Origin of the sequence: Azospirillum brasilense (genome assembly GCF_005222205.1) — a bacterium.
In the GTDB taxonomy this organism is placed as follows: Bacteria; Pseudomonadota; Alphaproteobacteria; order Azospirillales; family Azospirillaceae; genus Azospirillum; species Azospirillum brasilense_G.
Window position 1 is genome coordinate 2,151,171 of record NZ_CP032345.1, and the last position, 56,124, is coordinate 2,207,294.

General features: G+C 69.1%; 53 protein-coding genes and 1 tRNA gene (2 of these 54 running past the window's edge). 22 read left to right on the plus strand and 32 right to left on the minus strand.

The genetic code is table 11. From position 1 onward, the window contains the following. From D3869_RS33700 to D3869_RS10420, 3 genes are all read right to left on the minus strand, one after another. Positions 1-1,642: the 5' portion of a NahK/ErcS family hybrid sensor histidine kinase/response regulator gene (locus tag D3869_RS33700; protein ID WP_137139987.1), read on the minus strand. Its footprint begins 1,073 nt before the window's first position; 1,642 of the gene's 2,715 nt are visible here — the first part of the coding sequence; the start codon lies at positions 1,640-1,642; the stop codon falls past the left edge of the window. After that, on the minus strand, positions 1,639-2,901 hold the full coding sequence (nosP, locus tag D3869_RS10415) for a nitric oxide-sensing protein NosP (protein WP_137139988.1): 1,263 nt from the start codon (positions 2,899-2,901) through the stop codon (positions 1,639-1,641). The genes D3869_RS33700 and nosP overlap by 4 nt, the downstream gene beginning before the upstream one ends. Before the next feature lie 175 nt (positions 2,902-3,076). Further along, positions 3,077-4,273, minus strand: coding sequence for an acyltransferase family protein (locus D3869_RS10420; protein WP_175426432.1), 1,197 nt, complete (start codon positions 4,271-4,273; stop codon positions 3,077-3,079). Between the two features lie 312 nt (positions 4,274-4,585). On the opposite strand from D3869_RS10420, the gene D3869_RS10425 reads away from it, so the two are divergent. After that, entirely contained in the window at positions 4,586-5,050 is a 465-nt protein-coding gene (locus tag D3869_RS10425) for a preQ0 transporter (protein ID WP_137139990.1), read from the plus strand. Positions 5,051-5,163: 113 nt separating this feature from the next. Here the strand turns inward: D3869_RS10425 and D3869_RS10430 are convergent, their stop codons facing one another. Then, complete coding sequence (locus D3869_RS10430) at positions 5,164-7,035, minus strand: CHASE domain-containing protein (protein ID WP_137139991.1); 1,872 nt, start codon at positions 7,033-7,035, stop codon at positions 5,164-5,166. Between the two features lie 14 nt (positions 7,036-7,049). Further along, complete coding sequence (locus D3869_RS10435; protein ID WP_137139992.1) at positions 7,050-7,460, minus strand: response regulator; 411 nt, start codon at positions 7,458-7,460, stop codon at positions 7,050-7,052. 326 nt (positions 7,461-7,786) lie between these two features. Here D3869_RS10435 and cimA point away from each other — a divergent pair, with 326 nt between their 5' ends. From cimA to rpsD, 6 genes are all read left to right on the plus strand, one after another. After that, entirely contained in the window at positions 7,787-9,391 is a 1,605-nt protein-coding gene (cimA, locus tag D3869_RS10440) for a citramalate synthase (RefSeq protein WP_137139993.1), read from the plus strand. Between the two features lie 16 nt (positions 9,392-9,407). Next, positions 9,408-10,178: an RNA methyltransferase gene (locus tag D3869_RS10445; RefSeq protein WP_137139994.1), complete on the plus strand. Its 771-nt coding sequence runs from the start codon at positions 9,408-9,410 to the stop codon at positions 10,176-10,178. A gap of 74 nt (positions 10,179-10,252) precedes the next feature. Further along, positions 10,253-10,945 carry a PAS domain-containing transcriptional regulator gene (locus D3869_RS10450; protein WP_247895770.1) on the plus strand — a complete coding sequence of 231 codons (693 nt, stop codon included), beginning with the start codon at positions 10,253-10,255 and terminating at the stop codon, positions 10,943-10,945. A gap of 156 nt (positions 10,946-11,101) precedes the next feature. After that, the gene (locus D3869_RS10455; RefSeq protein ID WP_137102424.1) at positions 11,102-11,314 is read left to right on the plus strand and encodes a hypothetical protein; all 213 of its coding nucleotides are present in this window, start codon (positions 11,102-11,104) and stop codon (positions 11,312-11,314) included. Between the two features lie 140 nt (positions 11,315-11,454). Next, on the plus strand, positions 11,455-11,751 hold the full coding sequence (cowN, locus tag D3869_RS10460) for a N(2)-fixation sustaining protein CowN (RefSeq protein ID WP_014239500.1): 297 nt from the start codon (positions 11,455-11,457) through the stop codon (positions 11,749-11,751). A 218-nt stretch (positions 11,752-11,969) separates the two neighbouring features. Further along, the gene (gene rpsD, locus D3869_RS10465) at positions 11,970-12,584 is read left to right on the plus strand and encodes a 30S ribosomal protein S4 (protein WP_094303161.1); all 615 of its coding nucleotides are present in this window, start codon (positions 11,970-11,972) and stop codon (positions 12,582-12,584) included. A 76-nt stretch (positions 12,585-12,660) separates the two neighbouring features. On the opposite strand, the gene D3869_RS10470 is transcribed toward rpsD, so the two are convergent. From D3869_RS10470 to D3869_RS10480, 3 genes are all read right to left on the minus strand, one after another. Beyond that, a complete protein-coding gene (locus D3869_RS10470) occupies positions 12,661-12,978 on the minus strand; it encodes a type II toxin-antitoxin system RelE/ParE family toxin (protein ID WP_175426433.1) in 318 nt (105 codons plus the stop codon). Positions 12,979-12,983: 5 nt separating this feature from the next. Continuing rightward, positions 12,984-13,226: a hypothetical protein gene (locus tag D3869_RS10475; protein ID WP_137139997.1), complete on the minus strand. Its 243-nt coding sequence runs from the start codon at positions 13,224-13,226 to the stop codon at positions 12,984-12,986. Between the two features lie 153 nt (positions 13,227-13,379). After that, complete coding sequence (locus D3869_RS10480; RefSeq protein ID WP_137139998.1) at positions 13,380-14,483, minus strand: alkene reductase; 1,104 nt, start codon at positions 14,481-14,483, stop codon at positions 13,380-13,382. Between the two features lie 206 nt (positions 14,484-14,689). On the opposite strand from D3869_RS10480, the gene D3869_RS10485 reads away from it, so the two are divergent. After that, the gene (locus tag D3869_RS10485) at positions 14,690-15,361 is read left to right on the plus strand and encodes a TetR/AcrR family transcriptional regulator (protein ID WP_137139999.1); all 672 of its coding nucleotides are present in this window, start codon (positions 14,690-14,692) and stop codon (positions 15,359-15,361) included. A gap of 6 nt (positions 15,362-15,367) precedes the next feature. Here the strand turns inward: D3869_RS10485 and rarD are convergent, their stop codons facing one another. From rarD to D3869_RS10520, 7 genes are all read right to left on the minus strand, one after another. Further along, a complete protein-coding gene (gene rarD / locus D3869_RS10490; RefSeq protein WP_137140000.1) occupies positions 15,368-16,372 on the minus strand; it encodes an EamA family transporter RarD in 1,005 nt (334 codons plus the stop codon). A 100-nt stretch (positions 16,373-16,472) separates the two neighbouring features. After that, positions 16,473-16,907, minus strand: a complete 435-nt coding sequence (locus D3869_RS10495) for a hypothetical protein (protein WP_137140001.1) — start codon at positions 16,905-16,907, stop codon at positions 16,473-16,475. A 141-nt stretch (positions 16,908-17,048) separates the two neighbouring features. Further along, positions 17,049-17,390: a Grx4 family monothiol glutaredoxin gene (grxD, locus tag D3869_RS10500; RefSeq protein WP_014239508.1), complete on the minus strand. Its 342-nt coding sequence runs from the start codon at positions 17,388-17,390 to the stop codon at positions 17,049-17,051. A gap of 48 nt (positions 17,391-17,438) precedes the next feature. After that, positions 17,439-17,678 (minus strand): BolA family protein, encoded by a 240-nt coding sequence (locus tag D3869_RS10505; protein WP_014239509.1) that lies wholly within the window; start codon positions 17,676-17,678, stop codon positions 17,439-17,441. Positions 17,679-18,002: 324 nt separating this feature from the next. Further along, a complete protein-coding gene (gene purL / locus D3869_RS10510) occupies positions 18,003-20,183 on the minus strand; it encodes a phosphoribosylformylglycinamidine synthase subunit PurL (RefSeq protein WP_137140625.1) in 2,181 nt (726 codons plus the stop codon). A gap of 32 nt (positions 20,184-20,215) precedes the next feature. Continuing rightward, the gene (purQ, locus tag D3869_RS10515; protein ID WP_014239512.1) at positions 20,216-20,920 is read right to left on the minus strand and encodes a phosphoribosylformylglycinamidine synthase subunit PurQ; all 705 of its coding nucleotides are present in this window, start codon (positions 20,918-20,920) and stop codon (positions 20,216-20,218) included. 198 nt (positions 20,921-21,118) lie between these two features. Continuing rightward, positions 21,119-22,048 carry a LysR substrate-binding domain-containing protein gene (locus tag D3869_RS10520; RefSeq protein WP_137140002.1) on the minus strand — a complete coding sequence of 310 codons (930 nt, stop codon included), beginning with the start codon at positions 22,046-22,048 and terminating at the stop codon, positions 21,119-21,121. A gap of 101 nt (positions 22,049-22,149) precedes the next feature. Between D3869_RS10520 and D3869_RS10525 the strand changes: the two genes are divergently transcribed. Next, positions 22,150-23,325: an MFS transporter gene (locus D3869_RS10525; RefSeq protein ID WP_137140003.1), complete on the plus strand. Its 1,176-nt coding sequence runs from the start codon at positions 22,150-22,152 to the stop codon at positions 23,323-23,325. A 4-nt stretch (positions 23,326-23,329) separates the two neighbouring features. On the opposite strand, the gene D3869_RS10530 is transcribed toward D3869_RS10525, so the two are convergent. The 5 genes from D3869_RS10530 to D3869_RS10550 form a co-directional block, all read right to left on the minus strand. Further along, complete coding sequence (locus D3869_RS10530) at positions 23,330-24,019, minus strand: MOSC domain-containing protein (protein ID WP_137140004.1); 690 nt, start codon at positions 24,017-24,019, stop codon at positions 23,330-23,332. After that, positions 24,016-24,684: a DNA-3-methyladenine glycosylase family protein gene (locus D3869_RS10535; protein WP_094303170.1), complete on the minus strand. Its 669-nt coding sequence runs from the start codon at positions 24,682-24,684 to the stop codon at positions 24,016-24,018. The genes D3869_RS10530 and D3869_RS10535 overlap by 4 nt, the downstream gene beginning before the upstream one ends. 108 nt (positions 24,685-24,792) lie before the next feature. Then, entirely contained in the window at positions 24,793-25,035 is a 243-nt protein-coding gene (purS, locus tag D3869_RS10540) for a phosphoribosylformylglycinamidine synthase subunit PurS (protein ID WP_038529315.1), read from the minus strand. A gap of 46 nt (positions 25,036-25,081) precedes the next feature. Next, positions 25,082-25,846, minus strand: a complete 765-nt coding sequence (purC, locus tag D3869_RS10545) for a phosphoribosylaminoimidazolesuccinocarboxamide synthase (protein WP_014239519.1) — start codon at positions 25,844-25,846, stop codon at positions 25,082-25,084. A gap of 115 nt (positions 25,847-25,961) precedes the next feature. Continuing rightward, positions 25,962-26,735, minus strand: a complete 774-nt coding sequence (locus tag D3869_RS10550; RefSeq protein ID WP_137140005.1) for an NRDE family protein — start codon at positions 26,733-26,735, stop codon at positions 25,962-25,964. A 152-nt stretch (positions 26,736-26,887) separates the two neighbouring features. Here D3869_RS10550 and D3869_RS10555 point away from each other — a divergent pair, with 152 nt between their 5' ends. Continuing rightward, positions 26,888-27,208 (plus strand): DUF1476 domain-containing protein, encoded by a 321-nt coding sequence (locus D3869_RS10555; RefSeq protein ID WP_137140006.1) that lies wholly within the window; start codon positions 26,888-26,890, stop codon positions 27,206-27,208. A 138-nt stretch (positions 27,209-27,346) separates the two neighbouring features. Here D3869_RS10555 and purB read toward each other — a convergent pair whose 3' ends face one another. After that, entirely contained in the window at positions 27,347-28,642 is a 1,296-nt protein-coding gene (gene purB, locus D3869_RS10560; protein WP_035671612.1) for an adenylosuccinate lyase, read from the minus strand. Between the two features lie 336 nt (positions 28,643-28,978). Between purB and D3869_RS10565 the strand changes: the two genes are divergently transcribed. Then, the gene (locus D3869_RS10565) at positions 28,979-32,221 is read left to right on the plus strand and encodes a bifunctional diguanylate cyclase/phosphodiesterase (protein ID WP_137140007.1); all 3,243 of its coding nucleotides are present in this window, start codon (positions 28,979-28,981) and stop codon (positions 32,219-32,221) included. 22 nt (positions 32,222-32,243) lie between these two features. Here D3869_RS10565 and D3869_RS10570 read toward each other — a convergent pair whose 3' ends face one another. The 4 genes from D3869_RS10570 to sfsA all read right to left on the minus strand — a co-directional run bounded on the left by D3869_RS10570 (position 32,244) and on the right by sfsA (position 35,263). Then, the gene (locus D3869_RS10570) at positions 32,244-32,669 is read right to left on the minus strand and encodes a TerB family tellurite resistance protein (protein ID WP_094303175.1); all 426 of its coding nucleotides are present in this window, start codon (positions 32,667-32,669) and stop codon (positions 32,244-32,246) included. Positions 32,670-32,753: 84 nt separating this feature from the next. After that, entirely contained in the window at positions 32,754-33,557 is an 804-nt protein-coding gene (gene radC, locus D3869_RS10575; RefSeq protein ID WP_137140008.1) for a RadC family protein, read from the minus strand. Between the two features lie 72 nt (positions 33,558-33,629). Then, a complete protein-coding gene (map, locus tag D3869_RS10580) occupies positions 33,630-34,400 on the minus strand; it encodes a type I methionyl aminopeptidase (protein WP_432613412.1) in 771 nt (256 codons plus the stop codon). Positions 34,401-34,534: 134 nt separating this feature from the next. Beyond that, positions 34,535-35,263 (minus strand): DNA/RNA nuclease SfsA, encoded by a 729-nt coding sequence (gene sfsA, locus D3869_RS10585; protein WP_137140010.1) that lies wholly within the window; start codon positions 35,261-35,263, stop codon positions 34,535-34,537. Between the two features lie 91 nt (positions 35,264-35,354). Here sfsA and D3869_RS10590 point away from each other — a divergent pair, with 91 nt between their 5' ends. Together D3869_RS10590 and D3869_RS10595 are read left to right on the plus strand one after the other, a co-directional pair. Continuing rightward, complete coding sequence (locus D3869_RS10590) at positions 35,355-36,137, plus strand: competence/damage-inducible protein A (protein ID WP_137140011.1); 783 nt, start codon at positions 35,355-35,357, stop codon at positions 36,135-36,137. 85 nt (positions 36,138-36,222) lie between these two features. Further along, the gene (locus D3869_RS10595) at positions 36,223-36,483 is read left to right on the plus strand and encodes a hypothetical protein (protein ID WP_244439386.1); all 261 of its coding nucleotides are present in this window, start codon (positions 36,223-36,225) and stop codon (positions 36,481-36,483) included. A 37-nt stretch (positions 36,484-36,520) separates the two neighbouring features. Here the strand turns inward: D3869_RS10595 and D3869_RS33045 are convergent, their stop codons facing one another. Continuing rightward, entirely contained in the window at positions 36,521-36,688 is a 168-nt protein-coding gene (locus tag D3869_RS33045) for a hypothetical protein (protein WP_014239529.1), read from the minus strand. Between the two features lie 187 nt (positions 36,689-36,875). Here D3869_RS33045 and D3869_RS10600 point away from each other — a divergent pair. Beyond that, positions 36,876-36,959, plus strand: a tRNA-Leu gene (locus tag D3869_RS10600). A 270-nt stretch (positions 36,960-37,229) separates the two neighbouring features. On the opposite strand, the gene D3869_RS10605 is transcribed toward D3869_RS10600, so the two are convergent. Further along, on the minus strand, positions 37,230-38,603 hold the full coding sequence (locus tag D3869_RS10605) for a benzoate/H(+) symporter BenE family transporter (RefSeq protein WP_247895620.1): 1,374 nt from the start codon (positions 38,601-38,603) through the stop codon (positions 37,230-37,232). A 113-nt stretch (positions 38,604-38,716) separates the two neighbouring features. Here D3869_RS10605 and D3869_RS10610 point away from each other — a divergent pair, with 113 nt between their 5' ends. From D3869_RS10610 to D3869_RS10620, 3 genes are all read left to right on the plus strand, one after another. Next, positions 38,717-40,204: a PLP-dependent aminotransferase family protein gene (locus tag D3869_RS10610; protein ID WP_137140012.1), complete on the plus strand. Its 1,488-nt coding sequence runs from the start codon at positions 38,717-38,719 to the stop codon at positions 40,202-40,204. 303 nt (positions 40,205-40,507) lie between these two features. Continuing rightward, positions 40,508-40,984: a bacterioferritin gene (gene bfr / locus D3869_RS10615; RefSeq protein WP_137140013.1), complete on the plus strand. Its 477-nt coding sequence runs from the start codon at positions 40,508-40,510 to the stop codon at positions 40,982-40,984. A gap of 167 nt (positions 40,985-41,151) precedes the next feature. Continuing rightward, on the plus strand, positions 41,152-41,409 hold the full coding sequence (locus D3869_RS10620; RefSeq protein ID WP_137140014.1) for a hypothetical protein: 258 nt from the start codon (positions 41,152-41,154) through the stop codon (positions 41,407-41,409). A gap of 100 nt (positions 41,410-41,509) precedes the next feature. Here D3869_RS10620 and D3869_RS10625 read toward each other — a convergent pair whose 3' ends face one another. The 3 genes from D3869_RS10625 to hisS form a co-directional block, all read right to left on the minus strand. Continuing rightward, positions 41,510-44,536, minus strand: a complete 3,027-nt coding sequence (locus tag D3869_RS10625; RefSeq protein WP_137140015.1) for a transglycosylase domain-containing protein — start codon at positions 44,534-44,536, stop codon at positions 41,510-41,512. A gap of 217 nt (positions 44,537-44,753) precedes the next feature. Further along, the gene (locus tag D3869_RS10630; RefSeq protein ID WP_137140016.1) at positions 44,754-46,682 is read right to left on the minus strand and encodes a tetratricopeptide repeat protein; all 1,929 of its coding nucleotides are present in this window, start codon (positions 46,680-46,682) and stop codon (positions 44,754-44,756) included. Positions 46,683-46,706: 24 nt separating this feature from the next. Further along, on the minus strand, positions 46,707-48,056 hold the full coding sequence (hisS, locus tag D3869_RS10635; RefSeq protein ID WP_137140017.1) for a histidine--tRNA ligase: 1,350 nt from the start codon (positions 48,054-48,056) through the stop codon (positions 46,707-46,709). Between the two features lie 190 nt (positions 48,057-48,246). Between hisS and pyrC the strand changes: the two genes are divergently transcribed. After that, entirely contained in the window at positions 48,247-49,302 is a 1,056-nt protein-coding gene (gene pyrC, locus D3869_RS10640) for a dihydroorotase (RefSeq protein WP_137140018.1), read from the plus strand. A gap of 16 nt (positions 49,303-49,318) precedes the next feature. On the opposite strand, the gene D3869_RS10645 is transcribed toward pyrC, so the two are convergent. Beyond that, on the minus strand, positions 49,319-50,194 hold the full coding sequence (locus tag D3869_RS10645; RefSeq protein ID WP_137140019.1) for an ion transporter: 876 nt from the start codon (positions 50,192-50,194) through the stop codon (positions 49,319-49,321). 155 nt (positions 50,195-50,349) lie between these two features. Then, complete coding sequence (xseA, locus tag D3869_RS10650; RefSeq protein ID WP_137140020.1) at positions 50,350-51,960, minus strand: exodeoxyribonuclease VII large subunit; 1,611 nt, start codon at positions 51,958-51,960, stop codon at positions 50,350-50,352. A 75-nt stretch (positions 51,961-52,035) separates the two neighbouring features. On the opposite strand from xseA, the gene purD reads away from it, so the two are divergent. From purD to D3869_RS10670, 4 genes are all read left to right on the plus strand, one after another. Beyond that, positions 52,036-53,322 (plus strand): phosphoribosylamine--glycine ligase, encoded by a 1,287-nt coding sequence (gene purD / locus D3869_RS10655; RefSeq protein WP_137140021.1) that lies wholly within the window; start codon positions 52,036-52,038, stop codon positions 53,320-53,322. Between the two features lie 420 nt (positions 53,323-53,742). After that, the gene (locus tag D3869_RS10660) at positions 53,743-55,248 is read left to right on the plus strand and encodes a CHASE2 domain-containing protein (protein ID WP_137140022.1); all 1,506 of its coding nucleotides are present in this window, start codon (positions 53,743-53,745) and stop codon (positions 55,246-55,248) included. A gap of 86 nt (positions 55,249-55,334) precedes the next feature. After that, positions 55,335-55,610 (plus strand): hypothetical protein, encoded by a 276-nt coding sequence (locus tag D3869_RS10665; protein WP_137140023.1) that lies wholly within the window; start codon positions 55,335-55,337, stop codon positions 55,608-55,610. Continuing rightward, on the plus strand, positions 55,601-56,124 hold the 5' end (the start) of the coding sequence (locus D3869_RS10670) for a M48 family metalloprotease (protein ID WP_175426435.1). It continues 1,060 nt past the right edge of the window; the window shows 524 of its 1,584 coding nt (coding positions 1-524); the start codon lies at positions 55,601-55,603; its stop codon lies off the right edge, out of view. Before D3869_RS10665 ends, D3869_RS10670 begins: the two co-directional genes overlap by 10 nt.

Below are 56,124 nucleotides of genomic sequence, written 5' to 3' on the forward strand. Positions count from 1 at the left end.
GGTCGTGGCTGGCCGCCGCCAGGAAGCGGGTCTTGGACAGGTTGGCCTGCTCCGCCTCCGCCTTGGCGAGACGCAGCGCCTCCTCCGCCGCGATGCGCTCGGCGATCTCCTGCTGGAGCTGGCTGTTGAGCCGGGTCAGTTCGGCGGTGCGCTCGACGACGCGGCGCTCCAGGCTGTCCTTGGCGTCGGCCAGCGCCTCCGCCGCCATCCGCCGCTCGGTGATGTCGTGGATCAGGCCGAAATAGCCCAGCACCTCCGGCTTGCCGCCGCCGCGCCGCTCGCCGAAATGCGGGATGTAGGTGGCGACGGCGTAGCGCGGGGCGCCGTTCTCGCCGGGCAGCTCCAGATCGAAGGTCACCTCCTCCCCGGCCAGCGCCCGCAGCACGTAGGAGCGCCGCACCTCGTAATAGAGGTCGCCCAGCGCCGCCCACATGGGCTGGCCCTCGATCTCCTCGCGCTTGCGGTTGAACCAGCCCTCGTAAGCCTTGTTGACGAAGCGGAAGCGCTGCTCGGCGTCGACATAGGCGATCAGCGCCGGCACCGCGTCGGTGACCAGCCGGATGCGCTCCTCGCTGTCGCGCAGCGCCTGCTCGGCGCGCTTGCGCTCGGTGATGTCGGTGAAGGTCAGGACGAAGCCGCCGCCCGGCATGGGGTTGCGGCTGATTTCCAGCACCGTGTCGTCCAGCCAGGGCTGCTCGACGAGGCAGCTCGGCATCATCAGCGCCTTCAGCGACAGGCCGCGATCGCCGAGGGCGGCGTGATGCAGCACGAAGTCGGCGAAGCCCGCCCCGCGTTCCGCCACCTTGGCGGGCAGGCGCAGCAGGCCGGTGAAGCGCTCGTTCCAGGCGACCAGCCGCTGGTCGCGGTCGTACACCCCGACCCCTTGGGCGATGTTGTCCAGCGTCGCCTGGAGGAGCGCCGACTTCTCGGCAAGCTCGCGCTCGCGGCGGCGGGTCTCATGCTCCTTGATGTCGGTGATGTCGGTGTAGACGCCGACCACCCCGCCGTCGCGGGTCCGCCGCTCGTTGACCTGGACCCAGCGCCCGTCGGCCAGCCGGTAGACGTAGGGGCCCTTCAGCGCCCGGTGCTGGGCCAGCCGTTCCGACAGCCAGCGGTCGGGCCGCGGGTAGGCGTCGGCGATGGTGCGCGAGGAGGCCGCCAGCTCGGCGATCTCCTGGAAACGGATGCCCGGCAGGATGCGGTCGCGGATCTCCGGCCACAGGGCCAGATACTTGCTGTTGCACAGCACCAGCCGGTCGTCGGCGTCGAAGATGGCGAAGCCCTCGTTGACCGACTCGATGGCCTCCGACAGGCGGCTGCGCATGGTGTCGGCCAGCTCCTTGGCGCGGGCCAGCGCGCGGTGGCTGTCCTCCAGCTCGCGCAGGGCGCGCTCCAGCTCCAGCGTGCGCTCGCGCACCTTCTGCTCCAGGACGATGGCGGTCTGGAACAGGGAGAAGGCGCCCCCCTGCACGTCCATCGACCGCTCCACCCGGTCCATCAGAACCTGGTTGATGCGGCGGAGCTTGGCGTTCTCGCGCTCCAGCGCCTCCAGCCGCTTGTCCTCGCCGTTGGAGGGAAGGGTGGCGGGTGGTGGGTCGGCGGGTGGGCGGGACGGTTCCCGCCAGTCGAAGATGAGCGTCATCGCGCACCTATCGCGACACCGGTGAAGGTCTGGTTGACGTGCATGGCGTTGTACTGCTCGCCGTAGGCGCAGAAGCCGACGACGTTGTGCCGCGCCAACGCCGCCGACATGACGTGCTTGAGCTGCCGCTGCTCCAGCTCCAGCCGGCGCAGGATGCAGTCGCAGCCGAGCACGAGGTCCGGCGGCCCGCCGACCTCCGCGGCCAGCTTGCGCATCATCTCCTCGAGATTCTCCACCGGGTCGACGCCGCGGGCGACCGTCAGCACGATGCCCTCGTCGATGGCGCAGTAGAAGGTCAGGCTCTCGTCGTCGTTGACCTTCTGGATGGAGCGGACATGGTACTCGCCCCCCACCCGCACGACGACGGGATAGGCGGCGAAGATCAGGGGGGTCAGCGGCTCCCCCTCCAGCCCGACCATGCGGGCGTACTCGCGGCCCGCCGGCTCGGCGTTGATCTCGGTGACGATGCGGCGCTGCGGGTCGGCGCCGGTCACCACCATCTTGGCGTCGGACGCCACGAAATGCTCGGTCCGGAAGACCACGAAGCGGCGCGCCGTGGTGACCAGCATCAGCACGGCGGCGTTGGTGTGGAACCGCCCCTCGTGCAGGACGAAGGTGCGCTCGAAGCGCAGCTCGTCCCCGGCGGAACCGCCGAACAGCGGGATGTCCATCAGCACGCTGTGCAGCGCGCTGACCACCATCTCCTCCGCCCGCGACATGCCGTCGATCATCAGGAAGGCGAAGCTGCCATGGTCGGGAAACGCGTCGGCGCGGGCGGCCAGGGCGATGTCGCGCTGCTCCATGAGGCTGCGCAGGACGCGCGGCGCCTCGGCGATGGAGAAGCGGTCGAGGTCGTCGATGCGCTGGGTGGCGATGGTGAAGTCGGCGCGCGGGAAGCCGATCCCGACCAGCGACCCGGCGGCGTAGCCGAAGGGCGTGATCTCCCCCGCCGTGGTGCAGCCGACCACCGGCACCGGCCCGAACAGCTCGGCCAGGGCCGCCGCCAGCTCCACCCGGTCATAGTGCGCGGAGCAGAAGACCAGCACCATCTCCAGCTCGGCGACGGCGGCGGGGTTCCGCCCGCACAGCCCCTCGAAGAGGTCCCGCGCGGCGGCGCGGGCGTCCTCCGCCATCGAGACGGCCCTGGGAAGGGGCGGGCTGGGCGCGCTGGGCATGGAGGCGCTGGGCGGAGCATCGGAGAGGAGAGCGTCCGAGGCCGGATGGCTGGTCACAATGCGGGTCCCGAAAAGCATCGGCATGGCATCCAACACCCCAAGCCGCCACCCGATGCCGGAAGGCCGGCCGGGGAACGTGGGCGGATGACCTATAGGTTACTTCAGCGACGCCCGCCGGGCAAAGCCGGCGCGGGGGTGCGGGCATGCGACCATGGTCTAAGACGGTCTGGCGTCTAAGACGGCTTGGCGTCGCCCAAGCTCAGCCGGTCCGGCGCGCCATCGTCTCGCCGCCGCGCGCCGGGGTGCTTCGCTTCCTCGCGTCGCCCGGCGGAACGCCGTTCATCAGGAAGCGCAGGGTCGGCGAGTGGCGGACCAGCCCGTGATGGACCGCCAGCGGCACGAACAGGCCGACCACGGTGATCGCGGCGAACTCCAGCAGGGGCGGGGCGGTAACGGCCAGCAGGGCGAAGCCGGCGGCCATGACCACCAGATGATGCAGCAGGTAGATGGTGTAGGAGGCCTGCGACAACGCCCGCACCCGGCGGCTCTCCGCCGAGAAGAAGGATTGCGTCAGGCCGAGGACGAAGCGGAAGGCCGACCAGGCGGCGACGGCGCGCAGCGCCTCGTCGAGGAAGCGGACCGGCATGGGCTTCTCGACGCCGACCATGCCGATGTGGATGGCGAAGCACACCAGATAGGTCAGCGCCACGCCCCAGCTCGCCCTGGCGTAGCGCGCGGCCCCGCCCGGCCAATGGGCGATCAGCACCCCGACCGCGAAGAAGCCCGACGAGACGACGATGCTCACCGCCGTGGAGTTGGTCGGCACCAGCGGCGTCACCAGAAGGTCGGAGATGTTGTCGAAACCCAGCACCCCCATCATGACGAGGCTGAGCAGGAGCGGCGGCAGCCAGTCCGGCGGGTCGGCCAGCCAGCGGGCCGGCCCCGGCGCGCGCGCCGCCAGCCGCCGGTGCAGGGCGACCAGCAGCGGGTAGGTGAGGCAGAGCGCCAGCACGCTGATGAACAGCTCGACTAGGAACCACAGGTGATAGACGAGCCCGCCGCTCCAGAAGGCCGCCGGGATGGTCTGGGTGACGAACTCGCCGGCTGTCAGGCCCGGGTCGATGGCGCGGCTTTCCATCCATAACTGGGCGACGTTCAGCGTCGCCGCCATGGCGACGAGCGGCACCAGCAGCCGCGAGGCGCGCGAGGTCAGGGTCGCCCGCGGCCCGTGGCGGCGCAGGCTGTGGGTGATCAGCAGGCCGGAGATCAGGAAGAAGGCGGGCATGCGGAAGCTGTGGATGAAGTCGGCGAACAGCCCGATCCAGGCGATGCCGTCGGGGGAGTTCATCACCCAGTCGTAGCCCGGCGTGTAGATCAGCGCCGCGTGGTAGGGCACGCCGAGGATCATCAGCAGGCTGCGCGCCGCGTCCAGCGCGTGATCCCGTGTGCCGCCCATTCCAATTGATAAGCCCGCCGCCGCCATCGCCCTCACCTTTCGGGGTCTCTTTCGTCTCGCCTCCCCGAACGAACGCGCCAGGGCATCGTCCGGATGCGCTAGACGCGGCGGCGCATTCGGGGAACCGATATGGGGGTAAGTCGTTCCCGCCGGTTGACCCACCGGTTGCGCCCCGTCCGAGCCGGCGCGCGCCGAGGGTTCACGCCGAGGGTTCGAACCTGTTACAAGACCGCTGCGGAGCGCTCGCATTCACGCGGGTGGCGCCGTCGTTCGCGCCCGTATTTCCGCGGGTGGCTTTTGGAGGATTCCGTCATGCTCTGGCTCGCCGCCTACATCGGCAGCGTACTCGCCATCAACTACGCCTTCAGCCTGGCGCCGCATCTCGACCTCGTGTGGTCCTGCTGGGCCGGGTTGATCTTCATCCTGCGCGACATGGTCCAGGTCCGCTACGGCCACTGGTCGCTGGCCGCCATGCTGGCCGCCACGGTTCTGTCCTTCCTCCTGGCCGACCCCTTCGTCGCAACGGCCAGCGTCACCGCCTTCGCGGTGTCGGAACTGATCGACTGGGGCGTCTTCACCGTCACCCGCCGCCCGCTGCGCGACCGGCTGTGGATCAGCGCCGCCCTGTCGGTGCCGGTGGATACGGCGCTGTTCTTCGGCATGCTCGGCATCTGGGACCCGACGGTCTGGGCGGCCAGCCTCGCGTCCAAGCTGGCCGGCGTGTCGGCGGTGTGGATGCTGATGCGCGTGCGGGCGACCCGCCCGGCGACGGCGTGATCCAGTCCCGGATTTGGCAATCGCCGACTCGGTGACCCGCCGGTTCCGCCGCGGACCGTCCCGGTGTCGCCGAAGGTCCGCGGCGTCGGCGATTGCCAAAAGGGCCGGGGGCGTCAGATCACCGAGGCCACGGTCTCGGTGGTTTGGCGGGGGCTGGACGCCTCGTCGGGGATCTCGACCAGGAAGATGGCGCCGCGGCCCGGGCGCGACAGCACCCGCACCCGGTAGCCGAGCAGCCGGCTGAGCCGCGCCACGGTGGCGAGGCCGAGGCCGAGGCCCTTGCGCCGGTCGCGCTCGGGATTGCCGATCTGGTAGAAGTCCTCGAAGATCAGATGCAGCCGGTCCTGCGGGATGCCGGGGCCGGTGTCCTGCACCTTGATCGCGGTGAAGCCGCGCGCCTGCCGGCAGGTCACCCGGATGGTGCCGCTGTGGGTGTATTTCAGCGCGTTGCTCAGCAGGTTGCGGACGATCCGTTCCAGCATCGCCGGGTCGGTCGTCACGCGGGTGCCGCCGCAGGTGACGCGGAAGCCCAAACCCTTGCCGGCGGCCTCCAGCCGGCCTTCCTCGCAGATGCGCTCCAGGAAGACGGGCAGGTCCAGCTCGGAGAGCTGCGGGCTGATCACCCCGGTTTCCAGCGTGGCGATGTCCATCAGCGAGTTCAGCAGGCGCTGCGTCGCTTCGAACCCGTCGCCCGCGGCGTCCACCAGCTTGCGCAGCCGGGGGCTGTCCGCCTGCTCGCCGATCATGTGCAGATAGATGCCCAGCGTCTGGAGCGGCTGGCGCAGGTCGTGGCTGGCGGCGGCGAGGAAGCGCGACTTGGCGGCGTTGGCCTGCTCCGCCTCGGCCCGCGCCCGCGCCAGCGCGTCGTAGCTGCGGCGCAGCTCCGCCATGCGGTCACGGTCCTGCAGCACGGAGTTGACGGTGGCGACCAGAAGCAGCGTGATGATCAGGCCGGCGAACAGCACCGCCCGCGGCGTGGCGCTGGCCACGCTCTCCTGGAAGGCCTGGGTGCCGGACAGGACCAGCGTCCATGGGCGGCCGAACACCTCGATGTGGAGGACATCCCGAAAGGCGGAATCCAGGCCGATCGCCGAGTCGAACATCAGGGAGTCTGGTGTGGCGTCGGTCCCGTCATGGACGCGGATGTTGAGCAGTTCGGAGGCGCCCCGGCCCATGATGCTGCGCATCAGGTCATGCGCGCGGAAGGGGCTATAGACGAAACCCAGCAGCGCCTCGCGCCGGTCGGCGGTGGTGGTCAGCGGCAGGGTCTGGTCGTAGACGGGCACATAGATGAGGAAGCCGGGCTGCACGTCCTCTTCGGTCTCCTGGACCAGCCGCAACCGGGCGGTCGCCGCGGCGGTGCCGGTGCCGCGGGCGCGCTCCATGGCGGCCTGGCGGGTCGGCTCGGCGTGCATGTCGAAGCCGAAAGCCCGCAGGTTGCGGCTGGCGAAGGGCTCGATGTAGATGATCGGGAAATACTCGGGCCGCTCCCCCTCCGGCGTCACGCGGTAGCTGTAGAAGCCGGCGGCGTGCAGCGACGCCTCGTGCTGCTCGCGGTCGGGCGCCTTCACGCGCTTGGCGTAGCCGATGCCCTGGATGCCGGGATAGCGGTCCTCCACATGCAGGCCGGTGACATAGGCTCGCCATTCCGTGCGGCTGACCTGCCCCCCGCCGGCGTCCACCATCGCCACGGCGCCCTGCAGCATCTGTTCATAGGTGTCGAGCCGCGCCGTGACGTCGCCGGCCAGATCGCGGGCCAGCGCGCGGAAGCGCGCTTCGGCCAGCCGATGGTTCTGTTCGGTCAGCAGCCACCAAGCGAGGCCGGTCAGCAGCAGCCCCAGCCCGAAGACCGCCCAGCTTTCCCAAGACCGGAACAGCCGCCCGTCGGGAACGGCGGCGCGCTTGCGCTTCGGCCCGTTTTGCCTTGGCCCGGGCGGCGCGGGAGGGGGCGGCGCGGGAGGGGGCGGCGATAAGGGCACGTCCATGCCGGTCCGGCCCGTCACGCCGTACCGGCGGGGTGATCCCGCAGAACCTTGGTCAGCACCGCCTGGAGGTGGGGCGGCAGCACCGGCTTCTGCAGGACGGTCAGCCCGCGGGCGCGGGCGTCGCGCAGCCCTTCGGTGGAGGTGTCGCCGGTGATGATGACGCCCGGCACCTCGGCGCCGGCCTCCGCCCGGATGCGGTCGATGGCCTGCACGCCGGTGCGACCTTCGCGCAGGCGGTAGTCGGCCAGGATGGCGTGCGGCGTTTCCCCGGCGACGGACAGGCGGTCGACGGCCTCGCCCTCGCTTTCGGCGGTGACGACCCGGTACCCCCACATCTCCAGCAGGAGGTTGAGGGCCTGCAGAACCGTCCGCTCGTCGTCGATCACCATGACGAGCTTGTCCTGATCGTCACCCGCGGCAGTCACTGTGTCCAATCCATCCGTTCACAAGGGCCGGTGATTATACAGACCAACAGGCCAGACCAACAGGCATCCGGCCAGAAAAGACTACCGCACCCGTGAGACGGGCGCCATGCAGCGGGGCGGCTGTGTAGCACAGACGATGGTTTGTTCGGTCAGTACATTTGTCCTATTACCTCCATTGCGTGCCTATGTCCGGCGCGGCAATGCCCCGCATTCCTGGAGGGTCCGATCAAAAGCATTGAGCTGGCGGAGCGCATCGTCCATTCTTCCGGCCCTCCGGACAGTCCTATGACCTTCCTTCGGGCGACCAATCTCTTCGGGCGGCGGCAATGACGGGCGAACGCATCCATCTGTACGACACCACGCTGCGCGACGGGGCGCAGACCCAGGACGTGGATTTTTCCGTCGCCGACAAGATCGCCATTGCCCGCGACCTCGACCGGCTGGGAATCGACTATGTGGAAGGCGGCTGGCCCGGCGCCAACCCGACCGACGACCAGTTCTTCGCCGAGGCGCCGGACCTCGCCCGGTCGACCTTCACCGCCTTCGGCATGACGCGCCGTCCCGGCCGCAGCGCCGCGAACGACCCGCAGCTCGCCGCCCTGATCCAGTCCAAGGCGCGCGCCGTCTGCATCGTCGGCAAGACCTGGGACTTCCACGTCGACGTGGCGCTGGCCATCCCGCGCGAGGAAAACATCGAGCTGATCGCCGACAGCATCGCCGCGCTGAAGGCCGCCAAGGGCGAGGCGCTGTTCGACGCCGAGCATTTCTTCGACGGCTACAAGCGCAACCCGGCCTACGCCGCGTCCTGCATCAAGGCCGCCTACGAGGCGGGGGCGCGCTGGATCGTGCTGTGCGACACCAACGGCGGCACGCTGCCCCACGAGATCGACGCGATCGTCCGGCAAGTGATCGACGAGCACGGCATCCCCGGCGACCGGCTGGGCATCCACTGCCACAACGACACCGAGAACGCCGTCGCCAACTCGCTGGCCGCGGTGCGCGCCGGGGTGCGGATGGTGCAGGGGACGATCAACGGGCTGGGCGAGCGCTGCGGCAACGCCAACCTCGTGTCGCTGATCCCGTCGCTGATGCTGAAGATGGGCTACGACGTCGGCATCAGGCCCGCCGACCTGCCGCTGCTGACCGAGATCAGCCGCAAGTTCGACGAGCGGCTGAACCGCGCGCCGAACCGCCACGCCCCCTACGTCGGCGCCAGCGCCTTCGCCCACAAGGGTGGGCTGCACGTCTCCGCCGTGGAGAAGGACCCGTCCTCCTACGAGCATGTCGAGCCGGAGGCGGTCGGCAACCGCCGCCAGATCGTCATGTCGGACCAGGCGGGCCGCTCCAACGTCATCGCGCGGCTGCGCGAGATGGGCATGGCCGTCGACCCGAAGGACGAGCGGCTGAACCGCCTGCTGGACGTCGTGAAGCAGCGCGACACCGAGGGCTACGCCTACGACACCGCCGAAGCCAGCTTCGAGCTGCTGGTCCGCCGCGAGCTGGGCGAGGTGCCGGACTATTTCACCCTGAAGCGCTTCCACGTCACCGACGAGCGCCGCTACAACGCCAAGGGCGAACTGGTGGTCGAGTCCGAGGCCGTCGTCCGCGTGAAGATCGGCGGCAAGGAGTATCACGAGGTGGCGTCGGGCAACGGCCCGGTCAACGCGCTGGACACCGCGATGCGCAAGGCGCTGGAGCCGCTCTACCCGTTGCTCGACGGGGTGAAGCTGTCCGACTACCGCGTGCGCATCCTGGCGGCCAAGGACGGCACCGGCGCCATGCCGCGCGTGCTGATCCGCTCGCGCAACGGCGACGGGGCGGAATGGTCCACGCTGGGCGTCTCCACCAACATCATCGAGGCGTCGATGGAGGCGCTGGTGGACAGTTACACATTCAAGCTGTTTAAAGGCGGCGCAACACCGCGAAGCTGAGACCAAAGTTCAGATCATGACCTCCGGCAAAGACCCCAACCGGCCCTCCGTCCTGGGCGGCCCGACCATCATCCTCGTGCAGCCCCAGCTCGGCGAGAACATCGGCGCCTGCGCGCGGGCCATGCTCAACTGCGGCCTGACCGAGCTGCGTCTGGTGAAGCCGCGCGACGGCTGGCCGAACGAGAAGGCGGTGGCCGCGGCGTCGGGCGCCGATCTGGTGCTGGACGGGGCGAAGCTCTATGAGACGACCGCGGAGGCCGTGGCCGACCTCAACGTGGTCTTCGCCACCACCGTCCGCACCCGCGGGATGATCCAAGAGTTCGTCACCCCGCGCGTCGCCGCGACGGAGCTGCGCGCCCATGTCGACGCCGGGCACAAGACCGGCGTGCTGTTCGGGCCGGAGCGCACCGGTCTGGTCAACGACGACCTGACGCTGGCTTCAACGCTGATCACCGTGCCGCTGAACCCGGCCTTCTCCTCGCTCAATCTGGCGCAGGCGGTTCTGCTGATCGGCTACGAGTGGTTCCAGACCGGCGAGATCCCGCCGGACCGCGTTCTGCACACTGGCCAGACCCGTCCGGCGACCAAGGCGGAGCTTGTGAACTTCTTCGAGCATCTGGAAGGCGACCTCGACCGCACCGGCTTCTTCACCTCGCCGGAGAAGCGTCCCTCCATGGTCCGCACGCTGCGCAACGCGCTGGAGCGGATGCAGATGACCGAACAGGAGGTCCGCACTTTCCACGGCGTCGTCGCGGCGCTGACCGGACGGCGCAAGGGCGAACCGTAACCCTCTTCCCTAACCTCTTCCCTTCCGGGGCGAATCGCGGCCTATACTGCCCCATGGAATACACCTTGCAGCATATGGACGTTGGCCTCGTCCTGCTCGACGGCGACCGGCGCGTGGTGTCGGTCAACGCCTCCGTGGCGCGGATGCTGGGGCGCGACCGTCCGCTGCTGGGGGCCAGCCTGCACGACCTGCATCCGCCGGGCAGCCGCGCCAAGGTGGAACTGCTGCTGGCCGCGGCGCACGACCCGGACTCCCCGGCGGCGGCCAGCTCCATGATGGTGGCCCTGCCGGGGCGGACCATCGTGGTGAAGGCCACCGCCCTGCCGCCGGGCGGCGGGGCCGCGCTGGCCCTGATGCTGTTCGAGGTGAACGGGAAGGCGTTTCCCGAGCCAGTTCCGCCCGTGCCTGTGGACGCGGCGCCCGAACCGGTCACGCCGCTGGTCAAGCTGCCGATCACGACGCGGCAGGGCGTGGTGCTGATCGACCCCGCCGACGCGGTCTATGTGCAGGCCGACGGCCATTACACGCGGGTTCACACGGCGGACGGCGCCTTCTTCTGCTCGCTCTCCCTGTCGGAGCTGGAGGCGCGGCTCGACGGGCGGCAATTCGTGCGGGCGCATCGCCGCTACCTGGTCAACCTGCGCCACGCCCAGGCCATCGACCGCAGCGACGGGCGGGCCGCCTTCGTCATGGCCGCCCCCGGTTCCCCCCGCGTGCCGGTCAGCCGCGGACGGATCGAGCGGTTGAAGAAGCTGTTGGCCCTTTAGCCTTTCCCCCTGCGCGCATCAGGGTTGTTCCGGCCGGCCTGTGACTTCCGGGGGCGGTTGATCCGCCTCAATCGTCCGGTGCCGCCGCAGGCGTAGAACAAGGCCATGGCCGGCGCCCGCATCGGGTGGGCGCCACGATGACGAGGAGATAAGGCCATGGCTTTCCTGGACGACGACCACGCCTATGTGGACCAGCTCGTGGTGGAGTATTATGGCGACCGTCTGACCGCGCTCTCGCCGGAACGGCTGGCCGCCCTGCACGCGCTGTTCGGCGAGGTGATGTGGCACGAGGGGATCGAGGCGCTGACCCCGCAGCGGCTGAACACGCTGCTGGACTTCACCGAGGAAGAGCTGTCGCACGCCGCCTGAATGGTAAGAGCGCGAACCGTTCGCGCAGGGCTCCCGCCGTTCACGCCGCCCGCCCGCCGTTCGTGCAGCGGGTCTTGTTCCTGGACCCGCCTTCCGCGATGAGGGATGTCAACACAACCCTCCTTCGTGGGATCACGACCGTGGACGCAACCGACACTCCCGACCGCTACGTCTCCTTCAAGGGCATCGACTGCGAGGGCAACTCCCGCCGCATCATCGAGCGCCTGTACATGCACATCGACGATCCGGCCAAGACCAACGCCTTCTGGGAACGCTTCCGGGCGAAGCTGGCCGTGGCCGACGACCCGTTGAAGCGTCAGGCGGACGGGCTGTGCCTGCTCTGCGCCAACGTCTACTACATCTCCGACCTCTTCGAAGAGTATGAAGACGAGGAAGGTCTGGCCATGCTGCGCCAGCTTGAGGACGAGTGCTGCTGAGGCTTCGAGGTTCGACACGACTCATGGTTTGACCCGACTCATGGTTTGACCCGACTCATGGTTTGACCCGACTCATGGTTTGACAAGGCGCGCCGAATCCGTATAGTGCGCGCCTTCACTCCTGGGAAAGCGGGCGTGCCTCTTGTTTGCGCCCCGTCCGCGGCCTGTTCCGCGGAACTACCGGGACAAAACCAACTCGTGTTCCACCGAGGACCAAAATGGCCAAGCGTCAACAGTCCAAGTACAAGATCGACCGCCGCCTCGGCGTCAACCTCTGGGGCCGCGGCAAGTCGCCGATCAACAAGCGTGAGTATGGCCCGGGCCAGCACGGCCAGCGCCGCAAGAAGCCGTCCGACTACGGCCTGCAGCTCATGGCGAAGCAGAAGCTGAAGGGCTACTACGGCAACATCGGCGAGAAGCAGTTCCGCCGCATCTACGCCGAGGCCGTGCGCCGCAAGGGCGACACCGGCGAGAACCTGGTGGGCCTGCTGGAGCGCCGCCTGGACGCGGTGGTCTACCGCATGAAGTTCGCGCCGACCCCGTTCGCCGCGCGCCAGATCATCAACCACGGCCACATCCTGGTCAACGGCCGCCGCCTGAACATCCCGTCGGCCCAGATCAAGGAAGGCGACACCATCGAGGTGCGCGCCAAGTCCAAGCAGATGGCCCTCATCCTCGAGGCCGCCGCCTCGGGTGAGCGCGACACCCCGGACTACCTGGAAGTCGACTCCGGCGCCCTGAAGGGCCGCTTCGTGCGCGTCCCGCTGCTGGCCGACATTCCGTACCCGGTCCAGATGGAACCGAACCTGGTCGTCGAGTTCTACTCGCGCTGACCGTTCGGCCCAGCCGTCACGCGAAAGGCCGCGCCTCCGGGCGCGGCCTTTTTCGTTTGGGATGGGCGGCCGTGTTTCAGTACGGCGTCCGCAAAACCCCGTCGGACAGGGCCGCTCCGTGGAGAATGCGCAGAACCCTCAGCGCATCCGGCCCCTGGCGGCAGTAGTAGATCAGGTGACGGTCAAACCCGGCGACGGGCCACGCCCGGATGCCGCGAAGCGCTGGATTTCGCCAAAGCCGGGTCGATCCTATGTCGGGATGCTCGGCGATCCGGGCGAAGCTGCGGTCGATGGCGGTCAAGAAACGTTCGGCGGCCGCCTCATCCCGAAGGCCGATGTAGGTGTAATGGTCGAGAATGTCCTTCCGCGCGCGTTGGCTCGGAAGGATGCGCATGGCGTTCAGATGTCTTTGCGGGTTGCGCTCAGCGTGGCCCGGCATTCAGCCCGCATTGCCTCGGCATCCCACTCTTCGCCGTCTCCTTCAAGCCCCTCCAATAAGGCGCCTTCCAGAGCTTCGTCGGATGCATCGCGGGCATCGGCGGCGATGAGATGGGCAAGATAGGAGGCGACATCCTGAAAGCCGGCTTCGCTGGCGCGGCGTTCAGCCATCTGTTCGATGTTGCGCGGCAGAATCACGCTCATGCCTGTCTCCTTCGCTCAGCTCAGGATAACAGCCGATTCCCGGAATGGGCAACGTCCGCGCTGGTGGGACGGCAGAAAGAAAAAAGCCGGAACCCTTGCGGGTCCCGGCCTTGAGGTGCGGGGATCGGGGGCAATCCCCGCGGGGGAGAGGGATCAGGCGTCGGCCGTTTCCAGCGCCGGATAGTCGGTGTAGCCGCGGGCATCGCCGCCGTAGTAGCTGGCCTTGTCCGGCGTGTTCAGCGCCGCGTTGCGGCGGAAGCGCTCCGGCAGGTCCGGGTTGGCGATGAAGGGCTCGCCGAAGCTCACCGCGTCCGCAGCGCCGGCGGCGATGGCCGCCTCGGCCTGCTCCTTGCTGTAGCCGCCATTGATGATGAAGGGACCCTTGAAGATCCGGCGCAGCTCCGCCGCCAGATGCGGGGCGCCCTCCGGCGGGGCCATATGGTGGCCCGGCTGGCCTTCGATGACGTGCAGGAAGGCGAGGCCGAAGGGGTTCAGCGCCTCGGTGACGTGGGTGTAGAGCGCCCGCGGGTCGCTGTCGGCCATGTCGTTGAAGGTGCCGGTCGGCGACAGCCGGACGCCGACCCGGCCGGGGCCGACGGCGGTGCTCACCGCGTCCACGATCTCCAGCAGGAAGCGCGCCCGGTTCTCCACGCCGCCGCCGTAGCGGTCGGTGCGCTTGTTGCTGCGGTCGCGCAGGAACTGGTCGATCAGATAACCGTTGGCGCCGTGGATCTCCACGCCGTCCAGCCCGGCGTCGAACACCGCGCGCTTGGCGGCGTCGGCGAAGGCCTTGACCAGACCGGGAATCTCGTCGGTCTCCAGGGCGCGCGGGGTGGGGAAGGGCACCAGGCCCTTGCTGGTGTAGGACTCGCCGGCGGCGGCGATCGCCGAGGGCGCGACCGGCAGAGCGCCGTTCGGCTGGAATTCCGTGTGGGAAATGCGGCCGACGTGCCAGAGCTGCGCGGCGATCAGCCCGCCCTTGGCGTGGACCTCCTCCGCGATGCGGCGCCAGGCGAGCGTCTGCGCGTCGGTGTGGATGCCCGGCGTGCTTGGATAGCCCTGGGCGGTGGCCGAGACCTGCGTCGCCTCGGTGATGATGAGGCCGGCGGAGGCGCGCTGGCCGTAATACTCGGCCATCAACGGGGTGGGAACGTTGCCCTCGCCCGCGCGGCTGCGGGTCATCGGCGCCATGATGACGCGGTTCGGCAGTTCCATGGAGCCCAGACGCAGCGGCGTGAACAGATCGGCGGTGGTCATGATGCGGTTGCCCTCTCGATTCAAAAATCGGGTCCCACGTTGGGGCATCCCAGAGTGGGGGCCGGGGTTCCGCGGGTTGGGCGGTGCCCGGTATGTATGTGCGTACATACTTGCCTGCGCCATCCAGGCTTGTCAAGTATGCACGTGCATACCTATTATCATTTCAGCCGCCGCACGGATCGGCGGCCAGTGAGAGGGCCTGCATCGTGGACAAGACCAACACCCCGGACACCGCCCCGGCGATCGACGACGGCTGTTGCGCCGCCGGGGCCGATATGCCCGCGCGCAAGCGCGACCGCGAGGCGACCAAGGGCGTGCTGCTGGACGCGGCCAAGATGGTGTTCGCCGAGCGTGGCTTTGACGCCGCGACCACGCGCGACATCGCCGGACGCGCGGGCGTGAACGAGCAGTTGATCCAGCGCTATTTCTCGGGCAAGGCCGGCCTGCTGCTGGCCGTCGTCGAGCGCTACGGGCGCGAGGAGGGGAGCGGCTGCGCCATGCCGCCGCCCGGCGACGATCTGGAGGAGGATCTGGCGGCGTTTCTGCTGCACCAGCTCCGCCACGCCTGGAAGTGCCGCGACTTCACGCGGGTGATGCTGGCGCGCGCGCTGGTCGATCCCGACATTGCGAACGAGATGGCGCGCACCCTGTCGGAAAGCCGAATTCCCTGCCTGCTCAGCCGGCTGGAGATCTTCCGCGAGCGCGGGGCGATCGCGGCGGACGCCGACCTCGCCCACGTCGCGGCGGGCATCGCCACGCTCAGCTTCGGGCTGGGCTTTCTCGATCAGGTGGTGTTCGGGCGCTGCCCGGACCGCGTCAACGAGGTGGTGAAGACGCTCGCCCACACCATGGCCCACGGCCTCGCGCCGCGGGCTTGAGCCGCCTCAATCGGCGCGGCAGGCGGCGGCGCGGGCCTGCTCCGCCCGGTTTTGTTCAGCCCGGTTCTGCTCTGCGCGGGCCTCGGCGCGGGCCGCCCGGTGGGTGAACAGCGCGTCCGCCGAATAGAGCGCCAGCGCCACCCAGATGCACACGAAGGCCAGCAGGTGGGAGGAGGTGAAGGCCTCCCCATAGACCGCGACGCCGAGCAGGAGCTGCCCGGTCGGGCTGATGTATTGCAGGATGCCGATGGTCGACAGCTTCAGCCGGGCGGCGCCGACCATGAACAGCACCAGCGGGATGGCCGTCACCGGGCCGGTCAGGATGATCAGCAGGTCGGTGCCCAGCCCGTGGACACCGAAGTTCCCCAGCCCATGGGCGCCGAGCCACAGCAGATAGGCGATGGCCGGCGGCACCAGCAGCACCGTTTCCACCAGCAGCCCGATCACCGGGTCGATGGCCGCCTTCTTGCGGACCAGCGCGTAGACGCCGAAGGTCAAGGCCAGCGACAGCGCCACCCAGGGAACCTCCCCGTAGGACAGGACGAGGCTCAGCACGCCCGCCGCCGCGATCACCACCGCCACGCCCTGCCGCTTCGACAGCCGCTCCTGAAGGAAGGCCATGCCGAGCAGCACGTTGATGATCGGGTTGATGTAATAGCCGAGGCTGGACTGCACCAAATGGCCGTTGTTCACGGCCCAGATGAAGATGGTCCAGTTGCTGCCGATCAGCGCCGTCGTCACCAGGAAGATGCCCAGCCGCCGCCAGCTTCCCACCCCGCGCACGATGCCGGACAGGCCGCGCGTCGGCACCAGCCACAGCCCGACCAGCACCACGGTCCACAGCACCCGGTGGGCGACGACCTCCACCGCCCCGACGTTGCCGAGCTGCTTGAAGAAGATCGGCGCCAGCCCCCCCCAGATCAGGAAGGCGGTCAGGGCAGCGGCGAAGCCCAGGGTGGCGGGGTTGCGCCCGTCGGCCTGCGGCAAGGAGGGGGAGGGAGTCTGGGCCATGGCTCCCCTTTACCATGCCCAAGAAATGGGCGATAGGAACGCCCCCTCATGCCCGCACTGCGCGCCGGGAATGCCGCATTTCGCGCAGGGGTTTTCCCGCTCAGCCGCCTCCGCCGCCTGCGGTGCCGCTTCCGCTTCCATTGCTGGTGGGGGCGCTGCTCCGCGGCATCGCGCCGGACGACCCCGAGGAGCCCCGGCCGATCGGGACGTTGGTGCCGACGCCTTCGTTGCGGACCAGCGCGCGGGCCTCGCGCAGCCGGTCCACGCAGCCGTCCGGATCGCCCTTGCCGGCGGCGGACCGCGCCTCGCCCAGCAGGCCGCGCAGCCGGTCCTTCTGCTCACCGGTCAGGGCGGTGTGGTTTCGCCCGCCGGCCACCACCTTGTCGCCCAGAAACAGGTCGGAGAAGCGGGACACCTCGTCCCGGCAGGCGGTCAGCCGCTCCTGCTTCGGGACCGTTCCGTCCTGGCCCTGCGCCTGAGCGGGAAGAGCCATCAGAGCCAGCAGCGCCGCCGCTGGAAACGCACGCTTGTCCATGACCGGGCCTCCTTTTCCGTGCCGACACCTCCGCGGGTTCGTCGATGGAAAAACAAGGGCGGCCGGGGCCTGTTCCGCCAAAGGAAAAGGGCCCCGCCGTGGCGGAGCCCTTTGTCACAGGTCTGCGGCGCGGCTGGCCGATCAGGCGTTGGCGCCCGTCGCGACGCCCTTGTCGGCCAGCAGCGACTGCAGCTCGCCCGACTCGTACATCTCGCGCACGATGTCGCAGCCGCCGACCAGCTCGCCCTTGACGTAGAGCTGCGGGAAGGTCGGCCAGTTCGAGTAGTCCTTCAGCCCCTGGCGCAGGCCCGGGTCCTCCAGGATGTTGATGCCCTTGAACTTCACGCCGACGGTGCTGAGCACCTGGACGACGGCGGCGGAGAAGCCGCACTGCGGGAAGACGGGCGTGCCCTTCATGTACAGCACGACATCGTTGCCCTTGATGTCCTGCTCGATGCGATCCTTGACGTTCTGGTCAACCATGTCTCTCGGCCTTCTTACGATGTCATCGTGACTTGCGGGGATGCCGTCCTACACGCCTTCCGGCACGGCGGTGGTCAGGGCCAGGGCGTGCAGCTCCCCGCCCATCTTGCCCTGGAGGGCGGCGTAGACCATCTGGTGCTGCTGCACGCGCGACTTGCCCTTGAAGGCGGCGGAGGTGACCAGCGCGGCGTAATGGTCGCCGTCGCCGCGCAGGTCGGCGATCTCCACCGTCGCGTCCGGGATGCCTTCCCTGATGAGCTTCTCGATCACCGCGGCTTCCATCGCCATGGCCGTCATCCTGTTCCGTCAAACCCTGCCCATGCGGGCACTGCCCGTATAATTAGGCGGACCGACCGGGTTTGTCACCGGAGAAGCGACGACATTCCGCGGTGCGAAGGGTTTGGTGGTGCTTGCCCACCATCGAGCCTTGTCCCCTCCCTAACCCTCCCCCGCTTCGCAGGGGAGGGGACTGATCTCCCTCTCCTGCGAAGCGGGGGAGGGAAGGGGCCTGCGGCGCAGCCGTGGGAAGGGTGGTGGCAAGACTCCGCCCCAAAACGAAAAGGCCGGGCGATGGCCCGGCCTTCCGTTCTTCGAACCCTCAACCGCGTCCGATCACTCGGCGGCGGCCATGTAGCCGGGCAGCCAGGCCTCGTTGGCCTTCTTCAGGCGGGCGATGGTGATCGCCTCGCCGCCACGGCCGGTCAGGGCCGTGCCGTTGGTCTTGCCGAGCACGCTCACCGGCACGCCGGCGCCCCGGGCCTTCTCCTGCACCGCGGCGGCCTTCTCCGGACGGACGGCCAGGACGTAGCGGCCCTGGTCCTCGCCGAACAGGATGCCGGCGTCGGCACCGTCGAGGCCCGACAGGTTGGCGCCGATGCCGCCGGCCATGGCCATCTCGGCCACGGTGACCAGCAGGCCGCCGTCCTGGATGTCGTGGCTCGACACCACCAGACCCTCGGCGATCAGGCTGCGGACGAACTCGCCGTTGCGGCGCTCCACCGCCAGATCGACCGGCGGCGGCGGACCGTCCTCACGGCCCAGGATCTCCCGCAGGTAGAGCGACTGGCCGAGATGGCCGGTGCCCTCGCCGACGAGCAGGATCGTGTCGCCCTCGTTCCGGAAGGCGATGCCGACGGCGATCATGGCGTCCGGCAGCAGGCCGACGGCGCCGATGGCCGGGGTCGGCAGGATCGCCTCGCCGTTGGTTTCGTTGTAGAGCGACACGTTGCCCGACACGACCGGGAAGTCCAGCGCGCGGCAGGCGTCGGCCATGCCCTGGATGGCGCCGACGAACTGGCCCATGATCCGCGGCTTCTCAGGGTTGCCGAAGTTCATGTTGTCGGTGACGGCCAGCGGCAGGGCGCCGACGGCGGACAGGTTGCGGTAGGCCTCGGCCACCGCCTGGGCGCCACCGCGCACCGGATCGGCGAGGCAGTAGCGCGGGGTGCAGTCGGTGGTGACGGCGATGCCCTTGCTCTGGCCGGGCAGCCGCACCACGCCCGCGTCGGCCTGACCGGACATGAAGCGGGTGTCGCCGTTCACGAGGCTGTCATACTGCTCCCAGATCCAGCGCTTGGACGCCTGATCGGGGCAGGACATGATTTTTTCCAGGATGTCGCCCAGCGACTTGTCGGCCGGCAGGGCGCGCACGGCGTCCTCCAGCTCCGCGGCGGCCGGGGTCGGCTCCCACGGACGGTCGTAGAGCGGCGAGGCGTTGGAGACCGGCGCGATCGGCATGTCGCACCAGGTCTGGCCGTGCATCTTGATGACCAGCTTGCCGTTGTCGGTCAGCGTGCCGATCACGGCGAAGTCCAGCTCCCACTTGTCGAAGATCGCCTTGGCGACGTCCTCGCGGCCGGGCTTTAGGATGATCAGCATGCGCTCCTGGCTTTCGGAGAGCATGATCTCGTAGGGGGTCATCCCCTCCTCGCGCATCGGCACGTCGTCGAGCACCAGCTCGATGCCGAGGCCGCCCTTGCCGGCCATCTCGACCGAGGAGGAGGTGAGGCCGGCCGCACCCATGTCCTGGATGGCGACGATGGCGTCCGTCTCCATCAGTTCCAGGCAGGCCTCGATCAGCAGCTTCTCGGTGAAGGGGTCGCCGACCTGCACGGTCGGGCGCTTCTCCTCCGAATCCTCGCTGAACTCGGCCGACGCCATGGTGGCGCCGTGGATGCCGTCGCGGCCCGTCTTGGAGCCGACATAGACCACCGGGTTGCCGACGCCCGCGGCGGCGGAATAGAAGATCCGGTCGGCCTTGGCGACGCCCACGGTCATCGCGTTGACCAGGATGTTGCCGTTGTAGGCCGGGTGGAAGTTGGTCTCGCCGCCGACCGTCGGCACGCCGACGCAGTTGCCGTAATGGGCGATGCCGGCCACCACGCCCGACACCAGATGGCGGGTCTTGGGATGCTCGGGCGCGCCGAAGCGCAGCGCGTTCATGTTCGCGATGGGCCGGGCGCCCATGGTGAACACGTCGCGCAGGATGCCGCCCACGCCCGTCGCCGCACCCTGGAAGGGCTCGATGTAGGACGGGTGGTTGTGGCTCTCCATCTTGAAGATGATGGCGTCGCCGTCGCCGGCATCGACCACGCCGGCGTTCTCGCCGGGGCCGCAGATGACCTGCGGGCCGGTGGTCGGCAGCGTCATCAGCCACTTCTTCGACGACTTGTAGGAGCAATGCTCCGACCACATCACCGAGATGATGCCCAGCTCCGTGTAGGTCGGCTGGCGCCCCAGGATCTCCAGGGCGTTGTTGTATTCCCCTTCGGACAGGCCGAACTCGCGGGCCATCTCCAGGGAGACTGCGGGCTGCTGCGCGGTGGTCACGACAGGGCCTCCACCAGACCGTCGAACATGGGCTTGCCGTCGGTGTTGCCATGGAAGGCGGACACCGCGTCCTCGGGGTGCGGCATCAGGCCGAGCACGGTGCGCTTGGCGTTGAAGATGCCGGCGATGTTGTCCAGCGAACCGTTCGGGTTCCAGTCGTTCCGGTTCCAGCGCGGGGCGGCGTCGCCCTCGTCGCTGACGTAGCGGAAGGCCACCTGGCCCTCGCCGTCCAGCCGCTTCACCGTCTCGGCGTCGGTCCAGTAGTTGCCGTCGCCGTGCGCCACCGGGTAGCGGACGATCTGGCCCTTGCGGTACTTGGCCGTGAAGGGGCTGTCCGTGTTCTCCACCCGCAGATGCACGGTGCGGCAGATGAACTTCAGCTTGGCGTTGCGCATCAGCGCGCCGGGCAGCAGCCCCGCCTCGGTGATGATCTGGAAGCCGTTGCAGATGCCGAGCACCCGCACGCCCTGATCGGCCCGCGCCTTGACCTCGCGCATGATCGGCGAGTGCGCCGCCATGGCGCCGGAGCGCAGATAGTCGCCATAGGAGAAGCCGCCCGGCACGAGGATGAGATCGACCTTGGGCAGTTCGGTGTCGCGGTGCCAGACCAGATGCGGCTTGGTTCCGCTGGCGGCCTCCAGCGCGGCGACGGCGTCGCGTTCGCGGTTGGAGCCGGGGAAAACGATGACGGCGGCCTTCATGGGGCTTGGAAAATCCGGCGTCGTGGGGGGAACGGTTCGAGGCCGGACACTAAAGGCCCCGCCCCGCCAAAGCAAGGGCAAGGACCCATTCCGCAAAGCGAAACCCCTCTCCCGCCCCGGGAGAGGGAGGGGCCCGCCGCTTGCGGCGGGAGGGTGAGGGTGCCGTCAAGGATCGGTGCCTTGATCCTTGCACGACCCTCACCCGCCTGCTTCGCAGGCACCCTCTCCCGGGGCGGGAGAGGGATTGCCGGACGTCATGGCCTGTTCGCGCAGCCAGTCGGGAAAGGCCGGCGCCTCGGTGTGGCCGCGCTGGCGGCTTTCCAGCAGGTAATAATGGCCGGACACCACCCCCTCGGCCCCCAGCGGCGCGGTCAGCCGGCCGGTCTCCAGCGGGCGTTCCACGAACAGCCGGGGCACGATGGCGACGCCCAGCCCGTCCTCAGCCGCCTGGATGGCGAAATAGGTGTGGTCGACCTCCATCCGGCTGCGGAAGGCGTCCAGCTCCAGCCCGTGCGCCGTGCTCCAGGCCGGCAGCAGGTCGGCGCGGGCGCGGATGGTGATGACCGTCCGACGGGTCAGGTCGGCGGGGCTGCGCAGCGTCTCCAGCCCCGGCAGGGACGGGCTGCACACCGGCACGCAATGCTCGCGCATCAGGGGCAGCGGCTTCAGCCCGGCGAAATGGGCGGGGTCGCGGCGGATGGCGTAGTCGAAGGGACGGCTGGTGTCGATCGGGCCGGGGGCGGTGGACAGCGACACCGCCAGCTCGGGGAAGCGCTGCTGGAACAGGGGCAGGCGCGGCAACAGCCAATGCATGGCGAAGGTCGGGATGCAGTCCACCCGCAGCGTCCGCCGCCCGTCGCCGTCAAGCAGCGTGTCGGTCGCCTGCTGGATCTCGGTGAACAGGTCGGCGATGCGGGTGAAGTAGCGCGCCCCGGCCTCGGTCAGCCGGACCTGCCGCTGGCTGCGGTCGAACAGGGGAATGCCGAGGAAGAGTTCCAGGCTGCGGATCTGGCGGCTGACCGCGCCGGGGGTGACGTTCAGCTCCTCCGCGGCGAGGCGGAAGCTGGAATGGCGGGCGGCGGCGACGAAGGCGCGCAGGGCGTTCAGCGGCGGAAGGCGGGAGGGCATCCGTTGAGTTTTTCTCACCGGTTGGCGGAAGACAAGTCGTTTGTCGGTGTCCGACCGGCTGGCTAGGGTGCCTGCCGCTTTCCGTCCTCTCCTGGTCCGCCATGTCGCACATCACCCGCCGGTTGGTCTGGTTCCTCGGCGTCTCGCAGCTGCTGTGCTGGGGGATTTCCTATTACCTGATCGCCATCTTCGGGAGTCCCATGGCCGCCGATCTCGGCCTGAGCCTGCCGGTGGCGTTCGGCGGCTTCACGGCGGCGCTTCTGGTCATGGGGGTGGTGTCGGGCAGCGTCGGGCGGGCCATCGACCGCTGGGGCGGACGCCCGGTGATGGTCATCGGCTCGCTGCTGACGGCGGCGGGGTGCCTGGGGCTGGCCTCCTCGACGGGGCTGGTGAGCTACTACGCCTCCTGGCTGGTGCTGGGTCTGGCGATGCGGGCGAGCCTGTACGAGGCGGCCTTTGCCGCCCTGGCCCGGCTGGGCGGCCCGCTGGCGCGGGTGCCGATCTCGCAGATCACCCTGCTGGGCGGGCTGGCCTCGACGGTGCTGTGGCCGGTGGGGCAGGCGATGGCCGACGCCTGGGGCTGGCGCGGCGCCCTGGTCGCCTACGCCGTCATCGCGCTGCTGACGATCCCGCTGCACGCCGCCATCCCGTCCGACCGCTACGTGCGCCCGGCGCCGCCCGCCGGGACGGAGCCCGCCGGACCCGCGGGTTCGCCGCGGCGGCGCTGGGTGGCACCCGTGTTCTACATGGTGATGACCACGGCGGTCGGCGTGCTGACCTCGGCGATGTCGGCGCACATGATCGGCATCCTGGTCGGGCTGGGGGCGGCGCCCGCGGCGGCGGTGTGGATCTCCACGGTGCGCGGCGTCGGCCAGTCCTCGGCCCGGCTGTGCGAGGTGCTGTCCGGGTCCCGCCTGCATCCCACCGCCCTGGCGCTGCTCGCCTGCGGGCTGCTGCTGCCCGGCTTTCTGATCGGGCTATGGAGCGGCGCGGTGCTGGCCGCCGGCGTCGCCTTCTCCCTGCTGTTCGGGGCGGGGGCCGGGCTGGCGACCATCGTGCGCGGCACGCTGCCGCTGGTGCTGTTCGACCCGCAGAGCTACGGCCGGACGGTCGGGCGGCTGCTGGTGCCGAGCTTCTACGCCGCCGCGCTGGCACCGATGGGCTACGCGGTCATCATCGAGCGGGCGGGGGAGACGGCGGCGCTTCTGCTGTCCGCCGTCCTGGCGCTGGTGGCGGTGGGTGCTGCGGGCGTGCTGTGGGCGACCGCCCGCCGCTGAGGGATCAGTCGCCGCCGTTCAGGCGCTTGCTCCAATCCTCGACGCCCTGGGTCAGCCGGCGCTCGGCCAGCGTCCGCCACGTCTGGGCCAGCACCGGCAGGGCGGCCATCTCGGCCAGGGCGTCACGATTCTGCGTGTCCACATAGAGAACGTGGAGCAGCCGGGCGAGCGTCCATTGCGGGTAGGGCCGCTCGACCAGGGTCAGCCGGTCGCCGGGGGCGATCTGGCCGGGTTCCGGCACGCGATAGTACCAGCCGGTGCGCCCGGTGGTCTGGACGCGCTTGGCCATGTCGGGCACGGCGAAGCGGTGGTTCAGCTTCCAGCAGGGCTGGCGGGCCTGGGCGACCTCAAGCAGGGCGGTGCCGGCGCGGAAGCGGTCGCCGACGCAGACGTCGGCCTCGGTCAGGCCCAGCGTGGCGAGGTTCTCGCCGAAGGCGCCGGGCTGGCCGAGCAGCGGCACCTCTGCGCCCAGCTCGTCCCGCCACGCCGGATGGTGGTCCAGCGGGTAATGGTGGATGGCCTTGTCCGGCCCGCCATGGACGCGGCGGTCGGCCTGCTCGTCGTCCAGGAAGCCTTCGGGGCCGACCGCGCGCGGGCCGTCCACCGGGGACTTGGCGATGGCGCTGGTTCGCCCCGGCGGGCCGAAGGGGGCGGCCTTGCCGACGAGGACGGCGGTGATGGTGGTCTCGGTCACGGTGTCGTCTTTCCTTGGGGCGTCTTCTTGTCTTTGGCCGGCCTCTGTTTGGCCGGCTTCAGGGCTCTGGCCTGCTCCTGCAGGGCCACGTAATGGTGCCAGACGAGTTGGGCGGCGAGGCTGCGGTGCGGGCGCCAGGGCTCGGCGACGGCGAGGAGCTGCGCCTGGGTCGGCTTCTCCGCCCAACCCTTCAGCCGCTGCACGCCGAGCTGGATGGCGAGGTCGCCGACCGGCCAGATGTCCGGCCGGCCGAGCGCCATCATCAGGTAGATCTCGGCGGTCCAGCGCCCGATGCCCTTCAGCGCGATCAGGGCAGCAATGGCCTCCTCGTCGTCCATCTGGTGAATGGCGTCGAAGTCCAGCCGACCGTCCGCGACGGTCTGAGCCAGCCCGCGGGCGTAGCCGATCTTCTGGCGCGACAGGCCGCAGGCCCGCAGATCCTCGTCGGGCAGGGCCAGGATGGCGTCGGGGGTCACCACCCCGACCATGGCCTGGAGCTTGGCCCACAGCGCCGCAGCGACCGTGGTGGACAGCTGCTGCTCGATGATCAGGCAGAGCAGGCCGGAAAAGCCGTCCGGGCGGCGGAAGTCGCGCACCGTCGGGCCGCCGACGCGCAGGGACTCGGCGAAGATGGGATCGAGCGCGGAGAGATGGTCGATGGACATGGTCGAACGAAAATGGGGGATGCGCAGCGGTTGCGCATCCCCCATTTTCCGACAGGCAGGATTGAGCGAGGACGGCCTTAGGCCATCAACTCTCAGGCCATCGAACTCTCAGGCCACCAGCTCGATCGCGTAGTCTTCGATCACGGTGTTGGCCAGCAGCTTGGTGCACATGGCCTCGACCTCCTTGCGGGCGGCGGCCTCGTCGGTGCTCTTGAGCTGAAGCTCGATGACCTTGCCGGCGCGGACGTCCTCGACGCCGTCGAAGCCCAGCGTGTGCAGCGCGTGCGCGATGGCCTTGCCCTGGGGGTCGAGAACGCCGCGCTTGAGGGTGACGTGAACCTTCGCCTTCATCGGATGTCCGCTCGCTTGATGGTGCTGATGGGTAGGGGTAAGGGGATTACTGGACCGTCTTGGGACCCTTGACGTCCACCGGGCCGCCTTCGGGCAGGATGCCGAGGCGCCGGGCGACCTCCTGATAGGCCTCCTCGACCTGACCGAGGTCCTGGCGGAAGCGGTCCTTGTCCAGCTTCTCGTTGGTCTTGATGTCCCACAGGCGGCAGTTGTCGGGGCTGATCTCGTCGGCCAGGACGATGCGCATCTCCTCGTTCTCCCACAGCCGGCCGAACTCCAGCTTGAAATCCACCAGCCGCAGGCCGATGCCGAGGAAGAGGCCCGACAGATAGTCGTTCACGCGGAGCGACAGCGCCACCATGTCGTCGAGGTCCTGCGGAGCCGCCCAGCCGAAGGCCGTGATGTGCTCCTCGGTGACCATGGGATTGTTCAGCTCGTCGGACTTGTAATAATACTCGATGATCGAGCGCGGCAGCGGGGTCCCTTCCGGGATGCCGAAGCGCTTGGACAGCGAGCCGGCGGCGGTGTTGCGCACGACCAGCTCGATGGGGATGATCTCGACCTCGCGAACCAGCTGCTCGCGCATGTTCAGACGGCGCACGAAGTGCGTCGGCACGCCGATTTCCGACAAACGGCTCATCAGGTATTCGGAGATGCGGTTGTTCAGCACCCCCTTGCCGGTGATGATGCCCTTCTTCTGGTTGTTGAAGGCGGTCGCGTCGTCCTTGAAGTACTGCACCAGCGTGCCCGGCTCGGGACCTTCGAACAGGACCTTCGCCTTGCCTTCGTAGATGCGCCGACGTCGTGTCATGAGAGATCGTCCAAAAACGTGTAGCCTGGGCCGATGGGTGACCGGTCCAGGGGATATGCACGAGTGATATAGCAAGCTGGCCCAGGGAACACAATGCGCGGGGGCTGCTGCGGCCTCACCCCAGGGAGACGGGTTGCCACGGCGCCTCGTGAGGGCGGCCGGCGGCGAAGTGCCAGACGGGGTCGAGGTCTGGGCGCTCCACGGCGGGCAGGGCGATCAGCGCGCTCGACACCGTGCCGAATCCGGTGGGCAGCAGGAAGTTCATCGCCCCGCGCTCGCCCCGCTCGCCGTCGTCCCAGATGCGGCTCGCCAGCAGCTCCGGCCAGCCGCCCCACAGGTCCCCGGCCCGCTCCGGGTCGGGCGGTGCCGCGTGCTGGAAGAGGGGCAGATATTGGGCCTGCCGCGGGTCCTCCGCCATGTCGTCCATGTCGCTGGCGGTGACCATATGGACGCCCTCGGGAATCTCGATCACCTCCGGGCGGTTGCGCGGGGAGGGGCCGCGGTGGACCAGCAGCCGGGCGTCGCGGTTGTCGGCGATCAGCAGGTTGAAGGGGCGATAGGCCCGCGTGTCGAGCTGCGCCATGGCCGCCGCCGCCGCCGCCGCGTCGGCGAAATCCAGCGCGTCGAGAACCAGCTCCCCGCGCGACCGCTTGCCGGCCTCCGGCCCCAGCGTGCCCATGCGGTTCAGCACGGCGGCCACGACGCCCTCGTCGTTCATGCCCAGCCAGGAGCCGCCGGCCAGTTCGTCCAGCCCGGCGACCACGTTGGGACGGTCGGGCCAGTGGCGCGCCGGCGCCTTCCAGGGCCGCCCGGCCATCTCGTCGCGGTTGGCGCCCAGGATCAGGGGCCATGTTGCGTCCGGTCGTCGCAGGAGGATCACGCTGCACATGGGGAATCTTGCCTTCCGCTTCCCTCTTGGGTATGTCGCCGCACGCCGGATTCGCCGATTGGCCGGTGGGTGGGGGCGATGACGACGCCCGGCACACCGGCTATATAGTCTTGTATCTGGGAGCGCAAAACCAATCCAAGGAGCCGGGTCCCATGACGACCTTCGACGAGCGCGAGAGGGCCTTCGAGAACAAGTTCCAGCATGACCAGGACCTGCTCTTCAGGATTCGCGCGCGCCGCGACCGGCTGGCGGGGCTGTGGGCCGCGGGTCTGCTGGGCCTGACCGGGGGCGAGGCCGACGCCTATGTCCGCCAGATCATCGACGCCGACATCGCGGCCGTCGGCCCGCACGACGTCCGCGACCGTCTGGCCGCCGACCTGCACGCCAGGGGCGTCGACATTTCCGACCACCGCGTGGAGAAGGAGCTGGCCCGTCTGCTGGACGTCGCCCGGCAGCAGGTGCACGCGGAGTAAGGGTCTTGCCCCCACCCTGACCCTCCCCCGCTTCGCAGGGGAGGGGATAACGCCCTCCCTTGCCGAAGGCGGGGGAGGGAAGGGGCCCGCGAAGCGGGAAGGGTGGGGGCTCCGAGGATCAGCGAAGCCCCCGACCGATCACTCCCCGAACACGCGCTTGAACACCATGTCGACGTTCTTCGTGTGGTAGGTCATGTCGAACATCGGGGCCAGCGTCTCGCGGGAGATGTGCTTCGCCACGTCGGCGTCCGACGACAGCAGGTCGAGGAAGTTGCCACCCTTCTCCCACACCTGCATGGCGTTGCGCTGCACCGCCTTGTAGCTGTCCTCGCGGCTCATCCCGGCCTGGGTCAGGGCCAGCAGGACGCGCTGCGAGAAGACCAGCCCGCCCAGGTCATCCAGGTTCTTCTGCATGCGCTCCGGATAGACCACCAGCTTGTCCATCATGCCGGTCAGGCGGGCCAGCGCGAAGTCCAGCGTCACCGTGGCGTCGGGGCCGAACATGCGCTCGACCGAGCTGTGGGAGATGTCGCGCTCGTGCCACAGGGCGACGTTCTCCAGCGCCGGGACGACGGCGGCGCGGACGATGCGCGCCAGACCGGTCAGGTTCTCCGACAGCACCGGGTTGCGCTTGTGCGGCATCGCCGAGGAGCCCTTCTGGCCCGGATGGAAATACTCCTCCGCCTCGCGCACCTCGGTGCGCTGCAGGTGGCGGATCTCCACGGCCAGATTCTCGATCGACGAGGCGATGACGCCCAGAACCGAGAAGTAGAAGGCGTGGCGGTCGCGCGGGATGACCTGGGTGGACACCGGCTCCGGCGTCAGCCCCATCTTGGCGGCGACGTGCTGCTCCACCCGCGGGTCGATGTTGGCGAAGGTGCCGACCGCGCCGGAGATGGCGCAGGTGGCGATGTCGGCGCGCGCCTGGACCAGACGCTCGCGCCCGCGGGCGAAGGCGGCGTAATGGCCGGCCAGCTTCAGGCCGAAGGTCGTCGGCTCGGCGTGGATGCCGTGGCTGCGCCCGATGGTGACGGTGTCCTTGTGCTCGTAGGCGCGGCGCTTCAGCACGGCCAGCAGCTTGTCCATGTCGTCGAGCAGCAGGTCGGCGGCCTGGGTCATCTGCACGGCGAGGCAGGTGTCCAGCACGTCCGACGAGGTCATGCCCTGGTGGACGAAGCGCGCCTCCGGCCCGACATGTTCGGCGAGGTTGGTCAGGAAGGCGATGACGTCGTGGCGGGTCTCCCGCTCGATCTCGTCGATGCGGTCGATCTCCCACTTCCCGCGCTCCCACACGGCGGCGGCGGCCTCCTTCGGGATGACCCCCAGCTCCGCCTGCGCGTCGCAGGCGTGCGCCTCGATCTCGAACCAGATGCGGAACCGGTTCTCCGGCTCCCAGATGCGGGCCATTTCGGGGCGGGTGTAGCGGGGGATCATCGGACTCTCCGGGGGTGGCGGACCTGAACGCTTCGGCGGCGGGCGGGGGCGCGTCGGGACTTTGCAGCGGCGAAAACCGCCCCCTGTTGCTCGCGCGCGGGACCATAACCGCGCCGGACGGCGCTGCAAAGCCCCTTCGCAGCCCCGCTGGACGAGGGATGCGCGTCACAAGGTTTCCAAGGGCCGGCCCGTCTTCCCGGAAAAGTCGCAAAGACTGGCAATTCGTCGCGCCGTCTTCTTCACCTTGATCTTGCCGAGTCCCGGCTACGCGCACTAATGATGTGGAATATGCGCCGCGGCCGGGCAACGCCGGGCGTGGTTCCAGGAGGGCTCTCGTTGTCCGATCCGATCGCCGAGTTGATGCGCGAGCCGTCCCGGACTTCGGACGAGAGGCGCCTGTACCGTCTCCAGTTCCTGGCCTCCCTGTTCCTGGTCGCGGCGGTGGTGCTGGGCTTGGGCGCCTACTTCATCTGGCAGCACCGGATGGATTTCGAAGCCGACCTGAAGCAGACCGAGGCCCGCTACCGGGAGGAGCAGCGGCGGACCCTGCAGGAGGAGCTGGAGAACGCGCGCTCCTACCTCGCCTACATGCGCTCGCGCACCGAGCCGCTGCTGCGTGCCGAGCTGCGCGCCAAGGTGGACGAGGCCTACGGCATCGCCTGGACCATCTACGAGCGCGAGAAGGAGTATCTGCCGGAGGTGTCGATCCGGCAGTCGATCAAGGAGACCCTGCGGCCCCTGCGCTTCTTCGGCGGGCGCGGCTACTACTTCATCGACGACCTGCAGGGCACCTGCGTGCTGCTGCCCACCGACCCGCAGCGGGAGGGCAGCTCGCTGCTCGACAACCGCGACGACCAGGGGCGCCCGATCATGCGCAACCTGATCCGCGCCGTGGACGATCCGGAGATGCAGGGCTTCACCCGCTACCGCTGGTATGCGCCGGGCAACCCGCACAGCATGTCCGACAAGTTCGCTTATGTCCGCCGCTTCGAACCGTTCAACTGGCTGATCGGCACCGGCGATTACATCGGTGCGGTGGAGGAGAAGCTCCAGCACGAGACTCTGGAGCGGCTGCGCGCCCGGCGCTTCGGGGATTCGGGCTTCATCGCCGTCCTGCGGGAGGATGGCGAGGTGCTGCTCTCCCCGACCTCCCCGGCGGCGGAGGGCAGGAACGCGCGCGATCTGCCCTGGGAAACCGAGCGGGACCTGGTCACCCGCCTGCTGGAGGCCGGGCTGTCGGGCGGCGGGGAGCTGCGCTTCGACTGGGTGCATCCGGTGACCGGGCGCCCGGCGCCGAAACTGTCCTACGCCACGGCGCCGGACGTCTGGGGATGGGTCCTGGTCGCCGGCTTCTACACCGACGACATCGACGCCGTTCTGGCGCAGCGGCGGGTCGAGATCAGCGCCGGCATGAAGAAGCGCATCCTGACCACGGTGGCGGTGCTGGCGCTGGCGCTGGGCGCCTCGGCCTGGGTGTCCTGGCTGGTCACCGGCTGGGTCCGCCGCATCGTCCGCGGCTACCAGTCCAACATGCGGGAGAGCGACAGCATGCTGCGCGAGCGGGCGCGGCAACTCTACCTCGCCAACTTCTTCGTCGACCATGTGTCTGAGATCGTCGTGCTGGCCGATTCGGAGCTGCGCATCGCCTACGTCAACCCCTTCGGCTGCGCCGCACTGGGCGCCCCGCTGGCCGTGCTGGCCGGCGGCCATGCCGACCTGCTGGAGCGCTTCCGCGACGCGGCGGCCGAGGCGTCGGCCCATTACGAGACGCACTACCACACGCGCGACGGGCGCGTGCTGGAACTGGAGGTGACGGCCAGCCGGGTCACCTACGAGGGCGATGCCTATTACTGCGCCATCGCCCGCGACATCGCGGAGCGCAAGCGCGCGGAGTGGGAGCTGCGGCTGTCCGCCAAGGTGTTCGACAACGCCGCCGAGGGCATGGTCGTCACCAACGAGAAGAACCGCATCGTCGCGGTCAACGACGCCTTCTGCCGGATCACCGGCTACAGCCGCGAGGAGGTGATCGGGGGCGATCCGGCCATGCTCGCCTCGGGCCGGCAGGACGGGATTTACTACGCCGACATGTGGGCGAAGCTGAAGGAGGAGGGCCACTGGTCCGGCGAGATCTGGAACAAGCGCAAGTCCGGCGAGGTCTATCCGGAGTGGCTCAGCATCCAGGTCGTGCGCAACGAGGCGGGGGAGGCCGTCAACTACATCGCCGCCTTCTCCGACATCACCGAGAAGCGCGCCCAGGAGGAGCGCATCCGGCATTTGGCGCAGTATGACTTCCTGACCGACCTGCCCAACCGCTTCCTGCTGCGCGACCGGCTGGAGCGGGCGATGCTCGCCGCCGACCGGCACGGCACCAAGGTGGGGCTGCTGTTCGTCGATCTCGACCGCTTCAAGACCATCAACGACAGCCTGGGGCATGGCGTCGGCGACCGGCTGCTGCGCGCGGTGGGGGCGCGGCTGCTGGAGACGGTGCGGGCCAGCGACACCGTCAGCCGCCAGGGCGGCGACGAGTTCGTCATCCTCGTCAACGACCTGGACGGTCCCGACGCGGCCTGCTCGGTGGCCCGCAAGGTGCTGCGCGCGATGACCGAGTCCTTCCCGGTGGACGGGCATGAGCTGCAGATCTCCCCGTCCATCGGCATCGCGCTCTATCCCGACGACGCGACGACCATCGACGCGCTCCTGAAATGCGCGGACATGGCGATGTACGCCGCCAAGGAGGCGGGGCGCGCCAATCACCAGTTCTTCACGCCGCAGCTGAACAAGCGCGCGTCGGAGCGGATGTGGTTGGAGACCAACCTGCGCCACGCCCTGGCCGACAACGAGCTGGAGCTGCATTTCCAGCCGCAGTTCGCGGTGGACGGCCGCCGTCTGGTGGGGGCGGAGGGCCTGCTGCGCTGGCGCCGCCGCGACGGCACGATGATCCCGCCCGGCCAGTTCATCCCGGTGGCCGAGGACACCGGCCTGATCCAGCCGATCGGCGACTGGGTGCTGGGCGAGGCCTGCCGCCGCGCCGCCGACCTGCTCGCCCGCGGCCATCCGCTGCTGATCGCCATCAACCTGTCGGCGGTGCAGCTTCGCCGTCCCGGTCTGGCCGACCGCGTGGCCTTCTGGCTGGACGCCTACAAGGTGCCGGCCCGCTGTCTGGAGCTGGAGGTGACGGAAAGCGTCCTGATGGACGAGTCCGACATGGTCACCGGGACCTTCGCCCGACTGCGCGAGATGGGTGTGGCGCTGGCCATCGACGATTTCGGCACCGGCTATTCCAGCCTCAGCTATCTGAAGCGCTTCCGCGTCGACAAGCTGAAGATCGACCGCTCCTTCGTGACCAGCCTGACCGACGGGTCCGACGGCGGGGCCATCGCCGAGGCGATCATCGGCATGGCGCGCTCGCTGCGCATGCAGACGCTGGCCGAGGGGGTGGAGACGGAGGAGCAGTTCGGCGGGCTGGCCCGGCTGGGCTGCGACCAGATCCAGGGCTATCTGCTGGGCCGCCCCATGCCCTACGACGATTTCGTGGCCTTCATCGCCCGTCACGCCGCCACTCCAGAGGCGGTCGGCTGACGGGCGATGCCTGCGAGGGCTTTTACGCGCCCAGCACGCTGCGGTCGTTCTTGGCGACCAGCGCCTGGAAATACGGGCCGAGCTTGGCGTCGTCGAGGCCGAAGGCCTGCTGGAAGCGGGCGATCAGGTCACGCTCGCCCTGTTCGGCCTGGCCGTCGGCCATCGCGCTGTCGATCATGTTCAGCAGGATGCATAGCCGCTGCTGCTCGTTCAGGTTCGGCGTGGCGGCGGCCAGGAAGGCGTCGGGCGGGGTGCTGCGCGCGTATTTGAAGCAGCGGTCCAGCTCCTCCCGCGTCGCGCTGCGGCCCATCACGGACAGCAGGTGGCCGACCTCCTCCGGGTCCAGCTCGCCGTCCGAGCCCATGCAGTAGATCAGCGAGACGACCAGCGTCCGGCGGGGGGTGAGATCCAGCGGCGCCGATCCCTTGAACATGTCGAAAAGGCCCATGGTGCTACCTCTGTGGTGACGAACGCCGCACATATGGGGGCGCCGGTCCGGGCAACAAGATGGGACTGCAGGACAGGGTTGCGGCTACATCAACCCTTGGGCTTTGAAGCTGACATGCTTGCCCTTGCCGACGATGACGTGGTCGTGGACGGCGATGCCCAGGCTGTGGGCGGCGCGCAGGATTTCCTTGGTCATCTCGACGTCGGCGCGGCTGGGGGTGGGGTCGCCGGAGGGGTGGTTGTGCACCAGGATGATGGCGCTGGCCGACAGCTCCAGCGCCCGCCGCACCACCTCGCGCGGGTAGACCGGGGTGTGGTCCACCGTGCCGGTCTGCTGCACCTCGTCGGCGATCAGCTTGTTCTTGCGGTCGAGGAAGAGCAGGCGGAACTGCTCCATCGGCTGGTGGGCCATGGCGGCGGTGCAGTAGTCGAGCAGCGACTGCCAGTTGGCCAGGACGGGCCGGTCCATCACCCGCTGCCGCATCCCGCGCAGCGCCGCCGCCCCGACCGCCCGCAGCGTCGCGACCGCCTTGTCGGAGGCCAGCGAGACCTCCCCCACGCAATAGCTGCGCAGGCGGGGCGGCGGAGCGTTGACGACGCTCCAGATGTCGCCAAAATCGCGGATCAGCGCCTTGGCCAGCGGCTTCACGTCGCGGCGCGGGTTGACCGCGAACAGGATCATCTCCAGCAGTTCGTAATCCTGGAGCGCGTCCGGTCCCGCGTCGAGGAAGCGGCTGTAGAGACGCTGGCGGTGGCCCTTGTGATGGGCGTCGTGATGGGCCTCGTGATGGGCCTCCTCCATGGAGACGTCCGGGGGCGTCTCCAGCCCAGGAAGCGGCTGGGCCTCCTCCATTTCCCCCGATCGCTTCGCGCTCTTCCGTCCCGCCATCCCGACGCCACCATACGAATGTGTGCGTCGGGACTATACCCCTTTCGCGGGAAAATCACAGCCGCGGGAATATCATACGGCTGCGGTCGCTTCCTCGGCCGGGACGGCGTAGGGGGGCTTGTGGAAGCCGGCGGGGGACAGGGTGAAGATCTCGCAGCCGTCCTTGGTCACGCCGATGGAATGCTCGAACTGGGCGGACAGCGACTTGTCCTTGGTCACCGCGGTCCAGCCGTCGCCGAGGATCTTCACGTCGTAGCGGCCGGCGTTGATCATCGGCTCGATGGTGAAGATCATGCCCTCGCGCAGGACGGCACCGGTGCCGGGGTTGCCGAAATGCAGGACCGACGGCGGCTCGTGGAAGACGCGGCCCAGCCCATGGCCGCAGAAGTCGCGGACGACGGAATAGCGGTGGCTTTCCGCGAAGGTCTGGATGGCGTGGCCGATGTCGCCCAGCGTGGCGCCCGGCTTCACCTGATTGATGCCGATCATCAGCGCATCGTAGGTGACGTCGACCAGCTTCTTCGCCTTCACGCCGACGTCGCCGCACAGATACATGCGGCTGCTGTCGCCGTACCAGCCGTCCAGGATCGGGGTGACGTCGATGTTCAGGATGTCGCCGTTCTGCAGCCGCTTGTCGCCGGGGATGCCGTGGCAGACCACATGATTGACGGAGATGCAGTTGGCCTTCGGGAAGCCGCGGTAGCCGAGCGGGGCCGGGACGCCGCCATGGTCGCGGATATACTGCTCCAGCAGCCGGTCCAGCTCGCCGGTGGTGACGCCCGGCTGGACGTAGGGCGTGATGAAATCGAGCGTGGCCGCGGCCAGCCGTCCGGCCTTGCGCATGCCCTCGAAATCCTCCGGCCCATGAATCCGGATGCGATGGGAATCGAGGTCGTCGTGGTCCAAGAGAGTCGTCCCTTACAGATCAGGTCCCAGGAAAAGGCGCCGGCAGGCCCGGCGGTGAACACGTATCGCGGTCAATCCGTGCGGATCGGCAGCGGCCGTTCCAGTTCGATCGCCTGCGGGGTGATCCTACAGGACCAGCACACGGCTTCCACCCCCGATTCGAGCGCGAGGCGCAATCCGGCGGCGTAGGCGGGGTCGATGTCGGCGGCGACTCGGAAGTGGGTGCAGTCGGCGCGCTGCACAAGATAGACCATGACCGCCCGCGCGCCCTGGCGGACCATCTCGGCCATCTCCACCAGATGCTTGGCGCCGCGGGTGGTCACGCAGTCCGGGAACTCGGCGGCCCGCCCGTCGCCCCGCGCGGGGCGGCGCAGATGGACGTTCTTGACCTCGACATAGGCCGGCGGCCGGGCCTCGTCCTCCAGCAGGATGTCGATGCGGGAGTTGCGCCCGTACGTCACCTCGCGGCGCAGCCAGGCGTAGCCGGCCAGCTCCGGGATGGTGCCGGCGGCGATGGCGGCGGCGACCAGCCCATTGGGATGCGAGGTGTTGACGCCGACGAGGCAGGGGACATCCGGATCGTCGAGCGCCTCGACCAGCTCCAGCGTGTGGGCGAGCTTGCGCTTGGGGTTGTCCGACCGCGACAGCCAGACGGCGGAGCCGGGGGCGTCCACCCCGATCATGCTGCCCGAGTTCGGCACATGGGCGGTGACCAGGGCGCCGTCGAGGTCCACGTCGGCGAGGAACCGCTTGTAGCGGCGGACGAGGCGGCCTTGCAGGAGGGGGGTGGGGAAGCGCATCTTGGGCCCTAGGTTAAAGCGCGCCTCCGCCGTCCGGCAAGCCCGCCGGTCCCGCCATCCCCGCCCCAACCGAGAACCGAGCCGACTCCGCATGTCCTCGCCCGCCTCCCCCGCAATGCCCAACCCGACCGCCGCCGTCCTCGTCATCGGCAACGAGATCCTGTCGGGCCGCACCAAGGACGCCAACCTGCCGCACATCGCGGAGAAGCTGGCCGGAATCGGCGTCCGCCTGCGCGAGGCGCGCGTCGTGCCGGACGTGGAGGAGGAGATCATCGCGGCGCTGGACGCCCTGCGCGGCCGCTACGGCTACGTCTTCACCACGGGCGGCATCGGGCCGACCCACGACGACATCACGTCCGCCTGCGTCGCCAAGGCCTTCGGCGTGCCGCTGGAGCGCAACGCCGAGGCCGTGGCCCGGCTGGAGCGCCATTACGGCGACCCGTCCAAGCTGAACGAGGCGCGGCTGCGCATGGCCAACATCCCGGCCGGCGCCTCGCTGATCGACAACCCGATCAGCGCCGCGCCGGGCTTCCGCATCGGCAACGTCTTCGTCATGGCGGGCGTGCCCAACATCATGCAGGCGATGCTCGACGGCGTCCTGCCGCAGCTGGAGGGTGGGCCGGACCTGCACGCCCGCACGGTGGCCTGCGAGCTGGCCGAGGGCCAGATCGCCGCCGACCTCGGCGCCCTGCAGGACCGCTATGCCGACCTGGAGATCGGCAGCTACCCCTATTTCCGCAACGGCTTCTTCGGCGTCAGCCTCGTGCTGCGCGGCATCGACGAGGCCCGCGTGGAGGCGGCGACGGAGGAGCTGGCGGGCATCGTCCTGCGCTTGGGCGGTACGCCGAACGTCACGGTGGGGACCAAAGGCTAGAGAGGTCTCTAGGACGCCAAGCCATCCTTGGTCATATTGTCGCCGCCATGGGTAATTCTATGTTGAGCACTGGGACGTGACGGTCATGAAAAGTCGTGCCATGAAACCCTTTGAAAAAGCGGCGATCCTGTTCTTGCTGAAGCATCTGGCCTCCGGCGTGGCCGGGGCCGTTGTCTTGGCGACGGGCCTTCTGATTCTCGACGTCGCCAATCTGGCGACTCTGATGGGAAACAGCGATCACGGCATTATTGCCGCGATCATGCTGTATGCCAGCCTCATCCTCACCTTCGGCAGCGTGGCGATGGGCATCGGCATCATGACCCTGAACGAGGACACGCGGCCCTGACCGGCGCCGGGCGACGACCGCCCGGGCTTGGGGCCGTTCAGAACGGCCCGAAGCTGTCGTACGCCCAGACCAGCGCAACGATGGCGGCGACCCAGACCGCCGCGTAGGGCAGCCAGGTGTTGCGGTTGCGCCGCAAGGCCGCCGGGACGACCAGCACGGCGACCATCAGCACGCTCACCACACCCAACCAGTTGATCGATTCCAAACTCACCTCCCTTGAACGCCAGGGTTGCGGGGAATTTCGCGCGTCCGGCACCTTAAGCGCGCTCAATCCTTGACCAAACGCCCGCCGATTGTCTAAGTCAATCCAGCGGAACGGCAGGCTGCATACGATGATATGCAACTCCGGCGGGCGGGGGCAACCCGTTCTCCGAGCCGAGCCGCGACGGTGCGCGGGCGTGGCGGAATCGGTAGACGCAAAGGACTTAAAATCCTTCGCCAACGGCATGCGGGTTCGAGTCCCGCCGCCCGCACCATTCTGGAAACAATGGTTTATCCTTCGCTTCCGTCTTGTGGGCGGGGCGGGGAGCGCTCCATGAGGCCCTGTTAAGGCCCCACGGGACGCTCTCGCTTCGGGACCCACCCCTGCGGCCATCGCAGCCGCCGCGTTTCCGGCCTCATCGGCTCGGAACGCGCCGGCTGTCACCGAAGCCCATAGGCCGCGCCACCCCGAACCAACCGGCCAGCGGGCCGCAGCGTGGCGCCACGGTGGGGCGGGAGTGCGGAACGCGGGTCACCGGGATTTCCTAAAGCGAACTTCCGTTCGCTTTAGACTCACATCGCCTCAATTGCCGGCGGGCTTCGGCCGCATGTGCGGCCGGGGCCGCCGTCGCGGTCCAAAGCGGATTGCAATCCGCTTTAAAGGCCTGCTCCCTTCCGCCCCGCATCGTCGTTGCAAGCCGCCAGCGCCCGCGGCGATCGCCCGGCGCGCGGCGCGGCAGGCGGAGGCGCCCGTTGAGGACGAGGTGGGCGACGAGTCCGATCAGCAGGCCCCAGAACGCCCCGCCGATGCCGAGCAGCTTGATGTTCGCGGCGGACGCCAGGAAGGTGATCAGCGCCGCCTCGCGGGACGCCGGGTCGGACATCGCTCCGGCCAGGCTGCCGCCGATGGTGCCCAGCAGCGCCAGACCGGCGAGCGCGGTGATGAAGGTCGCGGGAAACGCCATGAAGACGGCGGCCAGCGTCACCCCGAACACGCCGACCAGCACGTAGAAGACTCCCGCCGCGATCCCGGCGATCCAGCGCTTGGACGGGTCCTCATGCGCTTCCTTGCCGGTGGCGATGGCGGCCGTGATGGCGGCGATGTTGAAGGCGTGGGAGCCGAAGGGGGCCATCAGCAGCGAGCCGAGGCCGGTCACGGTCACGATGGGGTTGGCGCTGGTCGTGAAGCCGTCGCTCCGCAGGACCAGCATCCCCGGCATGTACTGGCCGGACAGCGTGATCAGGAACAGCGGCAGTGCCACGGACAGCAGCGCGTTCAGCGAGAATTCCGGCGCGGTGAAGACCGGGGCCGCGAATTCCGGCGACAGCCCCGACAGATCGACGCGGCCTTGCGTCAGCAGGAAGGCGAGCCCGAGAATCAGGATGCCGACCACGGCGTAGCGGGCGGAGAACCGCTTCAGCGCGACATAGGCCACGATCAGCAGGCCGACCAGCAGCGGATCGACGCTGGCGCCGCCGAACGCCCCGATGCCGAAGGGGAGCAGGATGCCGGCGAGCAGGCCGGAGGCGATGCCCGGCGGGATCAGCCGGATGACCTTCTCGAAGCCGCCCGACAGGCCGAGCGCGACGAAGGCCGCCGCCGAGATCATGTAGGCGCCGACCGCCTCGGCGTAGGGCGTCGTTGCCAGCGCGGTGACGAGGAACGCCGCGGCCGGGGTGGACCAGGCGGTGATGATCGGTTCGCGATGGCGCCAGCTCAGGAACAGCCCGGTCAATCCGACGCCGATGGAGATCGACCAGACCCAGGAGGCGGTGAGGTCGGGGCCGAGGCCGGCGACCTTCGCCGCCTGGAAGACCAGGATGAAGGTGCCGCCGTAATTGACGATGACGGAGATCAGGCCCGCCACGATGGGGTGGGTGAGATCGTTGAGGCGGATGGGGGATGGACTGGGTGGCATGGTTGTGCGGGACCTCCAGACGGTTCGCGCCGAAAGGGCGATGAGCGGCCTTGACAACTACCCGGACAATGGCCTGATGTGCCCATCCGCTTTTCTTAAGAAGACCAGACCATTTGTTCAGGCATTCGCAACTGGAGTCCGTGAAGGCGTGGATCGCCAACCCCGCCCATGCGGCGATGCCGCTCCACGCGCGGATACAGCGGGCCGTCCGGCAACTCATCGTCGACGGCGCGCTCGGGCCGGGCAAGCCGCTGCCCGCCTCGCGCGCGCTCGCCGCGTCGCTGGGGGTGTCGCGCGACACGATCGAGGCGGCCTACGCCCAGCTTCACGCCGAAGGCTTTATCGACCGGCGCGTCGGCAGCGGCAGCTTCGTCGCGGAGATCAGCGAGTTCACCCCCGGCCGCCGCCGGTCCCGGCGCGACGCGCCTGCGAGCAATCCGGCGCCGGCTCTCAGCGCGCGTGGGGCCGCCGTGTTCAGTGGCGGCGGTGTGCGCGAGACGGCGTCGCCGCGGCCCTTCGCCCATGGCGTTCCGGAAACCCGGACCTTTCCCCTGGCGCTTTGGGAACGGTTGGAGCGGCAGGTGCGCAAGGAGGTCGGCGCGCAGAGCCTGTTTCACGGCGATCCGCAGGGGACCGAGCCGCTGCGCCGCGCCATCGCCGACTACGTGAACCTCGAACGCGGCGCGCGCGCGAGTGCCGACCGCGTGCTGGTGCTGACCAGCTCGCAACAGGCCATGTCGCTCTGCGCGAGCATGCTGCTCGATCCCGGCGACGGGATCTTCCTGGAGGACCCGGCCTATTACGGGGCGCGCAAGGCGTTCGAAGCGGCTGGGCTGGACTGCGTTCCGATCCGCGTCGACCGGCAGGGCATCGTCGTCGATCAGATCCTCGCCGAGCCGCAGCGGGCGAAGGCGGTGTTCCTGACGCCGTCGCACCAGTTCCCGACCGGCGCGACGCTGGCGCTGGACCGTCGCATGGCCCTGATCGAATGGGCGGCCCGGCATCGGGCCTGGATCATCGAGGACGACTATGACAGCGAGTTCCGCTACGCGGGCAAGCCGACGGCTTGCGTTCAGGGGCTCGATCCGCATGGCCGCACCCTCTACATCGGCACCTTCACCAAGTCGCTCTTTCCCGGGCTGCGGATCGGCTATGCCGTGCTGCCGCCCGAACTGGTGAAGCCGATGACCGTCGCGCGCACCCTGCTGGACGGCCACACGGCGCCGATGGCGCAGCTCACGCTGGCCCGCTTCATGGAGGGCGGGCATTTCGGGGCGCATGTCCGCACCATGCGTGGCGTCTACGCCGAACGCCTCGACGCGCTGACGAACCTCGTGCGCATGCACCTGTCGGATTTCGTCGAACCGCAGGTTCCCATCGGCGGCCTGCAGATGCCCTGCCTGTTGACGTCCGGCTTGGCGGAGCACACCGCCGTCGACGCCGCGCGACGGGCCGGAATCGAACTGCTCGGCCTCTCGGCGCTGCACGCGGGCGGCGATGGCGAGGCCGGTTTCCTGATGGGCTTCGCGGCCTACACGCCTTTCGAAATCGAGTCCGCGGTCAGGAGGCTGGAGAAGGCGCTTCGCGCGGTGGCGGGATAGAGCGCCCGGCAGGGTCAAGAGGCGTTGGTTCGCGGCGCTTCGACTTGCGGGCATGACGGCCCCGGCCAGTCTGCAAAGAAGATTATTAAGAATTGGTCGCATCAGTCTCTGTCATACGGTGGCTCGTGCGCGCGCATGACAGTCAGTTCTGAGATTCACTCTCAGTGTCATTCAATGATTTAGGAAAAGCTGATGCAATTGTTTTGACTTCTGCTTTCCAGGCGGTTGCCAAGGCTCCACAAATGGGGCATGGTCATTCCAGAAACGTCGCGATTCGACAAACAAACCGCATGGAGGCAGGACGTGAAGGGCGATCCGCAGGTCATCACCCATTTGAACAAGATCCTGACCAACGAGCTGACGGCGATCAACCAGTACTTCCTGCATGCCCGCATGCTGAAGAACTGGGGTCTGAAGCGCATTGCGCACAAGATCTACGAAGAATCCATCGACGAGATGAAGCACGCCGACAAGATGATCGAGCGCATCCTGTTCCTGGAGGGTCTTCCCAACCTTCAGGACCTGGGCAAGCTGATGATCGGTGAGGACGTGCCGGAAATCCTCGGCAACGATCTGAAGGTGGAGCACAAGGCCCGCACCGACCTGATCGACGCCATCACCCTGTGCGAGCAGGTCCGCGATTACGAGACGCGCGCGCAGCTCACCGAACTGCTCGACGACACCGAGGAGCACATCGACTGGATCGAGACGCAGCTCGACCTGATCCAGCGCGTGGGCGTCGTCGCCTACCAGCAGGAGCAGATCTACGGCGAGAGCTGAGCCGCCCGGAGCCGTTCTGGTCCGATCGGAGGGGCGTGGCCGCGGGCTGCGCCCCCGGCGCGTCTCCCCCTTTTTCGTGGGGCGGCGGGGTGGGGTCGGCAACGCCTTGTTAACCATGTTCTTGTAGTTTGCCGGTTTCCGCTTCTGTTTGTATGGGAACCGCCATCATGCTCCCCATTACGTCCTTGCAGGTTGACGACCTGACGCCGGAGGAGACCGCCGCCGTCGCGCACGCCTATCTGGCGGCGCTGGACGAGAGCGATCTGGATCAGGGCGATCACGAGAGCGCCTTCGATCGGGCGCTGGAGACGCTGCGCGGTTACCGTCCCGGCCTGCCGCTGAACATCGCCGCGGCGGAGCTGGAATTGCTGCTGGCCTCCCTGCCGGCCGCCGTCTCCGCTTCGCAGGAGCCCGCCCTGGCGTAAGGCGCGCCCGGCCGTCTTCGGCTCGGCTCATCAAAAAGGCCCGCTCCGGCTTCCCGGGGCGGGCCTTTTCAATTCCAGGGGTGTGGTCCGGGTGTGGGGGTCACAGCCCCGTTTGCGGCTTGCCGGTGTCCGCCGTCTTGGTCACGCCGGGGTCGATGAGCGGTTGCAGCGCCGGCGCGATGCTCTTCAGGAGCTGGGCGGGCAGGGCGCTGGTGAAGCGGTAGTTGTCGGCCTCCGGCCCATGGACGAAGGCGGTCATGGTGCCGAAGAAGCGGTCGCCGATGTAGAAGGCGAAGGTCGCCGTCCGGTTCACCGCCCGCGATTCGATCAGGTGCCCGCCGGGGCCGTAGCGGTCCAGCCGGTGGTCGCCCGTGCCGGTCTTGCCGCCGATCGGGATGACCGCGCCCGAGGAGTCCTTGAAGGAGCCCCAGACACGCTTGGCCGTGCCGTTCTGCGCCACGTCCATCAGCGCCTTGCGCAAGGTGGCGGCGACCTCCGCCTTCATCACGCGCTGGCCGCGCAGCTCGCCCAGGCCGACGACGGCCTCGTAGGGCGTGCCGGCCGCGAAATGCAGCTTGCGCACGCGCACGGTCGGCTGGCGCACGCCGTCGTTCTGGATGATGCCGACCAGCTCGGCCAGGGCCGCCGGGCGATCGGCGGAGCTGCCGATGGCGGTGGCGAAGGACGGGACGAGCGTTTCGAAGGGATAGCCCAGCTTGCGCCACTGCTCGGTGATGCGCTGGAAGGCTTCCTCCTCCAGCCCGATGCGGATGCGGGTGTTCTGGGCCGACTGGCCCTTCTTGAACAGCCAGCGGTAGCTTTCCTGGCGCTCCTGCACGCTGGCCTCCAGCACCTCCTGCCGCTTGGCGTCGGGGCGCTTCTGCAGGTAGGAGACCAGCCACAGCTCCAGCGGATGGACGCGCGCCAGATAGCCGAGGTCGTTCAGCGGGAACTTGTCCGGCCCGTACTTGCCGTAGAGCGACGCGATGTCGCCATCGTCCAGCTTGGCGTCGGGCAGGCGGGCGCGCAGGAAGGCGCCGAACTCCTTCACCCCGGCCTGCGGGCGCACGGTGCGGAAGATCACCGACAGGCGGTGCGGCATCGGCCGCGACCGGGCGGCCAGCATGTTCAGCATCGCGTCCGGCGTGTGCTTCCGGTAGCTGTTGTAGAAGCGGTTCAGGAAGTCGCTGCCTTCCTTGTCGGCGAAGCGGGCAAGATAGGCCTGGCGGGCGGGGTGGTCGGGGTTGTGCAGGATGTCGGTGCTGTCGTCGCCGCCCTCGGACAGATAGAACTGCACGACGTCGCGCATCATGCGGATGAAGGGCAGGTTGACCGAATTGCGCAGCGACTCGGTCACGGTCAGGATGCTGCCGTTGTCGCGCGGGTTGAAGTTCACGAAGCTGTGCAGCCCGCCGCCGGTGAAGAAGGCCTCGCCGGGGTTGGCCGAATAGCGGCGCTCCATGGCGGCGTCGAGCATGGCGCTCAGTCCGCGGTTGCCGGAGGTCGCCAGCCAGTTGGCGGCCCAGCGCGTCAGGTTGTCGGACGCCTCCTCCTCCACGTCGGCGAGGAAGTCCTTGGGCAGGTGGGCGTAGCGGGTGTGCAGCTCCGCCACGATCTCCAGATAGGTCGCCAGCGTGCGCAGCTTCGCCGTGGAGCCGAGGTCAAGCTTGGCGCCCTCGTTGATGTCCAGCGGCTGGTCGAGGTTGTCGGCCTGGACGCGCAGGTAGTTGGCGTCCGGCCCGCGCTCGTAGAGCGTGACCGAGTAGATGATCTTCGACAGGTCGCTGCCCTTGGTGTCGAGCAGACGTTCGCCGGTCAGCCCCATCTGCGCGGCGAAGGCCGGGTCGCCGAGCTTCCCAAGAACCTCCACCACGCGCTGCTGCGCCGGGGCGTCCAGCGTCGATTCGGCGGTCAGGTCGATGCGGTCGAGCTGGTAGAGGCTGGACACGCCGAGCATGGAGAGAAGCCGGGCGCGGATGGCATTGGGGGCCTTCTGCTCCACGAAATTGGCGGTTTGGGCCTGCGGTGGGTCCTCGCGGAACTTCAACGTCAGGCCGAGTGCGGCGTCGCGCAGCGCGGTGTCGATCACGCCCGCGCCGTGCAGCACGCGCAGATGGCTGTCGGCCAGCCGCTCCAGCGCTTGCCGGTCCTGGATCAGGTAATAGGAGGGGCGGCGCTGGGCCAGCAGCAGGCTCAGCACCTGCTTGTAGGCCAGCGCCTTCAGCTGCAGGGCACGGGCGTCGGCGGGCTCCTCCGACAGCACCTTCTCGGCCATGGCGAGGTCGGTGCCGAACCAGGCCCACAGCCCGTCGCCCAGCCCGTTCACCTCGCCGAAGCCGGGGCGCCCGGTCAGCGGAGTGGAGTTCAGATAGTCGATCAGGATGCGTCGGCGGTGGGCGCCGGTGTCCTCACCGTCCAGATAGGCGCGGGTGCTGGCCGAGATCATCTGGCGCAGCTTCTCCGTGGCGCCGCTGGTCTGGCCGTCGGGGGAGTGGCGGTACTTCTCGATCTGGGTCGCCAGGGTCGAGCCGCCGGGGGAGCGCTGGCCGGGCTTGACCCACTGCACCGGCAGCATCGCCACGGCGCCGGCAAAGCGGTCCCACTCCACGGCGGGGTTGCGGCGCGGCTCGTCGGTGTTCAGCAGCTCGCGGTTCTCGATGAACAGCAGCGTCGCGGCGACCAGCGGCGGCACGTCCTCGAACTTGGCGAAGACCCGCTCCGGGTAGCGGGCGGAGAACAGCGCGGTGCCGTTGCGGTCCAGCAGGGTCAGGCCGGCGCGCGTCTTCTCATGGTAGATCGGGAACCCGCCGGCGGCCATGAACTGGTCGAGCGTCGGCGACAGATGCGCCTGCATCTCCACCGCGTACATGTCCGAGGTCAGCGAGCGCAGGTAGCCGGGCAGGCCGACATAGCCCATCCGCTCGTTGTAAGGGCCCTGGGTGGGGTGACGCGCGGCGGGATTCGGCCCCTCGCTCAGCGTGTAGGTCATGTCCTTGGCGTAGCCGGCGAGCAGGCGGGCCTGCAACCGCGACGTGCGCATTTCCTCCTGCGCCAGAAGGGCACCGCCGCCCAGCGTCGCCGCCAGCGTCACACCCCAGATCGCGCGCCGCACCCACAACCGTGTCATGTCCGGCTCCAGCCATGACCGCGGGCGACGCCCGCGAATTGGTTAAAATGCTCGGCAAACTGGCCGAGCGATATGGCCGGAATGTAAAGGCACCTTGGTTAACAACCGGTGTAATCCCTTGCCCTTCGGGTGTTCGAGTCCGCCCCGAAATCGGCGTAACTCAAAATCGTAGCGGACCGTTGCGCCAGCGCCACGGATACGCCCAGCGGTTGTGTGGTTAAGAAACGTGACCGTGCGCCGCCACGAAATCCGTTAACGCCGCGCGCAGGCGTGCGACCACGCCGGACCAGTCGCCGGAGCGGTCCTGGCCGAACACCCGCATGGTCGGGTACCAGGGATTCTTCTCCTGGTTGCCCAGCCAGCGCCAGCAGGCGTCGGCGCGCGACAGCGTCCAGGTCGGCCGTCCCAGCCCGCCCGCGAGGTGGCAGACGGAGGTGTCCACCGTGATGACGAGGTCCAGCGTCGAGGCCAGCGCCGCCGTGTCGGCGAAATCGCGGACGCCGGCCATGGGGTCGGCGATGTCCATGCCCGCCGGGGCCTCGGCCAGCTGCGCCGCGCCCGGCCCCATCTGCAGGCTGACGAAGCGCACCCCCGGCACCTCCGCCAGGGGAGCCAGCGCGGCCAGCGGCAGGCTGCGCCGCCGGTCGATCGGGCTCGCCACCCCGCGCACCGTGCGCGGCGACCCCGCCCAGACCAGCCCGACCCGTGGACGCCCCTCCGCCGCTGGAAGGCGCGCGCGCCACGCCGCGACGTCGGCGGGATCGGCGCGCAGATAGGGCACCGCGGCCGGGACGCTGTCCAGATCCGTCCCGAAGGCGCGGGGCAGGCTCATCATCGGGATGTGCAGGTCGAAGGCCGGAAGCTCGTCCCCCCAGGCGACGGCGGCCGACACCCCGTCCACCCGCTCCATCAACCGGACCAGCGCGGGGGAGCAGCCGACGATCACCCGCGCCCCGCGTGCGGCCAGCAGCGGCGCGTAGCGGACGAACTGCAGGGTGTCGCCGAGCCCCTGCTCGGCGTAGAGCAGGATGGTCCGGCCCGCCACATCCTCCGCGCCGGTCCATTGCGGCTGGGGGAAGCCGCGGTGCACGGGGTCGAGCTGCCGGGTCTCCCAGCGCCACTCGAACTCCTCCCACCCCTCGCGCAATTGGCCGGAGGCAAGCAGGGCGACGGCGAGCGCCAGATGGGCGTCGGCGTCGGCGGGGGCGAGCCGGATGGCCTCCCGCCCGGCGGCGACGGCCTCGTCGCGGCGGCCCTCGTGCAGCAGGAGGGACAGGCGGTTGCGGTGGAAGGCGGCCCGCTCGGGGGCGATGCGCGATGCGCGCCCGCACTGGCGCAGCGCCTCCGCGACGCGGACGGTCTGCTCCAGCAGCGGCACCATGTTGCCGTAGGCGTCGGGGTTGCCGGGGTCCAGCGCCACGGCCCGGCGTCCGGCCCGTTCCGCCTCGTCGAAGCGGCCCAGCGTGACCAGGAGATGGACGAGGTTGGTTTGCGCGTCGGCCAGCGTGGGATCGAGCCGCAGCGCCTCGCCCAGCGCCGCGACGGCGCCCTCCGGGTCGCCCGTCTGGGCCAGCGCGGCGCCGAGCATGCGGTGCGCCCCGGCCCGCTGCGGGGCGAGGCTACGCGCCTTGCGGAAGGCGTCGGTGGCGCCCGCCCAGTCGGCGGCGGCGTAGAGCCGCAGGCCGGCCCGCTCAAAGGCCTCGGCCAGCGGCTCGCTGTCGGTGGCGGCGCTGGCCGTCAGGGCGCGGGTCAGGGCGCGGTGGGCGGCGGGACCGTCGCCGGCCTCGGTCAGGGCGCCGCCCAGGGCGAACCAGTCGCCGGCGCCCTCCGGTTGCAGGGCCAGGAGGTTGCGGAAGGCGGCGGCGGCCCGCGCCGCCCCGTCCGGCGTGCCCAGCGCCATCAGCGCCTTGCCGAGGTTGCCGTGGATGTCGGCGGTGAGCGGCAGGAGGGCCGCCGCCTTGCCGATCATCGCCACCCCGTCCGCCACCGCGCCGGTCTGGGCCGCCAGCAGCCCGGCGAAATGCAGGGCGTGGGGGTTGTCCGGGTCCACCTCCAGGATGCGGCCGTAGAGCAGCCGCGCCTCCTCCAGCCGCCCGGACAGGTGATGATCGAGCGCGAGGTTGAGGGCTTCGGCGACGCTGGCCATGGGCGGGGCCTTCTGTGGTGGGGACTATGCCCCCAGCAGTTCCTTCGCCTTGGCGGCGAGGTCGGCCAGCGGGACTTCGACCTGCTCGCCCTTCACCAGATGCTTCAGCGTCGCCGTGCCGCGGGCCTTCTCGTCGGAGCCCATCAGGACGACCAGCGGAATCCCCGCCTTGTCGGCGTATTTCATCTGCTTGGCGAGCTTGCCGCCGTCGAGCTGGATTTCCGTGTTGATGCCCGCCGCCCGCAGCGCCGTTGCGAGGCCGTAATAGTCGGCGGACAGGGCCGGGTCCATCTGCGTCACCAGGACCTGGGCGGTGGCACCGCCGTCCTTGATGATGCCGGCCTCCATGAGCTGGTAGAACAGCCGCGTCGCGCCGATGGAGATGCCCACACCCGGCAGCTTCGACTTGGTGTAGTGGCTGGCGAGGTTGTCGTAGCGCCCGCCGGAGCAGACGCTGCCGATCCCCGGATGGTCGTTCAGGAAGGTCTCGTAGACCGTGCCGGTGTAGTAGTCGAGGCCGCGCGCGATGGCGAGGTTGATGCGCACCACGCCGTCCGGCACCTGGAGGGCCTTCAGCCCCTCGACGACGGTGGTCAGCTCCGAAACACCCTGGCGGAAGGTCTCGTTCTCGATGCCAAGCGCGGTGAGGGCGGCGAGCGTCTCCTCGTTCGTGCCCTTGGCGTCGATCAGGGACAGGATCTTTTCCGCCGCGTCGGCGGCCATGCCGAGGCCGGTCAGGCTGTCGCGCACCTTGTCGCGGCCGATCTTGTCCAGCTTGTCGATCTCGCGCAGGACCAGGACGCGCTTCTCCGCGTCGTCCACGCCCAGCCCGTCGAGCAGGCCGAGCAGGACCTTGCGGTTGTTCACGTTGATGGTGAAGCCGCCGAAGTCCAGTTCCTTGAAGACGTGGTAGATGACCGCCGGGATCTCCGCGTCGTAATGGGCGGACAGGCTGTCCTTGCCGATCACGTCGATGTCGCACTGGTAGAATTCGCGGAAGCGCCCGCGCTGCGCCCGCTCGCCGCGGTAGACGCGCTGGATCTGGTAGCGGCGGAAGGGGAAGGCGAGGTCGCGCTCATGCTCCGCCACGTAGCGGGCGAGCGGCACCGTCAGGTCGAAGCGCAGCGCGATGTCCGGCTTGTTCCCCTGCTGGAGGGCGCCGGTGGACTGCACGAAATAGACCTGCTTCTCGGTCTCGCCGCCGGACTTGGTCAGCAGGGTGTCCACCGTCTCGAACACCGGGGTTTCCACCGGCACGAAGCCGAACCGCTCGTAGCCGCGGCGGATGGTGTCGAGCAGACGTTGGAAGGCCACCTGCTGGCGCGGCAGCAGCTCCATCGTTCCGGGCGGGGTGCGGGGGGTAATGAGGCTCATCGGCGCGGGTCCGGCTTCGAATGTCCCTAGGGATTCGGCTAGGGTTCTAGCGGCTTTCGCCGGTCCCGTCACCAGCGCAGTGGCCGGATAGCGCCCCGATACCGCCCCGATACCGCCCTGATACCGTTGAGCGGGGGCCGTAAGGGTCTAGAACTCCGGCCAGTCCCCTTCTCCCGCGCCCGGAGCCGCCATGCCCACCGACCGTCTCGTCCTCCGCCGTCCCGACGACTGGCATGTGCACCTGCGCGACGGCGCCATGCTGAAGGCGGTGCTGCCCTTCACCGCCCACCAGTTCGGCCGCGCCATCATCATGCCGAACCTGAAGCCGCCGGTGACCCGCACGGCCGACGCCGTGGCCTACCGGGAGCGCATCCTGGCGGCCCTGCCGGCGGGCCACGCCTTCACGCCGCTGATGACGGCCTATCTGACCGACGGCACCGACGCCGACGATCTGGCCCAGGGCTTCGAGGACGGGGTGTTCGCCGCCGCCAAGCTCTACCCGGCCAACGCCACCACCAACAGCGCCCACGGCGTGACCGACCTCGGCAGGATCGCCCCGGTGCTGGAGCGCATGGCGGAGATCGGCATGCCGCTGCTGATCCATGGCGAGGTGACCGACTCCCACGTCGACATCTTCGACCGTGAGGCGGTGTTCCTGGAGCGCGTCCTCGGCCCGCTGCTGGAGCGCTACGCGGCGCTGCGCGTGGTGTTGGAGCACGCGACCACCGCGGAGGCCGTGGCCTTCGTGCGCGAGCACGCCGCCTCGGGCCGGGTGGGGGCGACGATCACGGCGCACCACCTGCTGATCAACCGCAGCCACCTGTTCGCCGGCGGCATCCGCCCGCACCTCTACTGCCTGCCCATCGCCAAGCGCGAGACGCACCGGGTGGCGCTGGTCGAGGCCGCGACCTCGGGCGAGGGGCCGTTCTTCCTGGGCACCGACACCGCCCCGCACACGGTGACCGCGAAGGAGAGCGCCTGCGGCTGCGCCGGCTGCTTCACCGCCGCCAACGCCATGGAACTCTACGCCGAAGCCTTCGAGGAGGCGGGCGCTCTGGACAAGCTGGAGGCCTTCGCCAGCCTGAACGGCCCGCGCTTCTACGGCCTGCCGGCCAACGAGGACAAGGTGGTGCTGGAGCGCACGCCGTCCACGGCGCCGGACATCGTGCTGACCGCCGACGGCGAGGCCGTGCTGCCCTTCCGCAGCGGCGAGACGACGCGCTGGACTTTCGCCGGGCCCGCCTGAGGCCGGATGCCCTTTCTCAGTCGCCGGCGGCGGACAGCTCCGGGAGCGCAAGCCGGTCCGCCGCCGTCCGGCGCTGGTCGTCCAGCGTCAGGCGCAGGGCGGCGACCTCGTCGCGCAGGCTCCGCAGCTCCTCCACCACTTGGTGGGATTCGCTGAGGATGGCGTCGCCGACCTCCTTGCCGTCCTGATCCTGAAGGGATTGCAGCGCGTTGACGATCACCGCGACGAACAGGTTCAGCATGGTGAAGGTGGCGGCCAGGATGAAGGGCAGGAAGAAGGTCCAGGCGTAGGGATAGACCTCCATCACAGGGCGCACGATGCCCATCGACCAGCTTTCCAGCGTCATGATCTGGAACAGCGAATAGAGCGACGCGCCGAGCGTGCCGAACCAGTCCGGAAAGTCCGCGCCGAACAGCTTGGTCGCCATCACCCCGGACACGTAGAACAGCAGGCATTGCAGCAGGACGATCATCGCCAGCCCGGGCAACGAGGAGACCAGGGCGTGGACGATCATCCGCAGCCGCGGCATGACGGTGACGAGGCGGAAGACGCGCAGGACGCGCAGGGTGCGCAGGACCATGATTTCCGGACCGACCGGGGCCAGCGTGATCACGACCACCGCGAAGTCGAACAGGTTCCAGCCGTCCCGGAAGAAGGCGCGCCCCTGGTGGCCGATGCGCAGGGCCAGTTCCACGGTGAAGGCGATCAGGATCAGGCTGTCGAGTGCGCTGAGCAGCGGCCCGATGGCCTCCGAAACCTTAGCGGACGTGTCGAGCCCCAGCACGACGGCGTTCAGCAGGATCAACCCGAAGACGGCCTTCTGCCCCCGCTCGCTTTCGATCCAGGCTCCGGCCCGCCCCAACGGGCCGGTCGAGGCGGCGCGTTGCTCCATGTCCTTTCCCTCCGATATCGCCGGGCATAGGGCCGGCGGCGCACCACTATAGGTGACGTGGGGAGGGGGCTTGCGGTGGAAATGCCCAAGTCGTTCGGCAGTCCGCTCCAGTCCGGTGCTCCAGAATGGAGCGGATTTACCGTCGAGCCAACGGACTAGAAAAGGCTTCCCTGTGTCGGCGGGCGCTGCGGCTTCTTGGGCTCCGCCTTTGGTCTTGCGTTCCTGGGCTTCGGCTCCGCCGTGGCGGGCGGGGCGTCCACCCGCGGTCCGCCGTCCACCGTCGCGGCGGCTTTGCCATCGGCGAAGACCAGCGACACCGCCAAACCCGGCGTGGCCTGGGCGGCGCTGGTCAGCGGCCGGCCGTCGCCGGACTGCACCAGGGCGAAGCCGCGCTCCAGGACGCCCTTGTAGGAGTAGCTTTCCAGAAGCTGCCCCACCGCCGTCAGCCTCGCCGCGCGCTCCTCTACCGCCTTGCCGTAGCTGCGGTCGAGCCGCGGCGTCAGGTCGGACAGCCGCCGCCGGCCGTCGCCGAACTTCACGCGGATCGGGCCGAGCGTCAGCCGCCCGCTCACCCGCTCATACTGGCCGCGCGCGGCGACGACGGCGTGGCGCAGCGCGCCGTCGAGCGCGCGGGATTCCGACGCCAGCCGCTGCCCGGCCTCCGCCAGCTTCTCGCGCGGGTGGCGCAGAGCGGCGCCCAGCTCGTTCAGGCGGGTGCGGCGACGGTCGAGGAGCGAGGCGGCGGCCAGCGCCAGCCGCTCGGCCCGGTCGTCCAACCGCTGGGCGTGGCTTTCCAGCAGGGCGCGCGGGTCGCCGAGGCCGCGGGCCAGCCCCTCCACCCGCGTCCGCCGCTCGGCCAGCAGGCGGGTGGCGGCGCCGACCATGCGCCGCTCGTCGTCCAGCACCTGGGCCAGCAGCTCCGCCCGCACCGGAACGGCCATCTCCGCCGCCGCCGTTGGGGTGGGGGCGCGGCGGTCGGACGCGAAGTCGATCAGGGTGGTGTCGGTCTCGTGCCCAACCGCGGAGATCAGCGGGATGCGGCTGGCCGCCGCCGCGCGGACGACGTTCTCCTCGTTGAAGGCCATCAGGTCCTCCAGCGAGCCGCCGCCGCGCGCCACGATCAGCAGGTCTGGGCGCGGCACCGGCCCGCCGGGGGGGATGCGGTTGAAGCCGTCGATGGCCGCGGTGACTTCCGCCGCCGCCCGCTCCCCCTGCACGGCGACCGGCCAGAGCAGGACCCGGCGCGGGAAGCGGTCGTGCAGCCGGTGCAGGATGTCGCGGATGACCGCCCCGGTGGGCGAGGTGACGACGCCGATCACGTCGGGCAGGAAGGGAATGGGCTTCTTGCGCCCGGCGTCGAACAGCCCCTCCGCCGCGAGGCGCCTCTTGCGCTCCTCCAGCATCTTCAGGAGGGCGCCCTCGCCGGCCAGCTCCATCGACTCGATGATGAGCTGGTACTGCGAGCGTCCGGGGTAGGTCGTCATGCGCCCGGTGACGATGACCTCCAGCCCTTCCGCCGGCTGGACGGCCAGCTTCGACGCGGTGCCGCGCCAGCACACCGCCTCGATCACCGCCGTGTCGTCCTTCAGACGCAGGTAGCAGTGGCCGGAGCTGTGGCGCTTGGGCTGGGAGATCTCGCCGCGCACGCGGACGAAGCCGAACTCCTCCTCGATGCTGCGCTTCAGGCGCCGGGCGAGGTCGCCCACCGAGAATTCCGGCAGGTTCGAGCCGGGGCGCGGCTCGGGGGCGATCAGCGGAGAGGTCATATCAAGGTCTTGAGTCATGGCGGCACCATGATACAAGGCGCGGTGTCGGCAACAAGCGTGGAAGGACGAGGTGCCATGAAAGTCCTGGTGGTCGGGTCGGGTGGGCGCGAGCATGCGCTGTGCTGGGCCATTCAGAACTCGCCGCTGTGCGACACGCTCTACTGCGCGCCGGGCAACGCCGGCATCGCGGACGTGGCCGAATGCGTCGCCATCGGCGCCGAGGATGTGGACGCCCTGGTCCGCTTCGCCCAGGACAAGGCCATTGACTTCGTGGTCGTCGGGCCGGAAGGGCCGCTGGTGCTCGGCCTCGTCGACAAGCTGACCGCCATCGGCATCAAGGCCTTCGGCCCCAGCGCCGCGGCGGCGGAGCTTGAGGGCTCCAAGGGTTTCATGAAGGACATCCTGGCCAAGTACGGCGTGCCGACCGCCGCCTATGGCCGCTTCAAGGACGTCGAGGCCGCCAAGGACTTCGTGCGCAAGAACGGCGCCCCCATCGTGGTCAAGGCCGACGGTCTGGCCGCCGGCAAGGGCGTGACCGTCGCCCGCACCCAGGAGGAGGCCTTCGCCGCCATCGACGAGGCCCTGGTCGAGGGCCGCTTCGGCGCCGCCGGGGCCGAGGTGGTGGTCGAGGAGTTCCTGGACGGCGAGGAGGTCAGCTTCTTCGCGCTGTGCGACGGCGAATCGGCGCTGCCGCTGGCCTCGGCCCAGGACCACAAGGCGGTGGGCGACGGCGACACCGGCCCGAACACCGGCGGCATGGGCGCTTATTCGCCGGCCCCGGCGCTGACCCCGGACCTCCAGGCCCGCGTGATGCGCGAAATCGTCGAGCCGACCGTCAAGGGCATGGGGGCGGAGGGCCGCCCCTTCAAGGGCGTGCTGTTCGCCGGCCTGATGATCGGCAAGGACGCCGACGGCAAGCCGGTGCCGAAGACGCTGGAATTCAACGTCCGCTTCGGCGACCCGGAATGTCAGACGCTGATGATGCGGCTGAAGTCCGACGCGCTGGCGGCCCTGATCGCGGCGGCGGACGGCCAGTTGAAGAACATCGACCTGCGCTGGCACGACGAGACGGCGCTGTGCGTTGTCATGGCGGCGAACGGCTACCCCGGCGATTACGTGAAGAACACGGAGATCAAGGGTTTCGACGCCGCCAACGCGGTGGAGGGCGTGACCGTCTTCCACGCCGGCACGAAGCGGGTCGATGGGCGGGTGCTGTCCACCGGCGGGCGCGTCCTGGGCGTGACCGCCAAGGCCCCGACCGTGGCCGAGGCGCAGAAGCGCGCCTACCAGGGCGTGGACGCGCTGGACTGGCCGGACGGCTTCTGCCGCCGCGACATCGGCTGGCGGGCGGTGGGGCGCTGACGGCGCCGCATCCGGTCCCGTCTGATACCGAAGGCGTTTGATGGCTTCCATCAAACGCCTTCGGTTCAAACCCGACAGCACATGGCGCAGCCATGTGCGAAAGGGTCATACGGCCGGCCGATCATGGAACTGTTCATGCGCCGGCCGTATGACTGCGGAGGGGCAGCGACGCTCCTCCGTTTTTTGCGTGTGCGCTTGTTCCGCCTCCCTGTCGCGGTCGGAAGCGAGCGGTGGGCGGCCGTGCGTCTCGCGCCTGTCCGCCGGCGGACTGCATTCTAAGATATGCATGACGAACAAAAACTAATTCAAAATTAATATTGTTCTTCGCCGTCATCCCGATAAAATTGCATAGTTTCCAGCGTTGCTTCTCTTGCGGGCGAGGCTGGCCGGCGATTTTGTTGAGGACTCCGAGCCACCGCCATGCCGGCTCCTGACGCGAAGAAATGTTTGCCGGCCGTGGCCGATGTTTGGCAAGGCCTCGTCGCTCGCCTGCCCACGAGCTGCGCCGGGTGGCGACGGCTGGCCGATCGATCGCTCAAGCTCTCGCTGGTGCCGCTTCTGGTCGTTCTGGCGGCGGTCTTGAACCCGTTGGACATCAATGGTTCCAGCGGCCGGACATCGCTGGATGCCTATCGGCGGCTTGCCGCCAGCGTCTATCCCGGCGAGGGGCAGAGGAAAATCGCCGTCGTCCAGATCGATGACCAAACGCTTGCCGCCAGCGGCGAGTCTTATCCGCCGTCGTTCGATTTCTACGCGCGCCTGATCGAGGAGATCAAGAAAGCCGGCGCCGAAAGCATCCTCCTGGACCTGATGATCATCGACAGGAACAGGGTTGGAGATCCGGGTGGCCTGGGCCGGCTTGCCAAGCAGATGGATGGCTTCCCCGTCTTCATGACGGTGGCGCGGAGCAGCCAGCAGGATGAGTCCGGATGCGCCACGGCCGGACGGCAGAACCTCCAGGAACTGCGTGATGCGGTGAATTTGGAGGTCCATCCCCTTATCCGCGACGGCGCATCCCATGTCGACCTGTTTGCCGAAAACTACTGCGGTTCGCCGCGCCTGTCGGCGGCACTGGCGGCCTACATCGAGCATTGCGGGCGGGACGAAGCGTGCAAGGGCGGCAAGAACGATCCCCTGGCCAACCCGGACGCCTTCAGGAACTCAGCCCTGACCATCGAATGGGGGCGTGTCTGGCCGGCCGGGGCGGAGGCCATGCATCCCGACCATCGGCGGCTTGCGGCGGACTGTCCCGACGGATCCGTTGCGGACGGACTCGGCAATATTCTCCGGACCCTGACGCCGTTCGAGAGCGGTGCGCTGTCCAACGCGCCGGCGGGATGCACCTACCATCCGGTGATCCGGGCGGAGTGGTTGACGGCGCCGGAAACGGCGAAGGACGTCAACCGTGACGCCGTGTCGGCCACCTTGGCCGGGCGGATCGTCGTGGTGGGGGCCATGTTCTCCGGAGTCCAGGATGTCGGCCCCTCTCCGGTGTACGGCATCCTTCCGGGAATGTTTCTGCACGCCATGGCGATCGACAACCTGATCGTGCGCGGCGCCGGTTACATGAAGGAGTGGAGCAAGCTCGGGCTTGGCGATCTCGACCTGTCGGTGCTGGTGGAACTGATCGCCATGGCGGTCTTCGCTTTCGTCGCCCGTAGGATCGGTATCCGGCTTGCCCCGCGGACGTTGCTGTCGGCGGTCGCATGGACCCTGCTGCTCATGGCGGCCGGTTCGCTCATTGGCCTCGCGTTCTCGGCGTTGTTGGTATGGCTCACCGGCTTGGAACCGGCGAACTGGATCGGCGTCGCCGTTGCCGGCGCGGCGATCGCCGGCCCGGCGCGCATCGTGCTCGCCAAGCGCTTCGAAGAGCTTCGCGTGCTGGAAGCACAGGAAAAATCCCAAAACAAAGGAGGAATGGCGTGATCAGGATGTCCGCTGCGCTCTTGGCCGCTCTGTGCTCGTTCGCGGTGTCCGCGATGGCGCAGGATATGGTGAAGATCGAAAAGATCATGTCCGGACCCGGGGGCAAGGTCGCCGTCTTCGATGAAAAGGGCGGCAAGAAGGGGGAACTGCCCAAGGAAGCCTTCCCATCGGTTCCCTTCGACGCGGCCGACTACAACCGCAACACCCGCTATGTGAAGGTGAACGCGGGCGGGCAGGAGGTGTGGCTCAGCCCGTTCCAGGTGCAGGTGTCGGCCAAGGCCCAGGTGCTCACCGAATGCCAGACCGCCCAACGGGTCAGCGGAACGACCTTCTCGTCGCGGGGCGCTTCCGAATGCAAGTGAACGCCGCCCTGCGCCGCCCGCTCGTTCCCGCCCTGCTCGGCCTGACCCTGCTTGCCGGCGGATGCAAGTCGCTCGACACGCTGGGCACGGAACTCAGCGGCAAGCGAACCTACGAATCCGTTCCCGCGCGGTTCGTCGAGGTCGCGGACCAGCGGCGTCTTCCCGACGCCGGGGGCGGCTCCATGGCGGCGCTCGCCGCGTCGCTGCAGAAGCCGTCGGGCGCGTCGGCGCGGTCGCTCGACGGCCGTGACCCGCTGCCGCCGGGCACCCGCGAACTGGCGGGGGCGGAACCGCTGCAGCGTTACGCGAACCAGGTCCTGGCGCGTCTCCTCAAGGCGTGGCCCCACGCCAAACCGTCCGTCACCATCGTCGTGACCAACAACCCCGCCTATGTGGCGGAGGCCGTTCCGGCGAGCACCATCCTGATCTCGCAGGGTGTGTTCGTGAACTCCGAGAACGAGGACGAACTCGCCTTCATCCTGGCCCACGAGGTGTCGCACCTTCTGCTCAACCA

Bases quoted from the DNA above. Each gene is read 5' to 3' on its own strand.
- nosP (WP_137139988.1), bottom strand. From the start codon at position 2,901: ATGCCGATGCTTTTCGGGACCCGCATTGTGACCAGCCATCCGGCCTCG.
- D3869_RS10420 (WP_175426432.1), bottom strand. From the start codon at position 4,273: ATGGGCGGCACACGGGATCACGCGCTGGACGCGGCGCGCAGCCTGCTG.
- D3869_RS10425 (WP_137139990.1), top strand. From the start codon at position 4,586: ATGCTCTGGCTCGCCGCCTACATCGGCAGCGTACTCGCCATCAACTAC.
- D3869_RS10430 (WP_137139991.1), bottom strand. From the start codon at position 7,035: ATGGACGTGCCCTTATCGCCGCCCCCTCCCGCGCCGCCCCCTCCCGCG.
- cimA (WP_137139993.1), top strand. From the start codon at position 7,787: ATGACGGGCGAACGCATCCATCTGTACGACACCACGCTGCGCGACGGG.
- D3869_RS10445 (WP_137139994.1), top strand. From the start codon at position 9,408: ATGACCTCCGGCAAAGACCCCAACCGGCCCTCCGTCCTGGGCGGCCCG.
- D3869_RS10450 (WP_247895770.1), top strand. From the start codon at position 10,253: ATGGACGTTGGCCTCGTCCTGCTCGACGGCGACCGGCGCGTGGTGTCG.
- D3869_RS10455 (WP_137102424.1), top strand. From the start codon at position 11,102: ATGGCTTTCCTGGACGACGACCACGCCTATGTGGACCAGCTCGTGGTG.
- rpsD (WP_094303161.1), top strand. From the start codon at position 11,970: ATGGCCAAGCGTCAACAGTCCAAGTACAAGATCGACCGCCGCCTCGGC.
- D3869_RS10470 (WP_175426433.1), bottom strand. From the start codon at position 12,978: ATGCGCATCCTTCCGAGCCAACGCGCGCGGAAGGACATTCTCGACCAT.
- D3869_RS10475 (WP_137139997.1), bottom strand. From the start codon at position 13,226: ATGAGCGTGATTCTGCCGCGCAACATCGAACAGATGGCTGAACGCCGC.
- D3869_RS10480 (WP_137139998.1), bottom strand. From the start codon at position 14,483: ATGACCACCGCCGATCTGTTCACGCCGCTGCGTCTGGGCTCCATGGAA.
- rarD (WP_137140000.1), bottom strand. From the start codon at position 16,372: ATGGCCCAGACTCCCTCCCCCTCCTTGCCGCAGGCCGACGGGCGCAAC.
- D3869_RS10495 (WP_137140001.1), bottom strand. From the start codon at position 16,907: ATGGACAAGCGTGCGTTTCCAGCGGCGGCGCTGCTGGCTCTGATGGCT.
- grxD (WP_014239508.1), bottom strand. From the start codon at position 17,390: ATGGTTGACCAGAACGTCAAGGATCGCATCGAGCAGGACATCAAGGGC.
- D3869_RS10505 (WP_014239509.1), bottom strand. From the start codon at position 17,678: ATGGCGATGGAAGCCGCGGTGATCGAGAAGCTCATCAGGGAAGGCATC.
- purL (WP_137140625.1), bottom strand. From the start codon at position 20,183: ATGGCCCGCGAGTTCGGCCTGTCCGAAGGGGAATACAACAACGCCCTG.
- purQ (WP_014239512.1), bottom strand. From the start codon at position 20,920: ATGAAGGCCGCCGTCATCGTTTTCCCCGGCTCCAACCGCGAACGCGAC.
- D3869_RS10520 (WP_137140002.1), bottom strand. From the start codon at position 22,048: ATGCCCTCCCGCCTTCCGCCGCTGAACGCCCTGCGCGCCTTCGTCGCC.
- D3869_RS10525 (WP_137140003.1), top strand. From the start codon at position 22,150: ATGTCGCACATCACCCGCCGGTTGGTCTGGTTCCTCGGCGTCTCGCAG.
- D3869_RS10535 (WP_094303170.1), bottom strand. From the start codon at position 24,684: ATGTCCATCGACCATCTCTCCGCGCTCGATCCCATCTTCGCCGAGTCC.
- purS (WP_038529315.1), bottom strand. From the start codon at position 25,035: ATGAAGGCGAAGGTTCACGTCACCCTCAAGCGCGGCGTTCTCGACCCC.
- purC (WP_014239519.1), bottom strand. From the start codon at position 25,846: ATGACACGACGTCGGCGCATCTACGAAGGCAAGGCGAAGGTCCTGTTC.
- D3869_RS10550 (WP_137140005.1), bottom strand. From the start codon at position 26,735: ATGTGCAGCGTGATCCTCCTGCGACGACCGGACGCAACATGGCCCCTG.
- D3869_RS10555 (WP_137140006.1), top strand. From the start codon at position 26,888: ATGACGACCTTCGACGAGCGCGAGAGGGCCTTCGAGAACAAGTTCCAG.
- purB (WP_035671612.1), bottom strand. From the start codon at position 28,642: ATGATCCCCCGCTACACCCGCCCCGAAATGGCCCGCATCTGGGAGCCG.
- D3869_RS10570 (WP_094303175.1), bottom strand. From the start codon at position 32,669: ATGGGCCTTTTCGACATGTTCAAGGGATCGGCGCCGCTGGATCTCACC.
- radC (WP_137140008.1), bottom strand. From the start codon at position 33,557: ATGGCGGGACGGAAGAGCGCGAAGCGATCGGGGGAAATGGAGGAGGCC.
- map (WP_432613412.1), bottom strand. From the start codon at position 34,400: ATGCGCAAGGCCGGACGGCTGGCCGCGGCCACGCTCGATTTCATCACG.
- sfsA (WP_137140010.1), bottom strand. From the start codon at position 35,263: ATGCGCTTCCCCACCCCCCTCCTGCAAGGCCGCCTCGTCCGCCGCTAC.
- D3869_RS10590 (WP_137140011.1), top strand. From the start codon at position 35,355: ATGTCCTCGCCCGCCTCCCCCGCAATGCCCAACCCGACCGCCGCCGTC.
- D3869_RS10595 (WP_244439386.1), top strand. From the start codon at position 36,223: ATGAAAAGTCGTGCCATGAAACCCTTTGAAAAAGCGGCGATCCTGTTC.
- D3869_RS10605 (WP_247895620.1), bottom strand. From the start codon at position 38,603: ATGCCACCCAGTCCATCCCCCATCCGCCTCAACGATCTCACCCACCCC.
- D3869_RS10620 (WP_137140014.1), top strand. From the start codon at position 41,152: ATGCTCCCCATTACGTCCTTGCAGGTTGACGACCTGACGCCGGAGGAG.
- D3869_RS10625 (WP_137140015.1), bottom strand. From the start codon at position 44,536: ATGACACGGTTGTGGGTGCGGCGCGCGATCTGGGGTGTGACGCTGGCG.
- D3869_RS10630 (WP_137140016.1), bottom strand. From the start codon at position 46,682: ATGGCCAGCGTCGCCGAAGCCCTCAACCTCGCGCTCGATCATCACCTG.
- hisS (WP_137140017.1), bottom strand. From the start codon at position 48,056: ATGAGCCTCATTACCCCCCGCACCCCGCCCGGAACGATGGAGCTGCTG.
- pyrC (WP_137140018.1), top strand. From the start codon at position 48,247: ATGCCCACCGACCGTCTCGTCCTCCGCCGTCCCGACGACTGGCATGTG.
- D3869_RS10645 (WP_137140019.1), bottom strand. From the start codon at position 50,194: ATGGAGCAACGCGCCGCCTCGACCGGCCCGTTGGGGCGGGCCGGAGCC.
- xseA (WP_137140020.1), bottom strand. From the start codon at position 51,960: ATGACCTCTCCGCTGATCGCCCCCGAGCCGCGCCCCGGCTCGAACCTG.
- purD (WP_137140021.1), top strand. From the start codon at position 52,036: ATGAAAGTCCTGGTGGTCGGGTCGGGTGGGCGCGAGCATGCGCTGTGC.
- D3869_RS10660 (WP_137140022.1), top strand. From the start codon at position 53,743: ATGCCGGCTCCTGACGCGAAGAAATGTTTGCCGGCCGTGGCCGATGTT.
- D3869_RS10665 (WP_137140023.1), top strand. From the start codon at position 55,335: ATGTCCGGACCCGGGGGCAAGGTCGCCGTCTTCGATGAAAAGGGCGGC.